43 protein-coding genes and 1 pseudogene (1 of these 44 only partly in view) are annotated in these 57,671 nt (G+C 69.5%); 20 read left to right on the top strand and 24 right to left on the bottom strand.

Annotation, left to right across the window (positions count from 1 at the left end; translation table 11 throughout):
* Positions 1-11: 11 nt before the first annotated feature.
* On the top strand, positions 12-566 hold the full coding sequence (locus ACIA3K_RS27215; protein ID WP_396804500.1) for a winged helix-turn-helix domain-containing protein: 555 nt from the start codon (positions 12-14) through the stop codon (positions 564-566).
* A gap of 177 nt (positions 567-743) precedes the next feature.
* Entirely contained in the window at positions 744-2,300 is a 1,557-nt protein-coding gene (locus ACIA3K_RS27210) for an OFA family MFS transporter (RefSeq protein WP_396804499.1), read from the top strand.
* 21 nt (positions 2,301-2,321) lie between these two features.
* On the opposite strand, the gene nrfD is transcribed toward ACIA3K_RS27210, so the two are convergent.
* The 4 genes from nrfD to ACIA3K_RS27190 form a co-directional block, all read right to left on the bottom strand.
* Positions 2,322-3,299: an NrfD/PsrC family molybdoenzyme membrane anchor subunit gene (gene nrfD / locus ACIA3K_RS27205; protein ID WP_396804498.1), complete on the bottom strand. Its 978-nt coding sequence runs from the start codon at positions 3,297-3,299 to the stop codon at positions 2,322-2,324.
* Complete coding sequence (locus tag ACIA3K_RS27200) at positions 3,296-4,339, bottom strand: 4Fe-4S dicluster domain-containing protein (RefSeq protein ID WP_396804497.1); 1,044 nt, start codon at positions 4,337-4,339, stop codon at positions 3,296-3,298. The genes nrfD and ACIA3K_RS27200 overlap by 4 nt, the downstream gene beginning before the upstream one ends.
* Before the next feature lie 3 nt (positions 4,340-4,342).
* Complete coding sequence (fdh, locus tag ACIA3K_RS27195) at positions 4,343-7,618, bottom strand: formate dehydrogenase (RefSeq protein WP_396804496.1); 3,276 nt, start codon at positions 7,616-7,618, stop codon at positions 4,343-4,345.
* Positions 7,619-7,764: 146 nt separating this feature from the next.
* A complete protein-coding gene (locus ACIA3K_RS27190; protein WP_396804495.1) occupies positions 7,765-8,556 on the bottom strand; it encodes a PrsW family intramembrane metalloprotease in 792 nt (263 codons plus the stop codon).
* A 59-nt stretch (positions 8,557-8,615) separates the two neighbouring features.
* On the opposite strand from ACIA3K_RS27190, the gene ACIA3K_RS27185 reads away from it, so the two are divergent.
* The 3 genes from ACIA3K_RS27185 to ACIA3K_RS27175 all read left to right on the top strand — a co-directional run bounded on the left by ACIA3K_RS27185 (position 8,616) and on the right by ACIA3K_RS27175 (position 11,171).
* Positions 8,616-9,812: a low temperature requirement protein A gene (locus tag ACIA3K_RS27185; protein ID WP_396804494.1), complete on the top strand. Its 1,197-nt coding sequence runs from the start codon at positions 8,616-8,618 to the stop codon at positions 9,810-9,812.
* A gap of 127 nt (positions 9,813-9,939) precedes the next feature.
* Positions 9,940-10,614, top strand: coding sequence for a hypothetical protein (locus tag ACIA3K_RS27180; protein ID WP_396804493.1), 675 nt, complete (start codon positions 9,940-9,942; stop codon positions 10,612-10,614).
* Between the two features lie 146 nt (positions 10,615-10,760).
* Positions 10,761-11,171, top strand: coding sequence for an NUDIX hydrolase (locus tag ACIA3K_RS27175; protein ID WP_396804492.1), 411 nt, complete (start codon positions 10,761-10,763; stop codon positions 11,169-11,171).
* Between the two features lie 42 nt (positions 11,172-11,213).
* On the opposite strand, the gene ACIA3K_RS27170 is transcribed toward ACIA3K_RS27175, so the two are convergent.
* Positions 11,214-11,774 carry a dihydrofolate reductase family protein gene (locus tag ACIA3K_RS27170; protein WP_396804491.1) on the bottom strand — a complete coding sequence of 187 codons (561 nt, stop codon included), beginning with the start codon at positions 11,772-11,774 and terminating at the stop codon, positions 11,214-11,216.
* Between the two features lie 126 nt (positions 11,775-11,900).
* On the opposite strand from ACIA3K_RS27170, the gene ACIA3K_RS27165 reads away from it, so the two are divergent.
* The 3 genes from ACIA3K_RS27165 (at position 11,901) to ACIA3K_RS27155 (ending at position 15,703) form a co-directional block, all read left to right on the top strand.
* On the top strand, positions 11,901-12,920 hold the full coding sequence (locus ACIA3K_RS27165; protein ID WP_396804490.1) for an RNA polymerase subunit sigma-70: 1,020 nt from the start codon (positions 11,901-11,903) through the stop codon (positions 12,918-12,920).
* Positions 12,921-12,938: 18 nt separating this feature from the next.
* Entirely contained in the window at positions 12,939-13,652 is a 714-nt protein-coding gene (locus tag ACIA3K_RS27160; RefSeq protein ID WP_396804489.1) for a permease-like cell division protein FtsX, read from the top strand.
* Positions 13,653-14,173: 521 nt separating this feature from the next.
* Entirely contained in the window at positions 14,174-15,703 is a 1,530-nt protein-coding gene (locus ACIA3K_RS27155) for a TROVE domain-containing protein (protein ID WP_396804488.1), read from the top strand.
* A gap of 36 nt (positions 15,704-15,739) precedes the next feature.
* On the opposite strand, the gene ACIA3K_RS27150 is transcribed toward ACIA3K_RS27155, so the two are convergent.
* Positions 15,740-16,624, bottom strand: coding sequence for a LysR family transcriptional regulator (locus tag ACIA3K_RS27150; RefSeq protein ID WP_396804487.1), 885 nt, complete (start codon positions 16,622-16,624; stop codon positions 15,740-15,742).
* 82 nt (positions 16,625-16,706) lie between these two features.
* On the opposite strand from ACIA3K_RS27150, the gene ACIA3K_RS27145 reads away from it, so the two are divergent.
* Positions 16,707-17,954: an MFS transporter gene (locus ACIA3K_RS27145; protein WP_396804486.1), complete on the top strand. Its 1,248-nt coding sequence runs from the start codon at positions 16,707-16,709 to the stop codon at positions 17,952-17,954.
* A 39-nt stretch (positions 17,955-17,993) separates the two neighbouring features.
* Here the strand turns inward: ACIA3K_RS27145 and ACIA3K_RS27140 are convergent, their stop codons facing one another.
* Entirely contained in the window at positions 17,994-18,743 is a 750-nt protein-coding gene (locus ACIA3K_RS27140) for a glyoxalase (RefSeq protein WP_396804485.1), read from the bottom strand.
* Between the two features lie 163 nt (positions 18,744-18,906).
* Here ACIA3K_RS27140 and ACIA3K_RS27135 point away from each other — a divergent pair, with 163 nt between their 5' ends.
* From ACIA3K_RS27135 to ACIA3K_RS27120, 4 genes are read left to right on the top strand one after another with little or no spacing between them, the layout of a single operon-like run.
* Entirely contained in the window at positions 18,907-19,830 is a 924-nt protein-coding gene (locus tag ACIA3K_RS27135) for a hypothetical protein (RefSeq protein ID WP_396804484.1), read from the top strand.
* Positions 19,827-20,279 carry an ABA4-like family protein gene (locus ACIA3K_RS27130; RefSeq protein ID WP_396804483.1) on the top strand — a complete coding sequence of 151 codons (453 nt, stop codon included), beginning with the start codon at positions 19,827-19,829 and terminating at the stop codon, positions 20,277-20,279. Before ACIA3K_RS27135 ends, ACIA3K_RS27130 begins: the two co-directional genes overlap by 4 nt.
* A 5-nt stretch (positions 20,280-20,284) precedes the next feature.
* A complete protein-coding gene (locus ACIA3K_RS27125) occupies positions 20,285-21,523 on the top strand; it encodes a sensor histidine kinase (protein ID WP_396804482.1) in 1,239 nt (412 codons plus the stop codon).
* On the top strand, positions 21,520-22,146 hold the full coding sequence (locus ACIA3K_RS27120; RefSeq protein WP_396804481.1) for a response regulator: 627 nt from the start codon (positions 21,520-21,522) through the stop codon (positions 22,144-22,146). The genes ACIA3K_RS27125 and ACIA3K_RS27120 overlap by 4 nt, the downstream gene beginning before the upstream one ends.
* Here the strand turns inward: ACIA3K_RS27120 and ACIA3K_RS27115 are convergent, their stop codons facing one another.
* From ACIA3K_RS27115 to nhaA, 5 genes are all read right to left on the bottom strand, one after another.
* Complete coding sequence (locus ACIA3K_RS27115) at positions 22,147-23,937, bottom strand: gamma-glutamyltransferase family protein (protein WP_396804480.1); 1,791 nt, start codon at positions 23,935-23,937, stop codon at positions 22,147-22,149.
* Between the two features lie 68 nt (positions 23,938-24,005).
* Positions 24,006-28,043, bottom strand: a complete 4,038-nt coding sequence (locus ACIA3K_RS27110; protein ID WP_396804479.1) for a discoidin domain-containing protein — start codon at positions 28,041-28,043, stop codon at positions 24,006-24,008.
* A 148-nt stretch (positions 28,044-28,191) separates the two neighbouring features.
* Positions 28,192-29,976, bottom strand: a complete 1,785-nt coding sequence (locus ACIA3K_RS27105) for an alpha/beta hydrolase (RefSeq protein WP_396804478.1) — start codon at positions 29,974-29,976, stop codon at positions 28,192-28,194.
* Positions 29,977-30,088: 112 nt separating this feature from the next.
* On the bottom strand, positions 30,089-31,075 hold the full coding sequence (locus tag ACIA3K_RS27100; RefSeq protein ID WP_396804477.1) for a LuxR C-terminal-related transcriptional regulator: 987 nt from the start codon (positions 31,073-31,075) through the stop codon (positions 30,089-30,091).
* A gap of 63 nt (positions 31,076-31,138) precedes the next feature.
* Positions 31,139-33,073, bottom strand: a complete 1,935-nt coding sequence (gene nhaA / locus ACIA3K_RS27095) for a Na+/H+ antiporter NhaA (protein WP_396804476.1) — start codon at positions 33,071-33,073, stop codon at positions 31,139-31,141.
* A gap of 183 nt (positions 33,074-33,256) precedes the next feature.
* Between nhaA and ACIA3K_RS27090 the strand changes: the two genes are divergently transcribed.
* A complete protein-coding gene (locus ACIA3K_RS27090; protein WP_396804475.1) occupies positions 33,257-33,514 on the top strand; it encodes a hypothetical protein in 258 nt (85 codons plus the stop codon).
* A gap of 45 nt (positions 33,515-33,559) precedes the next feature.
* Here ACIA3K_RS27090 and ACIA3K_RS27085 read toward each other — a convergent pair whose 3' ends face one another.
* The gene (locus tag ACIA3K_RS27085) at positions 33,560-33,811 is read right to left on the bottom strand and encodes a hypothetical protein (RefSeq protein ID WP_396804474.1); all 252 of its coding nucleotides are present in this window, start codon (positions 33,809-33,811) and stop codon (positions 33,560-33,562) included.
* Positions 33,808-34,083 carry a DivIVA domain-containing protein gene (locus tag ACIA3K_RS27080; protein WP_396804473.1) on the bottom strand — a complete coding sequence of 92 codons (276 nt, stop codon included), beginning with the start codon at positions 34,081-34,083 and terminating at the stop codon, positions 33,808-33,810. The genes ACIA3K_RS27085 and ACIA3K_RS27080 overlap by 4 nt, the downstream gene beginning before the upstream one ends.
* 236 nt (positions 34,084-34,319) lie before the next feature.
* Here ACIA3K_RS27080 and ACIA3K_RS27075 point away from each other — a divergent pair, with 236 nt between their 5' ends.
* The 4 genes and pseudogenes from ACIA3K_RS27075 (at position 34,320) to ACIA3K_RS27060 (ending at position 36,302) form a co-directional block, all read left to right on the top strand.
* Complete coding sequence (locus ACIA3K_RS27075; RefSeq protein WP_396804472.1) at positions 34,320-34,736, top strand: GntR family transcriptional regulator; 417 nt, start codon at positions 34,320-34,322, stop codon at positions 34,734-34,736.
* A 37-nt stretch (positions 34,737-34,773) separates the two neighbouring features.
* Positions 34,774-34,890 (top strand): annotated as a pseudogene (locus tag ACIA3K_RS27070) (DUF397 domain-containing protein); the annotation flags it as partial.
* Between the two features lie 107 nt (positions 34,891-34,997).
* A complete protein-coding gene (locus ACIA3K_RS27065; RefSeq protein ID WP_396804471.1) occupies positions 34,998-35,429 on the top strand; it encodes a hypothetical protein in 432 nt (143 codons plus the stop codon).
* Positions 35,430-35,798: 369 nt separating this feature from the next.
* Positions 35,799-36,302 carry a hypothetical protein gene (locus tag ACIA3K_RS27060; RefSeq protein WP_396804470.1) on the top strand — a complete coding sequence of 168 codons (504 nt, stop codon included), beginning with the start codon at positions 35,799-35,801 and terminating at the stop codon, positions 36,300-36,302.
* Positions 36,303-36,434: 132 nt separating this feature from the next.
* On the opposite strand, the gene ACIA3K_RS27055 is transcribed toward ACIA3K_RS27060, so the two are convergent.
* The 4 genes from ACIA3K_RS27055 to ACIA3K_RS27040 form a co-directional block, all read right to left on the bottom strand.
* On the bottom strand, positions 36,435-36,689 hold the full coding sequence (locus ACIA3K_RS27055) for a hypothetical protein (protein ID WP_396804469.1): 255 nt from the start codon (positions 36,687-36,689) through the stop codon (positions 36,435-36,437).
* 65 nt (positions 36,690-36,754) lie between these two features.
* A complete protein-coding gene (locus ACIA3K_RS27050) occupies positions 36,755-38,032 on the bottom strand; it encodes a serine/threonine-protein kinase (protein ID WP_396804468.1) in 1,278 nt (425 codons plus the stop codon).
* A 50-nt stretch (positions 38,033-38,082) separates the two neighbouring features.
* Entirely contained in the window at positions 38,083-40,266 is a 2,184-nt protein-coding gene (locus ACIA3K_RS27045; RefSeq protein ID WP_396804467.1) for a UvrD-helicase domain-containing protein, read from the bottom strand.
* Complete coding sequence (locus ACIA3K_RS27040) at positions 40,263-46,691, bottom strand: DEAD/DEAH box helicase (RefSeq protein WP_396804466.1); 6,429 nt, start codon at positions 46,689-46,691, stop codon at positions 40,263-40,265. The genes ACIA3K_RS27045 and ACIA3K_RS27040 overlap by 4 nt, the downstream gene beginning before the upstream one ends.
* Positions 46,692-46,946: 255 nt before the next feature.
* Between ACIA3K_RS27040 and ACIA3K_RS27035 the strand changes: the two genes are divergently transcribed.
* Entirely contained in the window at positions 46,947-49,475 is a 2,529-nt protein-coding gene (locus ACIA3K_RS27035; RefSeq protein ID WP_396804465.1) for a DUF262 domain-containing protein, read from the top strand.
* A 62-nt stretch (positions 49,476-49,537) separates the two neighbouring features.
* Positions 49,538-50,344: a hypothetical protein gene (locus ACIA3K_RS27030; RefSeq protein ID WP_396804464.1), complete on the top strand. Its 807-nt coding sequence runs from the start codon at positions 49,538-49,540 to the stop codon at positions 50,342-50,344.
* 1,204 nt (positions 50,345-51,548) lie between these two features.
* Here the strand turns inward: ACIA3K_RS27030 and ACIA3K_RS27025 are convergent.
* From ACIA3K_RS27025 to ACIA3K_RS27000, 6 genes are all read right to left on the bottom strand, one after another.
* Positions 51,549-51,992 (bottom strand): NUDIX domain-containing protein, encoded by a 444-nt coding sequence (locus tag ACIA3K_RS27025; RefSeq protein WP_396804463.1) that lies wholly within the window; start codon positions 51,990-51,992, stop codon positions 51,549-51,551.
* Positions 51,993-52,018: 26 nt separating this feature from the next.
* Positions 52,019-52,819 carry a protein phosphatase 2C domain-containing protein gene (locus ACIA3K_RS27020; protein WP_396804462.1) on the bottom strand — a complete coding sequence of 267 codons (801 nt, stop codon included), beginning with the start codon at positions 52,817-52,819 and terminating at the stop codon, positions 52,019-52,021.
* A gap of 15 nt (positions 52,820-52,834) precedes the next feature.
* Positions 52,835-53,863: a hypothetical protein gene (locus ACIA3K_RS27015; protein WP_396804461.1), complete on the bottom strand. Its 1,029-nt coding sequence runs from the start codon at positions 53,861-53,863 to the stop codon at positions 52,835-52,837.
* Positions 53,850-54,587 (bottom strand): TauD/TfdA family dioxygenase, encoded by a 738-nt coding sequence (locus ACIA3K_RS27010; RefSeq protein ID WP_396804460.1) that lies wholly within the window; start codon positions 54,585-54,587, stop codon positions 53,850-53,852. The genes ACIA3K_RS27015 and ACIA3K_RS27010 overlap by 14 nt, the downstream gene beginning before the upstream one ends.
* A 19-nt stretch (positions 54,588-54,606) precedes the next feature.
* Entirely contained in the window at positions 54,607-54,939 is a 333-nt protein-coding gene (locus ACIA3K_RS27005) for a hypothetical protein (protein ID WP_145780643.1), read from the bottom strand.
* A 239-nt stretch (positions 54,940-55,178) separates the two neighbouring features.
* Positions 55,179-57,671 carry the 3' portion of a type ISP restriction/modification enzyme gene (locus ACIA3K_RS27000; protein ID WP_396804459.1) on the bottom strand. Its footprint extends 654 nt past the window's final position, so the window shows 2,493 of its 3,147 coding nt (coding positions 655-3,147); its start codon lies beyond the right edge, outside the window; the stop codon is at positions 55,179-55,181.

The following is a 57,671-nucleotide window of genomic DNA, read 5'->3' as shown; positions in this document are numbered from 1 at the left end:
CAGGCGGTGCGGTGGCGGAGACCGACGACGCGGCGTTGGACGGGGGCGACCCGGCCGACGAGGAGTTTCCGCTGCTGATCGCGGTGACGCCGTCACCGCGCGAGCGCATCCGACTCGCGGAGCGGCTCGACGGCGTCGCGCCGCTGCTGCTGGTGGCCGACCTCGACGAGCTGCGCCGGCTGATCGGAGCGCCGCAGCAGCGGCCCGGGCCGCCGGGCGAGCCGTCGCCGGGTCGTACGCCCGTAGCCGAGCCTCACCCCGCCCTGGTCGTCGACTCGGCCCGCTCCACCGCCCGGTACGGAGCGCGCGAGGTCGGCCTGACCCGGTTGGAACACGACCTGCTGATCTGCCTCACCACCGAGCCGGTCCGGGTGTGGAGCTACGCCGAGCTGCACCGCTCGGTGTGGCACGACGAGGCGCGCGCGCACCGGGCGGACGTCCAGTCCCTGGTGAAGCGGCTGCGGCGCAAGCTGGTGGTCCTCGGCACCGGCGCCACGATCGAAGTGGTCCGTGGCGTCGGGCTACGGCTCACGGACCGGCAGGACCCGCGGATCGGGCGTGCCTGACTGCTGCCTGATTCAGGCAGTTCCTCAGCACGGGCCGACCGCCACGGCCCGGGTCAGCGCGTTTTCCCGTATCCGGGAAGAGCGACGTACGGGCACGTAACGTGAACTACAGCCGATCAACGGCGAACGCCGGACGCGCCCGCCGCCTGCCCGCTCAGCCGCAGGAGGTGAGAGCCCATGCTGTCGGTATTCGATCCGCGGCACACCGTCGCTCCCCCGGGATACAGCCGCTGGCTCATCCCGACCGCGGCGCTGGCCGTGCACGTGTGCATCGGTCAGGTCTACGCGACGAGCGTCTACAAGAACTCACTCATCGCGCACTTCGACGCGAGCCAGACAGCGATCGGGGCGATCTTCAGCATCGCCATCGTCATGCTGGGATCGTCGGCGGCGGTGGGCGGCCGGTGGGTGGAGCGCAACGGCCCGCGTCGGGCGATGTTCGTCTCCGCCTGCTTCTGGGCCACCGGCTTCCTGGTCGGGGCGCTCGGGATCGCGACCCAGCAACTCTGGCTGCTCTACCTCGGCTACGGCGTCATCGGCGGGATCGGACTGGGCATCGGCTACATCTCGCCCGTCTCCACGCTGATCAAGTGGTTCCCGGACCGGCCGGGACTCGCCACCGGCCTGGCGATCATGGGGTTTGGCGGTGGCGCTCTGGTCGCCGGTCCGCTCGCGCGCCAACTGCTGTCGCTCTACGACGCCGACTACAACCCGGCCAACCCGGCGGCGGTGGCGTCCGGCTCCGCCCTCGTGGGACTGTTCGTCACGTTCGGCATCGGCTACTTCGTGATCATGATGTTCGGTCCGTTCAACGTGCGGGTGCCGCCACCCGACTGGCGGCCCGCCGGGTTCGACCCCGATCGGGTCGCGGCCCGGCCGTTGGTGACGAGGGCGAGCGTCTCCGCGTCCAACGCCGTACGCACCCGCTCGTTCTGGCTGCTGTGGATCGTGCTGTTCTGCAACGTCACGGCGGGCATCGGCATCCTGGAGCAGGCCAGCCCCATGATCCAGGACTTCTTCCGGGACAACGGGTCCACCGCCGTGTCGGTGTCGGCGGCGGCCGGCTTCGTGGGTGTGCTGTCGCTGTTCAACATGGCCGGCCGGTTCGTCTGGTCGACGACGTCCGACCTGATCGGCCGCAAGCCGATCTACCTGGTCTACCTCGGTGTCGGCATGGTGCTCTACGCGCTGCTCGCGGTGGCCGGGCACGCGGCGACGGCGCTCTTCGTGCTGATCGCCGCTCTGATCATCTCCTTCTACGGCGGCGGCTTCGCCACCATGCCCGCGTACCTGCGGGATCTGTTCGGCACCTTCCAGGTCGGCGCCATCCACGGGCGGTTGCTGACCGCCTGGTCGGCGGCGGGCATCGCCGGCCCGCTGATCGTCAACCGGATCCTCGACACCCAGGGCAAGCCGGGGACGCTCACCGCTTCGGCGTACCGGCCCGCGCTGTTCACCATGGTCGGCGTGCTCGCCATCGGCTTCGTCGCGAACCTGCTGGTCCGTGCCGTCCCCGACCGGTTCCACGAGCCGGACCGGGGGTCGGCCTCGCCCGTGGCCCGGGCCAGCGTCACCGAGCCGGTCGCCCTCGGCCCACAGAGCAGACCACCGGTGCCCGAACACGTCGGCGATCAGACCGGGCGGCTCTGGCTGTCGTGGCTGCTCGTCGCGGTGCTGCTCGGCTACGGCATCGTCGAGACCGTCAGCACGGCCGCGAAGCTGTTCACGGGCTGAGGCGGCCGGAGCGGCCGGCGCTCACCGCGCGGGGCGGTCAGCGTCGGCCGGCGCCGGGCCGCCGTCGGCGAGGCGGTTCCGCTGGGGTACGACCGTGTACCTCGGATCGCGCGCGGACACCGAGCCGGCCTCGAAGATCCCGAACCGGGTGGCCACCGACGAGGCCACCAGGGCCGCGCCGGAGAGCACCGACAGGAGCCGGCTACGTCGCGAGAGCAGCGCGGCGACCGCGCCGACGCTGATCAACGCGTTGCCCGCCCGGACCAGGCCGCCACTGTGACCGCTGCGGTATGGCTCGCCCGTGACCGGCAGCCGCTCCATCCGGTGACCGCCGACCAGCTTGAGGGCCGCGCCGGCGACGGCGAGCCGTCGCAGCGGGGCGGTCTGGGCGGGGGGCGCCACGATGAGGCCGACCCCGGCGGCCGCGACGAGCGCGCTGCCGCCGAAGACGAACGGCAGATCGGGGTACGCGTCGTGCCAGGCCGGTACGGCGGTGTCGGCGAGCAGGACCCCGGTGTACGTGGCCAGCGCCGGCGCGGTGGCCGCCGCGGCGAGACCGGCGATGTCACCGACGCCGGGCGCCAGCCGACGGGCGAGGCCCAGCACACCGTGCCGCGGCAGCCGTGGCGCGAGTTCGGCGACCGCGGCCACCCCGGCGGCCGGGCCGAACGCGGTGAGGATCCAGGTGCCCATCGACATGGGCGAGGTCGGTTTGGCGACCCTCAGCATGTGGTGGAACCGGTCGGGCCGACCGAGGTCGTGCACCAGCAGGTACGCGCTGGCGAGGATGCCACCGAAGGCCGTCCAGCGGCCCACCTGGCGCAGCTCGGGACGGCCGGTCAGTTGGGCGCCCGCGCCGATCAGGGCGCCGCCGGCGGCGAGACCACCGGTGAACAGGTATCCGGCGATGTCGCGCTTCCACACCGGCGCCTTGAGGATCGGCCGGCCGTAGTAGGAGCTGAAGTCGGCCGGTGGCACGGTCAGCTGCTCGCGGGTCATGGCCGCCTGCCGAGGAACGCGCCCACCGTGACGGCGGCCATCGTCAGGGCGGCGATGCCGGCGTGTTTCCACATGGCCGGTAGGTCCCGGGTGGTCACCACCGGGTCCGGCGGCAACCCGTACACCTCCGGCTCGTCGAGCAGCAGGAAGAACGCCCCGTCACCACCCACACCATCGCCCGGATCATGCCCGTACAAACGGGCCTCCGGCACACCCCGACCGTGCAACGTCGCCACCCGCGCCGCCGCCCGCTCCCGCAACTCCTCAAGCGGCCCGTACTGAATCGACTCCGTCGGACACGCCTGCGCACACGCCGGCGTCATCCCCACACCCAACCGGTCATAACACAACGTGCACTTCCACGCCCGACCATCACCCCGACGCTGATCGATCACCCCATACGGACACGCCGAAATGCAGTACCCACACCCATTACAGATGTCCTCCTGCACCACCACCGACCCGAACTCCGTCCGAAACAACGACCCCGTCGGACAGACGTCCAAACAAGCCGCATGCGTGCAGTGCTTACACACATCCGACATCATCAACCACCGAAAATCACTCCGACCCTCCACACCGCTGTCCCGCCCCGGCGGCCGCGCACCCGGCATACCCAGGAACTCCGGGCCACCCGACATGCCGGTCGCCGCGCCGGGCTCGCCAGGCGGCAGACCCGGGTCCGTGCCGGTGTCGGCGACGGTCCGCGCCCCGACGGCCGCCGTCGCCGGGCTGACCGCCGGCCCGTCCGGGTATCCGGCGAACGCCGCCGTGGCCCCGCCGAGCGGGCGCGGCTGCTCCACGAACGCCACATGCCGCCACGAGTTCGCCGTCAACGCACCCGTGTTGTCGTACGACATCCCCAACAGATCCAGACCACTTCCCGGAACGTCGTTCCACTCCTTGCACGCCACCTCACACGCCTTACACCCGATACACACACTCGTATCGGTGAAGAACCCCATCCGCTGCGGCGCGTCCACATAACCCGCGTCCGGCGCCGGATCGAGCGGTCCGTACAGGGCGTTGGCATGCGGCATCGCTCAGTCCTCCTGGTCGCTGCTGCTGTCGGCGACGTCCGTCGTGACCAGCGGCGGATAGCGGTGGCTCAGGTTGCCCGACCGTCGCCGATAGTCCAGGACGAGATCCAGCAGGTCCTGCCCTCTCGGTCGCCGGCCGGGCCGTACGTCGCAGGTGCCGACCTTGCTCTCCTGGATGAGGACGTTGGGGTCGAGGGTGATGCCGAACAGGTCGTTGGCCGAGTCGCCGGTCACCAGACCCTCGAACCCGAAGTGGTACGGCAGCCACACCTGGTGCAGGATCCGACCGTCCACCCGCAGGGGTGTCACACGGTCGGTCACCAGGACCCGTGCCTCGATGGCCGCGCGGGTGGTGACCAGGTGCGCCCAACCCAGGTGGGTCAGTCCCCGGTGCACGGCCAACTCGGGCGACACCTCGACGAACATCTCCGGTTGCAACTCGGCGAGGTGCGGCACGGTCCGGCTCATGCCGCCGGCCGTATGGTGCTCGGTGAGCCGGCTGACCGTGAAGACGTACGGGAAGACGTCGCTGTGCTGCTCCGGTGGGCTCGGGTTGAGGTTGTTGATCGGATGGATGTAGACCTTGCGGGTCGGGTTGGCCTGCTGGCGGTAGAGCGGGTTGCGCACCGGCGACTCGACCGGCTCGTAGTGGGTGGGCAGCGGACCGTCCAGGACGCCGCTGGGCGCGTACAGCCAGCCCTTGCCGTCGCCCTGGAGGATGAACGGGTCGTCGCCCGCGATGCCCGCGACGCCCGAGGTGTTCGGCGGGGGCCGGTACGAGGGCGCCTTGGTCTTCTCGAAGTCCGGCACGTCGTAGCCGGTCCACTCGGATCTGTCCGCGTCCCACCAGACGTACTTCTTGCGTTCGCTCCACGGACGGCCGTCCGGGTCGGCGGAGGCACGGTTGTAGAGGATGCGTCGGTTGGACGGCCAGGCCCAACCCCACTCGGGCGCCACCAGGGACTGTTCCGCGCCGGGCTTGCGGCGGGCGGCCTGGTTGACGCCGTCGGCGTACACCCCGGTGTAGATCCAGCAGCCACCCGCCGTGGAGCCGTCGTCCTTCATCTCGGTGTAGCTCGCCAACGGTCGGCCGGTCGTCACGTCGTACCCGTTGATCTCGCGCAGCACCGACTCGGCGCTGGGCTCCGCGTGCGGACCGTGCGTGGGGTAGTCCCAGGTGAGGTCGAGCAGCGCCCGGTCGCGGGGTCGGGTCGAGCGCGCGAGGCGTTCCCGGACGATGCGACCGAGGTGGTAGAAGAACCACAGCTCGGAGCGGGCGTCGCCCGGCGGCTCGACGGCCTTCTCCCGCCACTGCAACAGCCGCTGCGTCTGCGTGAAGGTGCCCTCCTTCTCCACATGCGACGCGGCCGGCAGGAAGAACACCTCGGTCCGGCACTCCCGCGGCACGATCTCGCCCGTCTCGATCTCCGGACCGTTCTTCCAGAAGGTCGCGCTCTCGATCATGAACAGGTCCCGCACGACCAGCCAGTCCAAATTCGCCATGCCGAGACGTTGGGCTCGGCCGTGCGCGGACCCGATCGCCGGGTTCTGGCCGAGCAGGAAGTACCCCTTGATCCTCTCGTCGATCATGTTCAACACCTGCTGGTACGTGCCGTGGTCGCCGGTCATCCGGGGCAGGTGGCCGTAGCAGTAGTCGTTGTCGGCGGTGGCCGCGTCACCCCAGTACGCCTTGAGCAGGTTCACCCCGTAGGCGCGCGCGTTGCCCCAGAAGCCCTTCTGCTCGGGATGGGCGATGCTGCCGATCCACTCGTCGAGGGTCGGGTGGTCGGCGTGGTGGGGCATGGGCAGGTAGCCGGGCAGCAGGTTGAACAGGGTCGGGATGTCGGTCGAGCCCTGGATGCTGGCGTGGCCGCGCAACGCCATGACGCCGCCGCCCGGACGGCCCACGTTGCCCAGCAGGAGCTGGATGATCGCCCCGGCGCGGATGTACTGCACACCCACGCTGTGCTGCGTCCACCCCACCGAGTAGACAAGCATCCCGGTACGCTCCCGGCCCGAGTTCTCCGTCCACGTCCGCGCCAGCTCCAGGAACTTCTCCTGCGGGATGCCGCAGACCCGCTCGACCATCTCGGGCGTGTACCGGGCGTAGTGCCGCTTGAGGATCTGATAGACGCAGCGCGGGTGCTGCAACGTCTCGTCCCGCTGGGTCTGCCCACCCACCGGCGCTCCGTGCGACTCGTGCTCCAGCCCCGCCGCCGTCTCCCGCTGCGTCTCGGTGTCCCGGGTGGAGATGTTCTCCGGGGCGCCCTCGTACTGCCAACTGCTCTGGTCGTAGCTGGCGTTGGCCTCCACGAAGCCGGAGAAGAGCCCGTGCAGATCCTCGGTGTCCTGGAAGTCGTCGGTCACGATCGTGGCGGCGTTGGTGTAGGCGAGGACGTACTCACGGAAGTCCAGCTCGTTGTCGAGGATGTAACGGATCACCCCACCCAGCAGCGCGATGTCGGTCCCGGCCCGGATCGGCAGGTACGCGTCCGCCAGCGCGCTGGTCCGGGTGAACCGCGGGTCGACGTGGAACACCTTCGCGCCCCGGCGCTTGGCCTCCATCACCCACTGGAACCCGACCGGATGCGCCTCGGCCATGTTCGAACCCTGGATGACGATCACGTCGGAGTTCGACAGGTCCTGCTGGTACTGGGTGGCGCCGCCGCGACCGAAGCTGGTCCCCAGACCGGGGACGGTGGCGGAGTGTCAAATACGCGCCTGATTCTCGATTTGCAACGCCCCCAGCGCGGTGAACAACTTCTTGATGAGGTAGTTCTCCTCGTTGTCCAGCGTCGCCCCACCCAGACTGGAAATCCCCAGCGTCCGGTGCAACGGCCGACCCTGCTCGTCCACGTCCTCCCAGGTCTCGTCCCGGGCGGCCAGGACCCGGTCCGCGATCATGTTCATCGCCGTGTCGAGGTCCAGGTCCTCCCACTCGGTGCCGTACGGCCGGCGGTAGCGGACCGTCGTCTGCCGCAGCGGACTCGTCACCAGGCTCTTGCTCGCCGCGCCCTTGGGACACAGGCGGCCCCGCGAGATCGGACTGTCCGGGTCACCCTCGATCTGCGTGACCTGGCCGTCGGCGACGAAGACCCGCTGACCGCACCCCACCGCGCAGTACGGACACACCGACCGCGCCACACTCTCGGCGGTCTCGGTGCGGGCGGTCAACGACAGGGATCGGGCCGACTTCGCGGCGGCGCCGCGACCGAGCGGGTCGGTGCCGCTGAGCTGGCGATAGAGCGGCCAGCTCTCAATCCAGCGGCGCACCCCCATCGCTGCACCTTCCCGACCAAAGACCCAAAATATGAATACTCCGACAGTAGATGAGCGGACGGGCCCGCCGCAGCGGGATCAGCAGAGCGATGCCTCCCCCGGCCGGTCGCGGCGGCCGAGGGAGGCATGGTGAACGGGGGCGTCGGCTACGGATGCCCGACGGCCAGATGGTCGCCGAAGGTCCGGTAGCGGCGCAGCTCCCAGAGCAGCCAGCCGATGCTGACGATCGCCACGGCGACGAAGACGAACGAACCGGTGAAGGTGTCCCAGAGCGTGTGCAGAACGACGACGCCCACGAAGGTGCCCAGGAAGCCGAACAGGCGGCGGACGCTCGGGGTGGCCAGCAGCGCCCACAGCGCGCCGGCGGTCAACCCGGTCCAGGCCGTGTGCCCGGCCGGCGCGGTCAGCCCCCGGATGAACAGGGTCTGCTCCACCGCGCCGATGTTGCCCTTCGAGCTGAGCAGGGCGGTGAAGGCGTACCCCATCGTCTCCAGCGCGGCGAAGCCCATGCCGGCCGCCACGCCGATGACCAGGCCGTCGGACGGCACCCGGCGGCGGTGCTGGGCCAGGGCCGTGAACAACAGCACCACGGGGACGATCAGCTTGGCCGACTCCTCGATCAACGCCACGAACAGCATGGGCAGGGTGCCGAGGCCGCGCAGGGTGTCGTACTCCACGGTGCCGGCCACCACCGTGCCGATCACCCCACCGAAGAACGCCGACGTCACCAGCACCGACGCCGGCACCTGCCACCGCCCGGTACGGGCCTGGGCGAACGTCAGGAACGTCAGGGGCGCCAGGGTCGCGCCGAGCAGGATCAGCGCCGGCACGAAATTCGGATTCTGGGTGCTGACCAGGGTCCGCAGCACCGCGATGTAGAGGATCAGCCCGACAAGGAGCACACCGACCCACGCCCACCGGCGAGAACGATCACGCATACCGGGGAGTCTGGCGGATCCAGGTTACGAAGACCAGCGCGGGTGCTGAGATGACTGCGATGACTCGCCACGCACCGCTGCGGCCACTGCTGCGCGACCGGACGGCTCCGAAGCAGCCGGCGTTCATCGAGCTCTTCTTCGACCTGGTGTACGTCTTCGCCCTGACCCAGCTCACTCACCTGCTGGTCAACGACCTCACCCTCAGGGGTGGGTTCGAGGCGCTCGTGCTGCTGCTGGCGCTGTGGTGGGTCTGGATCCTGACGGCGTGGATGACCGACCAGTTCGATCCGCAGCACGCCTCGGTCCAGTGGTACGTCGTGCTGGTCATGTTCGGCGTGTTCCTGATGGCCATCCAGGTGCCCGAGGGATTCCACGGCAACGGCCCGTTCTTCGCCGCCACCTTCGCCCTGATCAATTTCGGGCGCTTCCTGTTCGTCGTACAGGCGGCCCGCAAGACGCCCGTGCTGAATCACGTGCTGCGGGCCCGGTTCTGGTCCCTGATCTCGACGCTGCTGTGGATCCCCGGAGCATTCGTCGACGGTTGGGCCCGCGGGCTCCTGTGGCTGGGAGCGCTGACCGTGGACTACGTCGCGGCGGCACTGCGCTGGCCCACCCCGCGCCGGCTCGGTCACGAGCGGGGAGCGGCCCTGGAGATCGCCGCCACCCACATCGCCGAGCGTTACCGGCAGGTCTTCATCATCGCGCTCGGCGAGGTCGTCCTGGCCATGGGCATGACCTTCACCGACACCAGTTCGTACGGTTTCACGCCCCGTCGTACCGTGGCGCTCGTCCTCGCCTTCACCAGCGCCGCGCTCATGTGGCGGCTCTACATCTACCAGGCGGGGAGCCAGCTCGGGCCGGCCATCAACGCCGCCCGCGACCCCCACCGGCTCAGTCAGTGGTCGGCGTACGCCCACATGACCATGGTCGCCGGGACCCTTCTCGCGGCGGTCGGCTTCACGCTGGCGATGGACCGTCCCGCCGCGCACACGCCAGCGCCCTGGATCGCCGGCATCATCGGCGGTCCCGCTCTGTTCCTGCTGGGCCGCGTCGGCTTCGAATACGTGATCTTCGGCCGGGTGACCGCACCCCGGTTGATCGCCATCGTCGTCCTGGCCGCCCTGTCCCCCGTGGCGGTCCACCTGCCGCCGGAGGTCCCCTTGGCCTTCATGACGCTCGTCCTCGCGGCGCTCGCCGCCGAGGACACGACGCGCAGCCGCCGCAGCCCACCGAAACGGGCGACACCACCGGCCTGACGGCCGCCCAGCACCTCGTCTAGGGTCACTCTCTTCGGCGGCGTACCGCGCGGAGTCCTCGAAGGCGTCCCCCGTGACCCCTCATCTCACCGACGTGCACGACAGGCTGGCAGCCACACTGGCAGGTGTGGCCGCCACGTTCCGCGGCATGACCGCCCACCCGTTGGAGTCCAACTGCGAGTGCCACTGGGGCAGCGCGCAGGAGTTGGCCCTGCTCAAGACGCCCGACGTTCCCCTCGACGACGACCTGCTCCGGCGCACCTACTGGTTGGCTGACTGGACCTATCCGGGGCCGCTGTTGCGCCGGATCCTGCCGCAGGTGGCCCAGGGGCTGGTGAGCGGCGAGACGGTGCTGATCGGCGGATTGAAGAATTTGTTCATCCGTAGCCGCTGGTGGGATTGGCCCAACGCGCAGCGGGACGCCGTGCAGGCGTTCCTGGATGCGTGGTGGCGGCACATCCTGGTCGATCCCGACGCCACCGTGCCCGCCCACGAGGCGCTGGAATTCCTCGCCGAGATCTCCGTACGGCTCACGCCGTGGCTGACCACCTGGGCCAGCCTGCTGGGTGACCAGGCCGCGGCGACGCGGTTCGTGGCCGCCGTCGGGAACTGGAACCACGACCTGCCGGGCGACATGCTCCCCTGGCAGAGCTGGCACGACTCGGCCGACTGGTGCGCCACCCTGTCGTTGTGGGTGCTGCGGACCGCGCCGCCCGTACTGCGTGAGCACGGCGCATCCGCCGAGCTACAGGACTACGTACGACGGCTCGCCCTGCCGTTCGACGACCGGTGGGACGGCTGATTCCCACCTTCGGGGCCATGCTCAATGGGGGCGGATGCGGTGGTGAGCGATATTTCTCAGAGTCATATTGATACCTCTGAGGCATACCGTTCAACAGCACCGCGACCTGGCGTGACAGGAGCCGGGCAGGGTGGGATGGTCTCGTGGTGGGAACCTACGACGTCGCCCTCGTGCTGCTCGTCGATCCGTCTGGGGCCGTGCTCATGCAGCACCGCGACGAGCGCGCGCCCGTCTCACCGAACCAGTGGAGCCTTCCCGGCGGCCACGTTGAGCCCGGCGAGTCGCCCGAGCAGGCGGCCCGCCGCGAGCTGCTGGAGGAGACGGGCCTGACAGCCGGCGAGCTACACCTGCTGTGGAGCGGTCCGCGTCCGTACGAGGCCGGATTTCCGCACACCGTGACGGTGCACATCTTCCGTGGTGCCACCACCGCGCGGCAGGAGGACGTGGTGCTCGGCGAGGGGCAGGCCATGGTCTTCGTGCCGCGCGAGGAGATGTTCGATCGTGAGCTGGCGGTCTCGACCGTGGCGGTGCTGTCGACGCACCTCGGGGACGCCTGATCCAGGGTTCGGCCAGGCATCCCCGAGGCACTGGAACGGTGCTCAGCGGTCGCGGCGCAGCACGGTGAACGCGCCCGCCTCGACGGGTTCCACCACGCTGAAGCGGAAGTCGGCCCGTGCCCCGGGCGCGAACAGTCGCTCGCCCGCCCCGGCGATCGTTGGGAACGTGATCAGTCGGTACTCGTCCACCACGTCCGCGGCCGCCAGCGTCCGGACCAGACTCAGGCTGCCGATCACCACGACGTCGCGCCGCGTCCGCTCGTCCGCCGCCCAGGCCACCGGGTCGCCGTCGATCGACGCCGAGTTCGACCAGGCCGCCGCGTCGATACCGGTGGTGGTGGCGACCCGCTTTGGTACGGCGTTCATCTGCGCCGCGAAGCTCCCCTCGCGTTCCGGCCACAGTTGCGCGAAGTGCTCCCAGGTGCGCCGGCCGTAGAGCTGGACACCCTGCTCCATCCGGGCGCCGAGGCGGAACTTGTCGCCGCTGACCGGCCCTGGCCCGTGCCGGAACGCCCACCCGCCGTGGCCGGTGCCCCAGCGACCGTCGGGGTCTGATACCACGCCGTCCAGCGTGGCGAACTGGATGACGATGATGTCGCCCATGCGGATTCCTCCCGCCGTGGCGGTCCACCGCGGACCGCTCCTACCGCACACCTACTGACGCCGCGCCTCGAACTCATCGGTCTCGGCTGGGAAATCTCGACGGTGGTGCGGCGTACGCTCTGCGGCGTGGTCGAGGCGGCGGCGCAGGACCGGGACGAACGGTACGAGGCGTACCGCGCCGACCTGCTGGCGCACTGCTACCGGATGCTCGGCTCGGTCGACGAGGCCGAGGACCTGGTGCAGGAGACGCTGCTGCGCGCCTGGCAGGCGACCGACCGGTACGACCCGCAGCTGTCGTCGCCGCGTACCTGGCTGCACCGGATCGCGACGAACGCCTGCCTCACGGCGCTGGCAGGACGCGCGCGCCGGCCGCTGCCGAGCGGGTTGGACCCGGCCGGCGACCCGGAAGCCCCGCTTCTCCCGCGCCTCGACATCCCCTGGTTGCAGCCGTTTCCGGATGCGCGGCTCGGCGATCCCGCCGACGCCGTTGAACAGCGGGCGGGTCTGCGGCTCGCCCTGGTCGCGGCGCTGCAACTACTGCCCGCCCGGCAGCGTGCGGTGCTGGTGCTGCGGGAGGTGCTGCAACTGTCGGCCGTGGAGGTGACGCAGATCCTCGGCGGCAGTGTCGCTTCGGTGAACAGCGGTCTGCAGCGGGCCCGGGCGACGCTGCGGGCCGCCGGTCCGACGTTGGAGGAGTTACGCGAGCCGGCCGACCCCGACGAACGTGCTGTGGTCGAGCGTTATCTGGCGGCGTTCGAGGCCGCTGATGTGCCCGGTCTGGCCCGCCTGCTCGCCGACGACGTCGTGTTGGAAATGCCTCCGGTGGCGCTCTGGCTGGCCGGCAGATCGCACTACCAGCGCTTCCTGGAGCGCGTCTTCGGTATGCGAGGTGCGGGGTGGCATCTCGTGCCAGTGGCGGCGAACGGCTCCACGGCCCTGGCGGCCTACGCGCCCGACCCGGCCACCGGTCGCGTCCGCGCGCACTCGCTCCAGCTCTTCAGCGTGACGGACGGCCTGATCCGGCGGTGCGTGACGTTCGTCGACCCGGCGCTCTTCGGCCTCTTCGGACTCCGCCCGACCCTGCCCTGCCGTGCACCGGTGCGGCAGGGGCTTCGGCCGACAACGGACAGCGGCGCCCGCGAATGATCGTTACGATCTCCGCCCATGCGTCGCCTCGCCCCACCCCTGGCACTGGTCCTCCTGCTCGGCGTGTCCGCCTGCACCTCGAAGCCCCCGAAGCCCGCGGAGTTCACGAAGGTCGCCCTGACCGTCTTCCTGGAACACGACATCACGGCGGATCGGAAGACGGCCGTGGAGAGTCGGCTCGGGTCGATGCCCAGCGTCGAACAGGTGACGTTCGAGAATCGCGAGCAGGCGTACGCGCGCGAGAAGGAGGCGCTGAAGGACAGTCCCGACCTGTTGGCGGAGATCAAGCCGGAGTACGTGCCGGAACTGTTCCACGCCACGGTCACCGACGCGCCGATCGCCGAGGCGGTGGAGCTGGTGATGGCCGGCGTCGCGGGTGTCACGGATGTCGTCCTCAAGGTCGCGGACGTCGATCCCCTGCCCTCGCGGATCGGGATCGTCGTCCGGCTGAAGCCGTCCGCGACCGACGGGCAGCGGACCGCAGTGGAGCAGGCGGTACGGGCGCTGCCGACCGCGCGGTCGGTCGCCTTCGAGGACCGGGCCGCCGCGTACGAGCGTCTGCGTGAGCGCTGCCAGGGCAAGGGCGACCTGACCACGCGGCTCGATCCGCAGATGGGATACGAGTCCTGGCGGTTCGAGATGCCCTTGGACGAGAAGGGGCCGGGAGTGTCCGAGCTGAGGAAACTCGAGGGCGTCGACACCGTGCAGCTCGTTCCGCTGGCGATGCTGTAGCCACGTGCGTCCCCCGGCGTGGCTGCGAAATGGGGTTGTCGGCATGTCGATGCGGGCCTACCGTCGTGGGGCACCTCCCGGTGCGCAGGCAACGGCTACTTCCGCTTCAATCGGGGAGACGTAGGTTCAAATCCTACCGCCACTTCGGGTGGCGTCGACCAGCGGCCGAGGTCACCTTGGCCCGCAAGGGCCGGTCGCCGTCGCCGCTTCGATCTCGGGAGGTGCGCTCGCCGTACGCCCGGTGCGACGGATACGGCTACTTCTGGTAAAGGCCCTGCAAGGGCCTGCGGTTCGAGCCCGCTAACGCCGTGTCCACTTCTGATCTCGGGCGTGCGGCGCGTACGCAGGGCGCTCGTGACGTGATCACAAACTCCGTTGCCCGCCCGGCGCCACCGCCGCTACGGTCGTGACCGCACTTCCCGGTGCGCAGGCGACGGTTACATCTGGAGGGGTTCCGGCCCCGGTGAAGGACCTCCGTCGCCGACCTCGATCTCGGGAAGCGCGACCACATGGGGGACGTCATGGCCAAGTTCAACCTCAAGCCACGTACGAGCAAGCAGCGGCCGGTGACCGCCGAGGGCGCGCCCGGTTTCGTCCGTGAGCCGCGCCTCGAACTGTTCCTTCTCGGTGTCTCGAACATGGTTGGGGAGGCCACCTTCTACGAGGGCTCCACCGATCGGGACGCCCGTTTCCGGGACCTGGTCGCCGCCGTCGCCGTCGCGGACCCCGACTGGTTCGGCCGGTTCGTGTCGTGGCTCCGGACCGGCGCGATGATGCGCTCGGCGTCCGTGGTGGCGGCCCTTGAGGGTGCCCGCGCCCAGGTGGCGGCCGGCATACCGGGTTCGCGCGCGGTCGTCGACGCGGCGTTGCAGCGTGCCGACGAGCCGGGCGAGGCGCTCGCGTACTGGCTGGCTCGTCACGGCCGGGCACTGCCCAAGCCGGTGAAGCGGGGCATCGCGGACGCGGCGGTCCGGCTCTACACCGAGCGGAGCCTGCTCAAGTACGACTCGGTCGGCCGTCAGGTGCGTTTCGGTGACGTCATCGACCTGACCCACCCCGCCGCGAGGGACGAGCGACAGGGTGACCTGTTCCGGCACGCGCTGGATCGGCGGCACCACCGGGACAACCCGGTCCCGGAGTCCCTGCGGATGCTGAGGGCGCGGGACGCGCTCATGGCGATGCCGGTCGAGCAGCGCGGGGAGGTCTTTGACCGGGCCGTGCTGGACGAGGCGGGTATGACGTGGGAGGCCCTGGCCGGCTGGCGGCAGAGGGCGATGGACGCGGCCGCGTGGGAGTCCGTCATCCCGACCATGGGCTACCTGGCGCTGCTGCGTAACCTGCGCAACTTCGACCAGGCCGGGGTCGGCGACGCCGTCGCGGAGACGGTGGCGGTCACGCTCTCCGACCCGGCGCAGGTGGCGACTTCGCGGGTACTGCCGATGCGCTTCCTGTCGGCGTACAACGCGGCGCCGAACCTGCGCTGGGCGTACCCGCTGGAGAAGGCCTTGCAGCACGCCCTCGCGAACGTTTCCGCGTTGGACGGACGGACGCTGATCCTCATCGACACGTCCGGCTCGATGCAGAGTGCCTTCAGCAAGGACGGCACGCTGCGCTGCTGGGACGCCGCCACGGTGTTCGGCCTCGCGCTGGCCGCCCGCGCGCAGGCGGCCACCGTGGTGTCGTTCTCCGATCACAGCCGGGTGTTCCCCTCGGTGGCGGGCGAGTCGGTCCTCGCGGCGGTGCGGCGGTTCAAGGACGGCGGCTACTTCATCGGCCGGGGAACCGACACCGAGAAGGCGGTCCGGGCGCACTTCGGCGCACACGACCGGCTGATCATCCTCACCGACGAGCAGGCGCACTGGCACGGGTCGGCGGATGTGGCCGCGTCGGTGCCGGCGGAGGTGCCCGTGTACACCTGGAACCTGGCCGGATACCGGGTCGGGCACACGTCGACGGCGACCAGGCGACACACCTTCGGCGGACTGTCCGACGCGGCGTTCGCGATGATCCCGCTGATCGAGGCCGGCTCCGCCGAGCGGTGGCCCTTCTGATTCGCGCCGCGGGGCCCGCCTGCCCCGCGGCGCGAGTCAGGGCAGGAACTCGCCGGTCAGGGCGATGAGGGCGCGGGCGGCGGCGCCGACCGGGCGATCCACGGGCGTGGCCAGCGACGCGGTCCAGTCCAGGTCGGCGTCGGTGACGGTCAGGGTGCGGACTCCGGGAGCGTCGGCGACGACGAAGCGGGGCAGCAGGGCGATACCGAGACCGTGCCGGACGTGGTCGGCGCCGGTGGCGATGTCGGGGATCTCGATGGTGACGCGCCGGGACAGGCCGGCGGTGGCGAACGCCCGGTCGGTGACGGCACGGTTGCCGTAGCCGATCGGGGAGTCGATGAAGTCGAGACCGGCGAGGTCGCGCAGCGACACCGCCCCGTTCGCGGCGAGCGGGTGACCGTCCGGCACGACGAGGTCGATCACCGACCGGGCCAGCTCGGTGAGGTGGATCTCCGCCGGTGGCGTGCCGGGCAGCGAGACGAACGCGAGGTCGAGTCGGCGCTCGGTGAGCGCGTCGATGAGCCCCTGGGAGCCGGACGGCGCGACGCTGGTGTGCAGCAGCACCCCGGGGTGCCGGCGGTGGAACTCGCCGAGCAGGGCCGGCAGGTGCAGGAGCCTGATCGAGGTCATCGTGCCGATGCGCAGGGTGCCCCGAAGGCCGCCGTGCACCTCGGCGACCGCGTCGCGGGCGTCGCGGGCCGCGTCGAGGGCGATGCGGGCGCGGGGTAGCAGCGCGACGCCGGCGTCGGTCAGGAGTACGCGTCTGGAGTTGCGGTCCAGCAACGGTGCGCCCAGTTCGCGTTCGAGCGTCTTAACGGCTGCCGAGACGGCGGACTGGACGACGTGCAGGCGGGCGGCGGCGCGGGTGAAGTTCTGCTCCTCGGCCACCGCGACGAAGTACTCGAGTTGACGCAGTTCCACGCCCCCAAGTATCACTCGCAGCGATGGTGACGAGCGTCAACTTTCGTTGGACGTGATGATCGGGTCGGGTGACAGTGGGCTCATGTCGTCAACGACCCTGCCCTCCCGCCAGCCCGTCGCCCCGGCTGGCCCTGACGAAGGATCGTCCCGCCACGGCCGTGGCTTCTGGGCGATCGCCCTGGCATTCCTCACCGCGATGGCGTTCTGCACCGTTCCGTCCCCGCTGTACCCGCTCTACATGGCGCGGGACGGCTTCTCCACGTTCACGGTCACGATCGTGTTCGCGGCGTACGCGGTGGGTGTGGTGATCAGCCTGCTGCTCGCCGGGCACGTGTCGGACTGGGTCGGCCGCAAGAAGATCCTCATCCCGGCGCTGGCCCTGGAACTGGTCGCCGCCGCGCTGTTCCTGGGCGACACGTCCCTGCCGGTGCTGCTGGTCGCCCGCCTGGTGAGTGGGCTGGGCATCGGCATGATCACCGCGACCGCGACCGCGTACCTCCAGGAGTTGCACGCGGCGCACCGCCCCGGCGCGTCCCGGCAGCGGTTCGAGGTGGTCTCCACCGCCGCGAACATCGGCGGCCTCGGCGTCGGCGCGCTGGTCGCGGGCGTCCTCGCCCAGTACGTCGACGCGCCGCTGCGCACCCCGTACCTGGTGTTCGCCGTGCTGCTGGCCGTCAGCCTCGTGGCGGTCGCGGCGACACCGGAGACCGTGTTGGAGCCGCCGGTCCGGCCCACCTACCGGCCGCAGCGAATCAGCACCGACCACGGCGACCCCGCCGGGTACGTGGCGGCGACCGCCGCCGGCTTCGCGTCGTTCGCCGTGTTCGGCCTGTTCACCTCCGTGGCGCCGGGCTTCGTCGCCGGCGCCCTGCACCTGCCGTCGCGGGCGCTGGCCGGCGCGGTCGTGTTCGCCGTGTTCGGCGGCGCGGCCGTGGCGCAGAGCCTCACCACCCGGCTGCCCGCCCCGGCGAAGGTACGGCTCGGGTTGCTGGCGCAGGCCGTCGGCGTGCCCGTCGTGCTGGTGGGGATGCACACCGCGAGCCTGACCGCGTTCCTGCTCGGTGGCGTGCTCGCCGGCGTCGGCGCGGGTGTGCTGTTCAAGGCCTCCGTCGGCACGGTCGCGGCGATGGCCGCGCCGGCCCGGCGCGGTGCGGCCCTGGCCGGGCTGTTCCTCATCGCCTACCTCGGGATGAGCCTGCCGGCCCTCGGCATCGGGATCGCCACCCGCACGGTCAGCACGATCACGGCCATGAACTGGTTCACCGGCCTGCTCCTCGTCCTGCTGGCCGGCGTGACGGCGCTGTTCCGCCGCAGCTCCGCGAACCGCTGACCGGACCGGGGCCGGGCCGTGCCGGCCCCGGCCGCCGCGTCACTGTGGAGCGGACCAGAACGGTTCCAGCAGGGCCGGGTCCGCGACATAGGCCGCCACCTGGGTACGCTCCGACTCCGTCAGCGTGAGCGCGCGCAGCCGGGCACCCCACTCGGGCACCCGGTCGGTCTTGCCCAGCGCCACCGACAACTCCACGAGCGCGGCCAGCGCCATCGCCTGCTCGACCACCGGGGCGTCCTCGGCCCGGCGGCGCATCCCCGAGTCGAGCGCCCGGTAGGCGGCCCGGTCGTCGGTCTTGAACTCGCGCAGGATCCGCGCGTTGTCCAGCACCCGGGCCAGCCCCTGCAGCTCGGACGACCCGCCGTACTCCAGGTCCTTCGGCTCGTCGCGGCGGATGAAGATGATGGTGTTGCCCGACGGGTCGACGACGCTGAACCGCGACGCGCCCGCCCGGAAGCGGGTCATCCGGGGCAGGCCCTTGACGAGCGCCTTGCCGTACGCGCCGCGCATCGCCTCGGCGAACGCCGCGTGGTACGGCGCGACCGCGTCGACCATGACCAGGGCGCCGCCGGACTGCTCCCGGGCCGGGTCGAGGTCCTTCGGCGCGGGGCCGTAGTGCAGCTCGAACCCGCTGAACCGGAACGCCAGATAGACGTACGGTCGCAGTTGCTCGTAGGTCACCTCGAAGCCGAGGGCCCGCCAGAACGCCAGGGTCTCCTCGGGCGCCGGGCAGGGCAGCAGCGGCACGGTGGTCTCGTTCGGCTGGACGCGGTCCTCGCTGGTCGTCACGGTCACTCCCCCGGTCGGCAGGCCGGCCATTGTGCCAGCATCGGCGGCGGATCGCGCCCGATCTCACCTCCTACCCAGGGAGGAGGCGGGCTCCGACCAGGGGCCGCGACCGGGGCCCGAGGTCGGACGCGTACCGCATGGGCGGCCACGAGCATCTACAGGCATGACTACCGTTCTGCGCCGGGCGGCGCGCTGGAACCGCCCGCTGACCCTTTTCGCGGCCGCGTCGGCGGTGCTCGCCGTCGTCACCGCCGTCGGCATCCTCGTCGACCCCCGCGTCCTCACCGGGGCGCCGATCTGGCTCAAGCCGTTCAAGTTCGCGGTCTCCTTCGTCGTCTACGGCGCGACGCTCGCGTGGATGCTGTCGCTGCTGCCGCGTCGCAGCCGGGCCGCTGAGTGGGCGGCGGCGAGCATCGTCGTGCTGGCGCTGGTGGAGATGGTGGTGATCGTCGCTCAGGTGATCCGGGGCACGACGAGCCACTTCAACGCCACCACCCCGCTGAACGCGATCCTCTTCGCGGTGATGGGCGCCTCGATCATGGTGCTGTTCGTCGCGCACCTCGTCCTCGCCGTCGTCCTGCTGATCCGGCGGATTCCCGACCGGGTCGCCGCGACCGCCGTCGGGTGGGGGCTCGGCCTGTCGCTGCTCGGTATGCTCGCGGCCATGCCGATGGTGCTTCCCATGCAGGACCCGGGCATCGAGGGCGTCTCGGGGGCGCACAGCGTGGGCGTGGCCGACGGTGGGCCGGGGCTGCCCGTGGTCGGTTGGAGCACCACGGGCGGTGACCTGCGGATCGGGCACTTCGTGGGGCTGCACGCCCTGCAGGCCCTGCCGCTCCTGGCGATCCTGCTGACCCGGTACGCGTCCCGGCTGGACGCGCCTACCCGCATCCGGCTGCTGGTCGTCGCGGGCACGGCGTACGGCGTACTCACTCTGGTGTTGACCTGGCAGGCCCTGCGCGGGCAGCCGCTGCTGCGCCCGGACGCCCTCACCCTGGCCGTCGTCGCGGCCCTGGCGGTCGCGACGGCGACCGCCACCGCCCTGGTGCTCGCGCGCCGCCGCCCGGAGCTGGCGCTCGCGGCATGACCGGGGCGCTGTTCTCGCTGACGTTCGCGCTGGCCGCGCCGTTCTGGGCGCTGATGATCCTGCTGCCGCGCTGGTCGTGGACGGCCCGGATCGTCGGGTCGCCGCTGATCGTGCTGCCGGTAGTGGTGATCTACGCGCTGCTGGTGGTGCCGGCGTTCGGCACGGTGCTGCCCGCCGTCGCGTCGCCGACCCTCGACGGGGTGCGCGCGCTGCTCGGCACACCGGACGGCGCGGCGGCCGGCTGGGCGCACATGATCGCGTTCGACCTGTTCGTGGGCCGCTGGGCGTGGTTGGACAGCCGGGAACGGGGGATACCGGCGCTGGTCATGGCGCCGGTGCTGCTGCTGACCATCCTGCTCGGACCGCTCGGCCTGGCCGCCTACCTGGGCGTACGGGCCAGGTGGCCGCGACCGGCGGTCGCAGCCGTCGACACCGGGCACCTAGGCTGACGATCGTGGGGTGGTGGGGGCGGCTGTTCGACGCGCGGGACACGCGCGTGCGGATGGTGCTGCTCGACCTCAGCGGGTTGGGCTACCTGCTCTTCGTGCCCCACGCCGCCTCCGTTCCCACGCCGACACAGTGGACCCTCGCGCTGGCCGCGTTCGCCGTGGCGGTCGTGGCGTACCGCCGGCCGGTGGTCAACCTGGTGGCGCAGACGGCGTTGCTGGCGGTCGCGATCGGCCTCGTCGATGACATCACCATCAACCAGGTGGGCGCGAGCTGGGCCCTGCTCGAGGTCACCATGCTCGCGGGCCGCGCCCGCACGATCTGGCTGGCCGCCGGGCTGCTGACCGTGGTCGACCTGACCAACAGCATCGGTGACCCGCTGCGCCAGGTCGGCTCCGGCGTCGTCGGTCTGGGCCTGGAGGTCGGCGTCCCGGTGCTGCTCGGCCTGGTCATCCGGAGCAACCGGGAGCTGGGCCGGCAGGCGTTGGAGCGGGCGCTGGCCGAGCAGCGACGCCGCGAGTCGGAGGGCCGCGCGGCGCGCGCCGACGAGCGCGCGGCCATCGCCCGTGAGCTGCACGACGTCGTCGCCCACCACGTGGCGTCGATGGTGCTGCGGGTCGGTGTGGCCCGGCACGTCCTGACCGACCTCGATCCCCGGGTGGGCGAGGTGTTCGACGACGTGCACGGCACGGGCACCGCGGCCCTGTCGGAGCTGCGCGGGCTGGTCGCGGTGCTGCGCGACCCCGACGGGGTACGCGGCGACGCCGCGCTGACCGCGATCGAGCCCGCGGCGCTCCCCTCGGCCCTCGGCGCCGCCGTCGACCGGGCCCGCCAGGCCGGCATCACCGTGGAGGCCGACGTCGACGCGGCGATCGGCTCGCTCGACGCGGTACGGGGTCTGGCGGTGCTGCGGCTGACCCAGGAGGCGTTGACAAACGTGGCACGTCACGCGGGGACGTCCGCGCGGGCCCGCCTGGTGGTGGCGGTCCGGGACGGGGCCGTGCACTGGGAGGTCACCGACGACGGGGGTGTCGACGGTGACCTTACGTCGACGGCGGTGCCGGCCGGCGGTGGTCACGGCGTCACCGGGATGACCGAACGCGTCGAGGTCCTCGGCGGCCGGCTGGAGGCGGGTCCGACCGGTACGGGCTGGCGGGTGCGTACCGTCCTGCCGAACACCCTGCCCACGCCGGCTCCCCGGGCCCCCACGGCCCCGCCCGGAACACCCACCCGGAGGCCGGCGTGATCCGTGTCCTGCTCGTCGACGACCAGCACCTCATCCGGGCGGGCCTGCGCATGCTGTGCGACGCGCAGACCGACATCGAGGTCGTCGGCGAGGCCGACAACGGCCGCGAGGCGGTCACCCTCGCGGCGCGGCTCGTCCCCGACGTCGTCGTCATGGACCTGCGCATGCCCGGCGTCGACGGGATCACCGCGACCGGCCGCATCCTCGCCGAACGTCCCGCCACCCGGGTGCTGGTGCTCACGACGTTCGGCGACGACGACCACCTCTACCCCGCCCTGAGCGCCGGCGCGTGCGGTTTCCTGCTCAAGGACGCGCCGCCGGCCGAGCTGCTGGACGGCATCCGGCGGGCCGCCACGGGCGACAGCCCGTTCAGCCCGGAGGTCCTGCACCGGCTCGTCGAGCGGGCGGTGCGGGCCCGCGTCACGCCGCCCCGGCAGTTCGACGGGCTGACCGCCCGCGAGCAGGACGTGCTGACCCTGGTCGCCGAGGGCCTGTCCAACACCGAGATCGCCGAGCGGCTCCACATCGGCGTGACCACCGTCAAGACCCACATCACGAGCCTCATGACCAAGACCGACAGCCCCAACCGGGTACGCCTCGCGCTGTTCGCGCGCGGCGCCTGACTACCGCCCACACGCGTAGCCCTGCATGCCTCTCGGGTTCGCGCCCGCGGCGAGCACTCCGGTGGACGGGTCGCGGGTCACGGCGCAGAGCCGACCCAGGCTCCACGCGTCGGCGAGCCGCACCTCGTGCCCGTACGCCCGCAGGGCCGTCACCACGGCGGCGTCGAGCCGGTCCTCCACCAGCAGCACGCCGGGCTCGCGGTCGCGCGGGTAGAACGACGACGGGACGCCGAGGCTGTGCCAGGCGGGCGCGTCGATGGCCTGCTGAAGGTGCTGGCCGCCGACGAGGTGGCGCAGCAGGAAGGGCACCTGCCACTGGTCCTGCTGGTCGCCGCCGGGCGTGCCGCACGCCAGGACGGGCTGCCCGTCGCGCAGCACCAGGGTCGGGCTGAGCGTGGTCCGTGGCCGGCGGCCCGGAACGAGCGACGCGGGCAGTCCCTCCTGGAGCCAGCACATCTGCAACCGGCTGCCCAGCGGGAACCCGAGCTCGGGGATCGTGGGTGAACTCTGCAACCAGCCACCGCTCGGCGTCGCGGAGATCATGTTGCCCCACCTGTCGACGACGTCGACGTGGCAGGTGTCGCCCCGGGTGACCCCGTCGGACCGTACGGTCGGCTCGCCCGTGGTGGGGTCCGGCACGTCGGCCCGGTGGATGACGCCCGACCGGAGGTGGTCCGGCAGGCGCGGCTGCGCACCGCCGGGACGTCCGGGTCGCAGCTCGCCCGACGCCCGGTCACCGATCAGAGCCGCCCGGTCCCGCGCGTACGCCGGGTCCAGCAGTGCCGGGGCGGGCACGTCGGCGCTGTCGCCGTACCACGCCTCGCGGTCGGCGAACGCGAGCGTCAACGCCTCGGCCTGGGCGTGGATGCCGGCGGCGCTCGCCGTGTCGTACGCGCCCTCGTCGTCGAGCGCGTCCAGCACGGAGAGCGTCTGGAGCAGCACCGGACCCTGGCCCCAGAAGCCGGTCTTGGCCACCGTCCAGCCCTGCCAGTCGAGGGTGGTCGGCGTTTCCCAGGTCGCCGAGAACGCGGCCAGATCGTCGCCGGTGACCAGCCCGGCGTGTGCGCGTCCGCTGGAGTCGCGGAACGGCCGCCGGCCGAACGCGTCGATCGCCTCGGCCACGAAGCCCGTACCCCAGGCTCGGCGGGCCGCCTCGATCTGCGCCTCCCGGTCCCCGCCGGCCGCCTCCCCCGCCTCGACGAGTCGGCGCAGCGTGCGCGCGTACGCCGGATTGGCGAACCGCTCCCCCGCGACCGGCGGCCGGCCACCGCGCAGCCACAGCTGGGCGGACGTGGGCCAGTGCTCCTCGAACAGCGACCGCACGGCCGCCACCGTCGCACCGACCGCGCCCACCAGGGGGTGGCCGGCGGCGGCGTAGCCGATCGCCGGTCCCAGAACCTCGGCGAGGGAGAGCGTGCCGTGGTCGCGCAGCAGCAGGAGCCACGCGTCCACCGCGCCGGGCACGGCCGCCGCGAGCGGGCCGGCGCCCGGGACGAGGTCCAGGCCGAGCGACCGGAAGTGGGCGATCGTCGCCCCGGCGGGTACGGGCCCCTGCCCGCACAGCACCCTCGGACGCGGATCCCGGGCGGTGGCGACGATCGCCGGCACCTCACCGCCCGGGCCGTTGAGGTGGGGTTCGACGACGTGCAGGACGAACCCGGCGCTCACCGCGGCGTCGAAGGCGTTGCCGCCGCGTTCGAGGATCCCCATCGCCGACTGGCTGGCGAGCCAGTGCGTCGACGACACCATGCCGAAGGTGCCCTGCAGGGTCGGTCGGGTGGTGAACGACATGACAACACCTCACTGGTGGCCCGGGTGGCGCTGGGAGACCGCCGTCGGCGGCCTCCCAGCGCGCAATGCTAGGCCGCGTTGTTGTACGCCTGCGCGGTCACCGTGGCCCTGCGGGGCAGGCCCGGCCGCGCCGGCCAGGAGATCCGGACCTGACGCGTCTCCCCCGGCAGCAGCCAGAGATAGTTGTCCTCGTAGCGGGCCGGAAGGATCCGCTTCCCGTGCTCGTCGCGCACGGCGAGCCGGACCATGGCGGCGACCGTACGGCCCTGGTTGCGGACCGTCGTGGTGACGGTGTTCCGGCCGTCCACGACGCGTACGCCGCTCGTCGACGTCGACAGTCGGGCGCCCGCCAGGGTGTTGAGCGCCCGCATCTGCTCGGCTTTGTCGTAGCGCCAGTAGGTGTTCTCCGCGAGCAGCCGGTCCCGGCCGTCGCGCAGCTCCAACCGGACCAGGTGCAGCCCACCGCCGTCCGCCGCGGCCACGGCGAAAGCGGGCGTCGTCGACGAGCGCGCCACGTCCACCCGCTGACGCTGCGCGGCGCCCAACGACCGGCCGTTGAGGTCGTACCGGCGGGCGGTGACCGTCACACCGGTGAGCGCGGCCGTGGTGTGGTTGACCACCCGCGTCTGCCAGGTGCCCGGGTCGGCCTGGACGTGCACCGGCTCGCACCCCTTGCGGGCGCCGAAGTAGGCGCCGTTGACGTCCAGGTCGTAGTCGTACGTCTGCCAGACCGTGCTGTGCCACGCCGGGTGCGACATCCACAGCAGCAGGCCGGTGGCGTCCTGCCACAGGTTGGCGTTCCACGCCTCGAACATGGCCCGGTGGCTCTCGTAGTTGACGAACTGCGCCCGTGCGGCGAACTCGTCGAGCGAGCCGGACGCGCCGAGCCGCGTGTCGATCGCGTCCTGGTACGTGCCGACGCGCTGGTTACCGATGGTCGACCAGTCGTGGTAGTTCCACACCTCGCCGATCGGCCATTCGGGAGCGTCGCCGACCAGGTTGCGCATGCTCTCGGCCACCGACACGACGGGCATGCCGATCTCGGTGTGGAAGCCGAACGAGTCGGCTTCGTAGATCGTCTTGTCGGTGTAGGTGGTCGGGTCGACCCAGCCGTACGGTCCGCGTCCGCTCACGATGCCGCTGGCGGAGTTGGGGATGTACAGGATCTCCGGGTGCTCGGTGGCGACGGCCTGCTTGAGGCCGGCGTCGACGATCGGCGGTGGGTCGCCCTCGTTCGCGCCGCACCAGACGACGATGCTCGGGTGGTGCCGGAACCGCCGGATCGTGTCGGCGGCGATGTCGACGTAGCCGGGCGGGTTGGGCAGGAAGCCGCCGGCCTGCCAGAAGTCGTTCCAGACGAGGATGCCCTGCTCGTCGCAGGCCCGGTACAGCTCCTCCCGGTTGCTGCTACCCAGCCAGTTGCGGATCATGGTGAAGTTCATGTCGCGGTGCATCTCGACCGTGTCGGCCAGCCGGTCGGGCAGCACCCGGCGCAGCAGCTCGTCCCAGCCCCAGTTGCCGCCCCGGGCGAACACCGGCACGCCGTTGACGCTGATCTTCAGCTCGGTGATCTTGTTGCTGACCGCCTTGACGTCGCTCCACGACTGCCCGTCGTCGGACACCTGGATGACGAAGTCGCGGGCGTACGCCTGCTCCCAGACGATCGTCACCTGGTCGAAGGCGACCGGAGCACCGAGGTCGACGGCGATCCACTGGTTGTCCTCGAACGCCGACGACCACCGGGTCCGTGGGTTGCCGTCGACGGCCCGGTCCGGCCCGTTGGAGTCGCCGTCGGACGACGACGCGGTCGCCGTCCGGTGCAGCGCCAGGTCGACGTCCGGCTCGGCCTGCCGTTGCACCGACAACCCCCACATCGAGACACCCCACGAGGTCACCCGTGCGCCGGTCCGGATGCGCAGGTGCCGAGCGGTCCGGCTGGCGAACGTCTCGACCTGGGTGGCGCGGCTGCCCAGCGGGGTGTCGTTGCTGACCGACTTGACGTCCGTCCACTCCTGCCCGTCGGCGGAGACCTGGACGCGGTAGTCCAAGGCGTACGCCTGCTCCCAGACGATGGTGACCCGGTCGAAGTCGACGGCGGCGCCGAGGTCGACCTGGAGCCACTGGTCGTCCTCGGCCTGCGAGGCCCAGCGGGTCGACATGTCACCGTCGACCGCCTTGGCGGGCACGTTGGTGTCGTTCTCCGCCGACGAGGCGGTCGCGTCGCGGCGCAGCGCGAGGTCCGGGCCCGAGCCGTCGGCCACCGACAGCGCGTACATCGAGATGCCCCAACCGGTGGCGCGCTGGCCCGCCTGGATACGCACGTGCCGGGCGTGCTGCCGGTCGAACGTGACGGTCTGCGTGGCGGCCCCGTCGACGAAGTCCAGCGGCGGCTGGCCGGGTGGGGAGATCACGACCGGCTGGTGCCAGTCGTAGCCGAACTGGCGGACACCGAAGCGCACCTCACGCCGGTCGCTGACCGCGCGCCCGACGGTGGCGGTGAGCGTCAGGTCGTACAGGTGCGGCTCGCCGTAGCCGTTCGGCCACCAGAGGCGGGGCTTGGCGAGGCGCAGGGCCCGGAAGCGCTCGGGCGCGAAGGTGACAGTCACGGATTCGTGGGCGGGGACGGTCACCGTCGACTCGACGCGTACCTTGTCGAACTCCGCGCGCACGGTGACGGTGGTCGCGGTGGCCGTGGCGTTGCGCACCGGCACCCGGATGGTCACCTCGGCCGTGCCGGTGTCGGGCAGTTTCGGCAACGTGGTCTCGACGTGCGGATCGCCGACGACCACGGCGCCGGTGCTGCGCAGCCGTACGTGGTCCCACAGCCCGGTGACGCGGTCGCGGACGGCGGGCATCCAGTCCCAGCCGGACACCGCCAGGTAGGTCGGCGCGTCGAGGTAGTGGTGGGCCGACTGCAGGAAGGTGCGCCCGTCGGGGCCCTTGTCTCCGGGGGTGCCGACGTGCGGCATCGGGGTCACCCGGACGGCCAGGACGTGGTCGCGGTGGCCCGCGAGGGCGTCGGTGATGTCGAAGGCGGCCCGCGCGAACGGGTGCTTCACGCCGCCGACCTGCACGCCGTTGACCCAGACGGTGGCCTCGTGGTTGATGCCGTCGAACTCCAGCCAGATCCGGCGGCCGGCGGAGGTGTCCAGGCCGCGCGGCAACCGCAGCGCCCGCCGGTACCACCAGGTGTGCCGCGACAGCGCCTCCGGGATGCGCAGGTTGTTGAAGCCGGCGACCGGGTCGGGCAGGTGCCCCTGCTCGACGAGGGTGCCCAGCACGGTGCCGGGCACGGTGGCCGGCAGCCACGAGCCGACGTCGACACCGGCCCGGGACAGTTCGGCCCCGTCGGTGGTGCCCGCGAAGTCGTCCATCGTCAACGACCAGCCGGATTCCAGCGCGACCGTGTCGTCCGGGGCCACCGTCAGCTCGGGCGCCCGACCGGTGTTGCCGCCCTCCCAGCTCGTCCAGCCCTCCGCCTTCGGGCGAGGTGCCAGGGCGACGCCGTAGACCTGGAAGCCGTTCAGGCCGACCGGATTGGTGTTCGACCGCCTGGTGACCGTCATCCGGACCCAGCGCGCGGTGACCGGCTCCGGGAGCTTGATGGCCTGCACACCGCCCTGGCCGTCGGTGGTCTCGTACACCGACCGCCAGTCGCGGCCGTCGGTGGAGACCTCGATGCGGTACGCCGTCGCGGCGCTGGAGAGGATCTCGTCGCCGTCGGTGTCGGTGTAGTTGCCGTCGAACGGCCCGTCGGCGAGGGTCGCCTCGAAGACCAGGGTGATGGCCTCGACGCGGCACGGCGCCTGGAGGTCCACCGAAATCCACTGCGGATCGCCGTTCGCGGCCCGCCATCCGCTGCCCCGGACGCCCACCTGGGGCAGGCCGTCCACGGCGAACGCGGCTGGCGTCGGCGCGTAGTCGGTCGAGGAGACCGCCACCGGGCGGTATCTGGCCAGGTCGGTGGTGGTCGACGGGCCGCCGGCCGACGGCGCGGCGGCGGCAGCGACCGCGTCCGGCAGGACGGCGGTCACCCCGACCGACGCCAGCAGCGTCGCTCCGGCGGAGAGGAAGGTACGCCGCGAAACGGGCGATGGCTCGGACATTGCGCCTCCAGGGTGGCAACGTTGTCAGGTGATCGGGGGTGGTTGACAACGTTGTCAGATGGTGGCCCGATGTTGCCCGGGAGTCAAGAGGCGGTGTCCTATGCACTGAGGAGCGGGCGGCAGCTCGCCGCCCGCTCCCCGATCGGCGTCACTCCGGGTACGACGGTCCCGGCTCGGTGCGCAGCATCCGCTTGAGCATGCGGTTCGCCGCCCGCATGTCGTCGGTGATCAGACGGGTCCGCACCGTCCCCTTGCCGGTCAGCTTGCCGCCCACCTCAAACACCGCGCTCTCGCCCGGCAGCGGCACCGCCTGGCAGCCCGCGTACGTCTCGGCGGGCAGACGACCGTCCAGCAGGTAGGCGTAGACCGGGTCGTCCACGCACGGGGTGTAGTACGGGAAGACACCGTGGCTGCCCTCGTTGTCGACGCTGATCATCGACGCGCCGGGCAGCCTCTTCGACGCCGCCAGCGCGCCCTCGTACGCGGTCGCCACGTCGAGTTCGTCCTGGAGCATCAGGACCTTCGGGAAGGTCTTACGGTCGAACTTCGGCATCCGGTTGCTGGTCGGCCAGTACGCGCACGCCGGCGGGTTCTGCAGGTACGGGGCGACCAGCGGCGCGTCCCGGGTGAGGCGTCGACTGAACGCGTTCCAGTGCGCGATGCTGTCGTTCCACTGCCCGTCCTGACAGCGGATCACCTCGAAGACGTAGTCGATGTCGTACGTGTACTCGTCCGTGCCCTGGGCCAGCAGGGACCGGTCACGCTGGGTCTTCAGCGTCGCCTGGGCGGCGACGCGGGACTGCTCGATGTACCCCCGGTCGTCGGCCGTGATGCCCGGCGCGGCGAGCAGCTTCGCGGTCGCGGCGCTGAGGATCTGCTCAGGCGTCCAGCCGTTCCACTCCTCGTAGTACTGGATGACGGTGTTCACCGCCGCCGCGGCCGTCGGATAGTTCTGGGTGTCGTAGAGCGCGCCGAGGATGAACCAGCCGAACATGAACGGTCCCATGCCGACGCGGGTGCCGCCGGCCCGCTCGAACATCTCCCGGATCTTCATCGGGTCGCTGCCCCGGCCGTACAGGTCGTCGTGGCGGGCCATGTACGGCAGCAACTGCTCCTGGAACGCCCGGTCCCGGGTGAACGGTTGCAGGTCCCAGGTCTCCTGGAGCGTCGGCGAGCCGACCGCCGCCACCGAGTCGAGCACCATCCGGCCCGTCCGGCTGCCGAACGTCGCCGCGTACCAGGTGCCCAGCCACGTGCCGTACGAGTAGCCGAGGTAGTTGAGCTTGCGCTCGCCCAGCAGCACCCGGATGAAGTCCATGTCGTACGTGGTCTGCTCGGTGGTGATGTACTTCGTCAGCTCGGTGCTGCGGCACCCGCGCACGTTGGCCTGGGTGATCAGGTCGTTGGTGTTGTCGGTGTCGCGGTAGGTAACCGTGCAGAGCAGCGGGGTGCTCTGCCCCACCCCGCGCGGGTCGAAGCCGATCACGTCGTACCGCTCGGCGAGGGCGGGCGCGGACCGCGCCACGTACGGCGCCAGCGACAGGCCGCTGCCGCCCGGGCCACCCGGGTTGACCAGCAGGATGCCCGCACGGTCGCTACCGGACGCGGCGGTGCGACTGATCCGGACCTGGATCGTCCTGCCGTCGCGGGGGTTGTGCCAGTCGCGCGGCACGGTGACCGTCGCGCAGGACAGGCGCAGCTGCGCCTCGTCCTCGGGGCTGACCTCGGCCAGCCCGCACGGCTCCCAGGTGAGCCGCTGGCTGGCCAGCGACGCGGCCAGGGCGGCGGTGTCCGGCTCGGTGGCCGTGGCCGCGCTGGCTGGGGTGCCGGTCGCGCCGCTGGTCAGGGCCGCCGCGACCAGGGTCACGGCGAGCAGGGCGGCCGGCCGGCGCACGCGGCGTGGGTGGCGCGACCCGGTCGTGGGATGGGGCATCGTCCCGTCCTCTCAGACAGCGATTGATCGAACGGCCTTCACCCTGGCCCAGGAGTGTTTCGCCGCCGCCGTCCCGCCGTGACGAAGACCGGTCATGGCAGGATCCGGCCAGTTACAACCAGCCGCGGCGGGTGGCCTGCACGCCGAGTTGGAACCGGCTGCGCGCGCCCAGCAACTCCTGGAGGCGGCTGACCCGACGGTGCACCGTGCGGTTGCTGACGCCCAGGTCACGGGCGATCGCCTCGTCGGTCAGGCCGGCGGTGAGCAGCGCGAGCAGCCGCTGGGTGGCCACCGTCGGCTCGGCGTCCGGTTCGGCGGTGTCGGCGGTGGCGTGGATCGGCGCTCCGAGTCGCCAGAACACCTCGAACAGCTCGGACAGCCCCTCCAACAACCGGGAGCGGTGCACGAGCACCGCGTCGGCCTCGTCACCGCTGGCCCGGGGCAGGACGACCAGAGCGCGGTCGGCGTCGACGAGCATCATCTTCAGGGGCAGCTCGGGAAAGACGCGCGCCTGCTCACCGGCGGCGACCGTGGCGCGCACAGCCGCCAGCATCGCCTCGTCGTGCAGCAGCTCGCCCTCGTACACGCAGCGGTACCGCCGCCCGCGGCGCAGCGCGTCGTACTGCACCTCCTCCGGCACGCGGGTGGTGTCGCGCAGGTACGGCCCGCGCTCCAGACCGCGTACCTCGGCGCGAGCGCCGGCCTGCAACTGGCGGAACAGCTCGCGGACGGCGTCCTTGCCCTCGATCACCTCGACGAACGCGGCGCCCGCGCCGTGCACGGCGGTGTAGAGCCCGGACAGCGTCTCGGCGGCGGCGCGCGCCCGGACGGCCTCCATCTCCCGCAGCGCGGCCCAGTTCTCCAGAGCGGTACGCGGTGGCCGGACGTGCAGCACGCCGGCGTCGTCGCGGTGCACGGCGCCGCTGCTCAGCAGGCCGGCGAGTGCGCGCGTGGCCCGTGGTGACGCGGTGGACAGAAACTCCCGCTGCGCCACCGGCGCCACCCGCAGGAGAGTTTGATAGACGTCCACGGCGTCCGCCGTGAGCGGGAGCGATTCCACGTCCAGGGCGGGCGTCACGGCGGGGGGACCGATCCGCATGCCGGCGATCGTAGAGCGCGTCGATATCGGCGGTTCACCCAGGTCGGAGCGCATTTATTGCGATCATTCCGGGGCCGCGTCCCCACCCTGGCCGGGCTCGCGACGGTGGTACTCGGGTTGCAGCCGCGCGCTCGTGAACGCCGACTTCACCGCCGCCTTGAGCGCGGCGATGTCGTACGCCCCGTGGTGGCGCTGGCCGTTGACGAAGAAGGTCGGCGTGCCGGTGACGCCGCTGAGGTCGGCCGACTCGACGTCCTCGGCGATCCGGTCGACGCCCATCCGCTTGACCATGTGCTCCCGAAACTCATCGAGCTCCAGGCCGAGCTGCTCGGCGTAGCGCATCACGTCGGCGGGGTCGAGCGCGTCCTGGTGGGCGAGCAGCAGGTCGTGCATCTCCCAGAACGCGCCCTGTTCGCCCGCCGCCTCGGCGGCCTCGGCGGCGAGCTGCGCGTGCGGGTGGACGTCGGTGAGCGGCAGGTGCCGCCAGACGTACCGGACGTTGGCGAAGTCGGCCAGCAGCTCCCGGACCGCCGGTTCGGCCTGACCGCAGTAGGGGCACTCGAAGTCGCCGTACTCCACCACGGTCACCGGCGCGTCGAGCGACCCGCGCAGGTGGTCGCGCTCCGGATCCACCGGAAGTTTCAGGTCGACGATGCCCATGACCATGCCGAGCAGCGCACGCGCGCGGCGGGTCGGCGAGAGCCGGGCGACGATGCGGAACAGCAGCCAGGTGAGGACGGACGCGCCCACCGTCGCGACGAGGATGCCGAGCTTCGCCTCGTCCAGTGCCGGGCCGTGCAGGGCGTGGTTGGCGATCAGCAGCGCCACGGTGAACCCGATACCGGAGACCGTGCCGACCCCCACGACGGCGACCCAGCCGACCGGCGGCCGGAACCGCTCGCCGCTGAGCCGGGTCACCAACCACGAGGTGATCAGGATGCCGACCGGCTTGCCGACGACGTACGCCGCCACCACGCCGAGCGCGACCGGAGACGTCACGGCCCGGCCCAGCAGCTCGCCGTCGATGACGATCCCGGCGTTCGCCAGCGCGAACAGCGGCACGATCACGTAGCTCGCCCACGGGTGGTAGAGGCTCTGTAGTCGTTCGTTCGGTGACAGCGCGGCGGTCAGCCCGGCCTGGGCCATCCGGGCGAGCTTGGGGGTGGGTTGCTCCCGGAAGAGGCGGAACTGGTCGCTCGCCCACTGCAGGTCCTTGCGACCCGGGTCGTACGCGTAGGTCAGCAGCCCCATCAGCAGGCCCACCACGACCGGGTCGACGCCGGACTCCGACACCGCGAGCCAGGCCGCCACCCCGAGCAGCGTGTAGAACCAGCCGTGCCGAACCTTCCAGACCCGCAGGAGGAGTACGACGGCGAAGATCAGTGCCGCGACGAGCAGGGCCCTCGGCGAGGAGTGCGACGGGTAGGCGACCGCCAGCACCGCGATCGCCACCAGGTCGTCGACGACCGCGACCGTCAGCAGGAAGGCCCGCAGCCGGTCCGAGAAGCGCGGCCCGAAGACGGCCAGCGCACCGAGCGCGAGGGCCGTGTCCGTGGCCATCACCGCACCCCAGCCCACGGCGGTGGACCGCCCGGCGTTGATCGCCAGGTAGATCCCGACCGGCAGCAGCATGCCGCCGAACCCGGCCAGCATCGGCAACCACAGCCGACGCCGCTCGCGCAGCTCGCCGATGTCGAACTCGCGGCGCAACTCCAACCCGGCGACCAGGAAGAAGAACGTCATGAGGCCGCTGTTGACCCAGGTACGCAGGTCGTGCGATACGGGCCAGTCGCCGAGCCGGACCGACAGCGTGGTGCGCCACACCGACTCGTACGACGACGGGTGCAGGTTGGCCCAGAGCAGGGCCACCACGGCGGCGACCAGCACCACCCGCGCGCCGCCGGTCTCGGTGCGCAGGAACGCGCGCAGCGGAGCGTTGATCCGCCCCTGCCAGGCTGTCCGGGCGGACCACCCCCGGTGCGCGTCGTTGCTCGTCACGGAGGCAATCTTCCTCGGCCTGATCGCCGGCCGGCCCGGATTCGGCCACACTCCTGCGCCACCCGTTCGGCCCGTTCTATACCGGCCGCGCCAGCGGATAGCCTAACTTTCACCAACTTCGATGTCCCGGTCTCGACTCGGCGCGGAGCACGTGCACTGTGGACGGTGACGGAAGGAGACTCCATGCGCGGACGCAGATGGGCGACGCTGGCGGTGGCGGCGACGCTCGCAATCGGCGGGCTGGTCGGGACCGGCGCCGCCCCGGCGGCAGCCGACCCGCAGGGCGGCACGCTCCGCGGCGTCTACTACGACGGCCAGTTCTGCAACAGCTACGGCAGCGAGGGTGTCCAGACCGGCCAGTGGAGCTGGTACTACTGCGAGTACCGCCAGTACGGTCCCAACGCACCCGGGTTCTACTTCCTCTGGAGCTTCACGTACTGAAGCGTCGGTTCGGCCGCCGGCCCCGCTCGGCCGGCGGCGGTTCCCTCATCGGCGCAAGCGGCGGGAGCATTCGCCGTCGTGGCCGTCGCGCAGCAGGCAGCGCCGGCCGCCGGGCAGCCGCAGGTCGCAGAAGACCCGGTGGCGCAGGTACTGCTGGTCCTCCTCCGAGACGGTGGTCTCCCCCGGGTCCACCATTGGCAGCACCAGCATCCAGCGGCCGATGACCCGGGCCAAGCGTTGTGCGGCGGGCAGGTCGGTGGCGACGACGGGCAGGTGGATGACGTACCGCTGGCTCATCGGGGCTGCTCCTGCGCCGCGTTGCGGCGGTTCAGCTCACCCTTGATCCGGGTGACCTCGCGGCGGCTCTGGGCGAGGGCCGCGTAGACGGTGGCCATGTCCACGGCGACCCGGTCGAGGAAGGCGTACACGTCGTCGGGGTTGAGACCGCGACGTCCGAGCCCGGCCGCCGCGAAGCGCCGCTCACGCACCTGCCACGGCAACAAACTGGTGTACGCGCCGGAGCGGCTCACTCCGACATCCCGCGCCGGTCGTTGGTTGCGGACGCTCATCTCGCCAACCTGCTTTCCGATGATTGAGGGGCGGGACGGCGTGCATGTCGCTTACGCGAACACACGCGGCCTGCCGCCGCATTGGACAGCCCACGGCAGCAGGCTGCGGCAAGGTCTCACTCGACCGAGCTACAGATCCGCATCCCGGCTACAACTGCCGCCGCCTTGATGAATATACGGAGAGGGGCACAGGGGCACAACCAGTGCGGCACACGGGGGGACAAGGCTCAGCAGGCATGACCATCGATCCGCGCTCCCACACGCCCGTCTACGTGCAGGTCGCCGACCTGCTGCGGAGGCAGATTGAGTCCGGTGAACTGGCACCCGGGGTGTCGCTGCCGAGCGAAGCCCGGCTGACACAGGAGTACGGCATTGGCCGCGAGGCGGTCCGGATGGCGATTTCGATCCTGCGGTCCGAAGGGTTGGTCAGCACCGTCCGCGGGCACGGGACGCGGGTGCGACGCGCGCCCGATCGCCAGCGGGTCGAGTTGCCTGCCGGCGCGTCGGTCATCGCCCGGATGCCGACCGGCCAGGAACGGAACGAGCTGCAACTGGACGAAGGCGTTCCAGTGCTGGAGATCCGCCACGGCAAGGGCAGGGTTGAAGTCGAGCCCGGCGACCAGGTCGAGCTGATCCGCCCGACCGAGCGTTAGCCGCAGCAGCCGGGACGAGACGGCGGCCAGCAACGTCCCCGGCATCGTCGCCGTCCGGGATTCCAAGGATCAGGCCGCACCGACACTCACCTTCCGCCCAACCATGTGGTCCGCCTTGGTCAGCAGCGTCCGCGACAACGCGCTGATCCGCTGAAGTCGCACACCCGGTGGCCACACGGACGCGGGAACGGCCCTTGCAGTCCGATGCACGGGACCAAACGGCGGGTGACTCACAGACTATCCGAACGCGAGACTCGTGCAGTGACTCATCCCGATCCCTATCAGCAGTGGCAGCCCGCACCGACCGAGCAGCTACCGGTACCTGTTACTCAGCAATATCACGTTCCGGTCCCCACACAGTCGGTCTACGTCGGACCCCAAGCGGTGCTCATTCCACAGAAATCTGCCGGTGCTGCCGTCGCCCTCGAGCTGATCCTGGGCCTCTTCGGCATCTTCGGCGTGGGCAACCTGTATGCCGGTCGCACGTCAACCGGAGTGCTCCTGATGCTGTCCTTCTGGGGGCTCTTCTGGATCAACTTCCTCCTCATATTCGCTGTCGTCGGTCTCGTGACGATGCCCCTGACGTGGATCGCATACCTGGTCTTCGGCCCTCTACTCGCATCCCGTGGCGTCGAGCGACACAACGCGGGTGTTGTCGCTGCTACCCACACCGCGATCACCCGCTCGTACTGAGCCCGCGCCGAACCAGTCTGTGCGTCCACTGACCGACAGTCCGTCGCCGTCCCGCCGCCGATGCGCGGCCCCACGCGGAGGCAGCAGCGGTATGCCGCCGCTTCGCCATGCTCGCGGAAGCGCGGGTCGCGGCCGAGGAGGGCGGAACCCCATACCATCTTCGAGCTCGGCCGCGCGCAAATTGTTTGTCCAGAAATTGCGAGTCGAGCGACTGGGATTGGTCAACCCCGTCCACAGATATCCGGCGGACAGTTGTCCGACATGCGACCACGGTAATTCGGGCCGGATAGCCGACAGCGTGGTTCTTCGCCCATCGGGCTAACGTCCTCTCGTCCGCCCAATAAGGCAGCGAGCCCGGAGGTGCATGTCATGTTCATCGTGGCGACCCAGGATCCGAATACCCGCCGTCAATCTGAGGGAGCCGAATCGGGCGCGGCGGCGTGGGGCTCCCTCCTGCCCATCGACGCCGGGCTCACGCAGGCGGAGGCGGATCGGCAGTTGGCGACCTACCTGGCCGGGGTGCAGGCAGGCGAGCCACTGTGCATCCGCGCACACGGCAACGACGAGGAGATCGGCGACGCCGAGGCCGGCGCCAAGGACTGGGGTTGGACCTACAAGAAGCTGGCCCGGATGCTGGCCACCCACCTGACCGCCACACCGAGCATGGTCCTGATCCGGTCGTGCGCCGAGAAGGTGACCAACTTTCCTACTCGGATGGCGGTCCGCCTGGAGTCGGACTGGCCGGGCGCGAACCACCTCGACGGAGTGGCAATCTACGGCTACAACCTGTCCGTCAACATCAGCACGCCCGTTCCCTCACCGGAGCAACTGACCAAGAACGTCCAGATCCAACCGGTCGTCGTCTCGTTGTAACCGGCAATCACACCGCGAAATTCATCTCGAAGGTCGCTAGGGGGACGACGGCAACCTGCCATGACGCCGGTTCATCTGGCTGCCGCGCTGACGGCTTGGTCCGCCTTCGTCGGCAGCCCCGAGACCACACGCTCACCCGCTGAAATCGACCAGGCGGTAGCGTCCACCGTCGCGAGTGAGGTCCGGATAGCGGACGGCATGGTGAGCTGGAGCATCCACGCACATACGCGAGACGACGTGAGTGCGAATCGTGCTCGCTGCGAAGACGCTTCCCCTGCTGATCAGCAGGCGTACGACGTCCTCGGCGGTGAAGCTGCCATCGACGCTTTGAGCAGCCAATTCATGAGCTGCTTCAAGCACCTCATCACGACAGGTCCGTGCGAGCATGGCGTCGACCGTATCTTCCGGTGCGCCAACCGTCCACATGCCAGCTACAGGAACTTGGATGAGGGCTACAGACGAAGCTTGGGCGGGACGAGACTGTTGCTGGTGACTTGGCCCATCTCGGTCTCGCAAACCAACACCTGATGCCAGCACTCCTCGGCAAGATCCTGCTGGCCGCCTGACTGGTCTAGATCATGGGCCAACGCCGCGAAGGCGCCTCGGGCCCGTTGGAAATCACCTGCCAACATTAGGAGATTCGCGATGTCCGCGCGGACCGATATTGCCTCAACAGCTAGCAACTCACCCTCGTCTTCCGGCAGCGAGTGAAGGGCTCGCTCCAACACTTCGGCAGCCTGCACGAAGAGCTCATCCTCGGCGAGTTCCCGTGCCCGCGCCCGTGATTCCGTAAGCCCTTCCTGAAAGCTCATCGGGGGTGCCGAGGCTGTGCGCGCTGTGGCATTGAAGTTCCTCTTGCCGACCCGCTCGGCCACAGAGCCTGGCTTGTCGTCGCCATGAGCGAACGGAGTGAGGAGCCGGTGAACCTCGCCCGACGACGCCGGCCTCTCCGCCGGATCCTTGGCCAGCAGGCAGTATAAGAGATGCGCCAGGTCGTCGGGCACATCCGAGCGATATTCGCCGATGATGGGAATCGGCGAATACAGGTGACGACGCATCATGTCTGGCGCGTTCGTCGCCTCGTACGGAGGGTGCCCACCGAGCATCTCGAACAGGATGCAGCCCAAGGCGTACAGATCGGCGGCGGGCCCAACCGGTCCGGCCTGCGCTTGCTCGGGTGCGATGTAGGCAGGGGTTCCGAGCGTACGGCCAGTCGCGGTGAGGCGGGATGCCTCGGTCGGGCTCAGCAACGCGGCCACACCGAAATCGAGCACCTTGACCACTCCCGCCGGTGTGATCATGAGGTTTTGCGGCTTCAGGTCACGGTGTACGAGAGAAGCGGCGTGTGCGGCCTCGAGCACCGAACAGACCTGCGCCGCAATGACAACCGCCTCACCAACAGACAGACGCTCCTGCTCGGCGATGTGGTCGGCGAGGACGATCCCCGGCACGAGCTGCATGACGAGGAAGAGGTCTTCACCGTGCACACCCAGGTCGTGCACCGCCGGAACGCCGGGGTGGTCGAGCCTCGCGGTCGCTCTGGCCTCCCGCCGGAAGCGCTTGCCTGCCGTCTCGCGCTCGTCCTCCGGCACCTCGGTCTGCCGAAGAAACTTGATCGCCACCGGCCGGTCGAGTCGCTGATCAAAGCCGGCCCAGACCTGACCCATTCCCCCGCGACCGACGGGATACGTCAACTCGTACCGGTCACCAATGCGATCCCCCGCCTGCACCTACGGCCTCCCCTGCATCGCATACCGACCCGCCTGAGCAGGACCGGCGTTCAGGCTAGCTGCCGCTGCACGAGCCGCGCGGTCAAGAACGGGCTGGGCGTGCCGTGCCAGAACACCGCGAGCTCGTCCCGCGCACGGGTGGCGGCGACGAAGAGCAGCGACCGGTCGCGTTGGCGCTCGCGCTGGTAGCGCTTCGCGTCAGTGTCCCGGTACCTGCTGATCATCTGCCGAGGCACCAGGCCGTCACTGACCCCGGCGATGATCATGCGTTGGTACTCGAGGCCTTTGAACCGGTGCATCGTGCCGATGTGCACGCCGTCGGGGCGCTTCGGGCCGTCCGGGCCGATCTCCACCACCGCCAAGCCGTCCGCCTCCAGCCGACTGATGACGTCCGCCGCGAGGTCCTTGGTCGGTACGCAGATGGCGATCGAGCCATTCGTCGCGTTGCCCCAGTCGCGCAGCTGCTCGACGATCAGGTCCCGCTCCTGCGCCCATGTCGCTGCCCCTCGGAAAACCGGTCGGCCGCCGCGCAGCAACGACCGGTAGCCGGCCAGGTTCTCCTCACCGCCGTCGAGGTCGTCGTAGACCTCCCCCGTCATGATCTGCAGGGCGTCGGCGAGGATCTGCCGGGTGGTGCGGTAGCTCAGCGTGAGGCGGGACGACCGCCCGCGGATGTTGACGCCGAGGCTGCCCAACGTGACGTGGTTGTCGTAGATGCGCTGGTGGGTGTCGCCGGTGAGGAACATGTCGTCCGGCCCGGGCGCGACCATGGCGCGCAACATCTTCCAGTGCGCGGCGCTGAGGTCCTGCGCCTCGTCGACCACCACGTGGCGGTAGCGCGGCCGGTAGAACCCACCGGACGATTCACCGGCCACGCCACCGGTGTGGGCTGTGCGGTCCATCTCGAGGCGGGCGGCCCGTTGCGCCACCTGTCGCCAGGTCCAGACGCCGCGGTTCTCCAGCCAGGTGGCGAAGCGCTCGGTCAGCTGCCAGATCTGGTCCCGCTCGGCCCGACTGAGACTACGACCCCGGTTGGGACGGCGGGCCTTGAAGTAGTCGGTCCGCGAGTTGAGCACCTGGCCGAGGATCACCTGATTCCACTCGGCGGCGAGGAACTCCGCCTCCCAGCCGGTCTCTCCGGTTTCCAGGAGAAACTCGTCCCACAGTTCGAGGACGCGATTGTCGTCCACCACGCGGCGGCTGCCACCCGCCTTGGCTTCGGCCACGACCCGGCTGGCCAACCGGTCGATGTTGACGATGTCGACGCGCGACACCAACTCCTGCCCGCCGAGAGCCATCAGGCGGGTGCGGAGGTCGGCGGCCAGGTTCCGATTGAAGGTCGTCAGCAGGATCGGCTTGTCCATGCCGGGCGGCAGCTGCCGTGCGAGGTGAGCTACCCGGTGCAGAGCGACGATGGTCTTGCCAGTGCCTGGACCGCCACCAACTCGGGCCGGGCCGCTGTAGGGGCGCTCGACCAGCTTCCGCTGGGTGGGGTGCAGGAAGATCTGCCACCGCTCGAAGGCCTCGCCCAGCATCGCCTGCAACGCCTCGTCGTCGGAGGTCACCTGGGTAGCGGGACGTTCGACGGCGGCTTCGAAATCCTCGGGGTCGACCGGTTCGTCGGCCCGGACCGGGTCGGTGACCTGCTGAAGCACCTCGTCGTAGGGGGTGCCGTCGAAGAGCGCGAACAGCACGTCGGTGGTGAGCTGCGGCGCCCGATCGAGCAGTTCCAGAAGTTGCGCCTCGGTGGTCAGCTCGCGGATCTGCGGCAGCAACGGCTCGGAGACGCCGAGATTCAGCAGTTGTGCGTCGCTGTAGGTGTCGAAGAGCGGCTTCTGCGCGGGCTCGGGCTCAATCTCGGGCGGCACGACCCGGCCGATGATGCTGTCACCGACGGGCGCCAGGTCGACGACCTCGATGCCGCCGGTGATCCGGTTGATGCGGTACGCGTAGCGGCTGAGGTCGTCGTACACCTCACCGCGGTGCTTGACCGCGACGAGCAGGTAGTCGCGCGCGGCGATGTGCAGCAGCAGCGCCCGGTAGTCCTTGTTGACGCGGGCGGACATCAGCCGGGATTCGCTGTTGAGCGCCTTGAGGTTGAGGCCGGGGTTTTCCGGGTTGTGCCGGAACTTGTGCATGAACTCGTAGACCGCTCCGATGTCGGCGCGGGTGAGCTTCATGACCTCCTTGTCGGCGCGGTCCAGCATCCGCAGAGTCGTTGCTCCGGTGCTCATCGGCGTTCTCCCCCGCTCGTCGCCTTGATCTCTGCCGCCAACTCGTCAACCGACCATTCCCGCGCGGTACGGGCGTGCCAGCCCGCGTTTGCGTACGCCCGATCGCGGTCTCCCGTCTCCGGGTCGTCGGACGGGCCGGTCAGCACGATGGCGATCCGCCGGTCGGGCCAGGCCAGCTCCGCCTGCCAGCCCTGGTCACCCAGCTCGTAGCCCACGACCGGGGCCGGCAAGTCCTGTCTGGCGAGCTGCTGGACGAGCTGGTCGAGAGTCTTCTCGTCTGGGTCGAGGTAGCGTAGGACGTCCCGCCACGGCGACCTCGTGTCCAGGGTCTCGGGCTCGGTGATCGCCGGCTGCGTTACGACGCCCAGCCACGTCGCCGTCTCCTCGTCGAGCGGCAGCGCGCGTTGAGCCAGCACCAGCCCGGTGCCCTCGGTGACGGCCAGCGAGGCCGGCTCGAAGGTGTCAAGCGTCGATACGGCGAGCTGACCCGCGTCGCCGCCACCGTTACCGAGGAACTGGATGACGTTGCCCCAGGCGAGCCACGCAGCCCACCTGTCCTTATGGCCCGCACTCGCGACGGCGGCCGGTAGGTCGTCGAGGACGGTCAACGCCGACCACGTCGGCAACGGTTTGCTGCGCCCGTCTACCACGAGGGTCACCGGGCAGTCGGCGCTGTCGCGGCCGCGCGCGATCATGATGTGGCGGGCATTCGGCCCGGGCAGCGGTTCGCCGCGCAACGCGGCCAACAGGCGCTCCGCCACACCGCTGGAGTCAGTGGCGGTGTTGTCCCGGGCCTGCTTCAGAAGGCCGGCGAGGGTGGCTTCCGCCCGACGCTGCCACCGGGTGAGATCGGGGTCGGCGAGGAAGCGCATCAGTTGCTCGATCGGGTTGACCCAGATGGTTTCCTCAAGCTCATCGGGGTCGGCGCCGGGGAGGAACTGTCGGTATCGCTCCCGGGCCGTCTGCTTGCTGACCCCGCCGTACGGGGCCCACCGCCCCTGCCCGTCGGTGCTGCCCCAGGTCTTGACGTCGTCCCAGGTGGCGGCGAAGACCAGGTAGCCGTGCGCGCGCAGCCGGGCACGTTTCTCCGCGTCGTCCGCGAGCCGGTTGTACTGGGATGAAGCGTGGTATTTGAAACCGTCCAGGTAAACGGCCACCTCGGGCGACGGCGCGTCGAGGCGTTTGAAGTGGACGTCGGGGCGGGTGCCGCGAACGGTGTTCTGCAGCTTCATCTGCCAGTGGGTGACGCTCTGACCGTTGTCGCGGACGAACCGCAGGTCGGCGATGCGGGCACCATCGTGGTCGGTCCGTCGATCGATCCGCAGGCCCGAGTTGGGCGTCTCGCCAAGCGCCAGCAGCTTGGTGAGGAACCGCATCTCCAACTCGCTCTCCACCTGGTGGATCAGCGAGATCTCGTCCGTCCGGGTGCCCTCCTCGACGTCCCAGTTGTCGAGGAGCTTGTCCAGCATCCCCAACGCCTCGTCGCGGCTCATCAGGGCGAAGTGCTCGTTGCGCGCGTGGCGCAGGAGGCAGCGATGACAGACCGGCCTGCCTTCGTGTCGACAGGCGCAGTCGGCGATCCGCTGCCGCGCGAGTTCCAGGACCGCGCGAAACTCCTCAGGTTTGGCAAGGCGGTGCAGGTAGCCGGTGCCTTGTGGCTGAGTGTCGTAGACGACCACGAAGTTGCGCGTTCCGTCGCTCTGCCCGTCCGGCATGGTGGCCGACACCGCCTGAAGGTGCGCCGGGTCCCCGCCGTACTGCGCGGCGATGCCGAGGCGGATCGCGGCAGCGAACGACGCGATGCGTTCCTGGACCACGGCGGTGGCGGCCGGGATCAGGATGCGCAGCGCCTCGGTCTCCAACTCGTGGGCGAGGATCAGGTCGACGTGGGCGTCCGGGGCGGCGGGCGAGCGCCGGTAGGGGCACCAGGGCCGGTGATGCTCAGCGCCCTTCACAACGGTCGCCCCGGACGCCTCCGCGGCGAGTTGTTGGCTCACCGCGGGGGCACCATCAACCGTGGTTCCGCCGCAGGAGGTGCAGGTGTGGAAGCGGTTGATCCGCACCTCCTCGCCCGCGAACAGTTCGGCCGCCCGGTCGTAGCGCTGCGCGCCCAGGTTGAAGTGCCGGATCATCGCGTGCCGGCTGTAGTCGACGCCGAACGTGTCACGGGCGTGCCGCCAGGACGAATCGACCTTGGCCGGGTCCACGTCGACGGCGACGGTGGTGGCGTAGAAACGCCGGTCCCGGTCGTCGCTGTCGTCGCGGATGCGGGCGTCGTCGCGCTTGTCGCGGCTGAGCACCCGGGTCGGTTGGAGGACCTGGAACAGTCGCCCGTGGTCGGCGATGCCCGGGTCCGCGCAGCGCGGGCAGGCGCTGGTGTCCTCCTTGGCAAGGTGGGTGCGGACGTAGCCGCACTGGGCGCAGATCCGCCACTGCTCGTACGCCGGACGGTCCGCCGGACCGACGTCGAGCCCCGAGATCTCGTGCTTGTAGCCCCGCACGTAGTAACTGTTGCCGGGAGCGATCTCGACCAGTGCCTGCCGGGCGGGGCGGGCGTACTCACGCAGTTCGCTGTGGAACCGGCGGTCGCCGTCGGCCTTGTCTTCCCAGGTCAGGGTGGCTTCGAGGTCAGTTCGACTGTCGATGAGCGCGTAGTTCGGCAGCAGCCCGAACTCGACCATCGTGCCGTGGGCGGCAGCCGAGCTGACCTCGCGCAACCGGCGACGGACCGCCCCCTCCTCCGCCTTCAACATTTTGATTTCGCGCGCGTGGTCCGGGTCGCTGGGCACGAGCGCGCCTCGGGCGGTGGCGAGTTCCTGCATCCGGCGACGCAGGTCGGCCAATCGGGAATCCCAGATCTCGTCGGCTTCCTTGACCCGGTGGACGATGCCATCGGCGGCGAACTCACGCAGTTGGTCGGCGGCAATTCGCAGAACCGTGTCGCCGAAGAGGGTGAGGAACTCCTCCACCAGCCGACCGCCGTCGCGACGTGCGGCCTCGGCGAGGCCGGTCAGCCAGCCGGTCGGGCCGAACAGCACGTGCGCCCGCCGTGGCATCGGCAGTACCCCGGCGAGACGGCCACGGGCGGCCAGGTCGATCAGGTGGGCGAGGTACTGGCGGCGCAGGATCTCCACGGCGGAGAGGAAACAGCCGGGTGGCACGATCTGGCCGGCGATCATGTCGCGCGGATCAGCCAGGTAGTAACGGTCCCGTTCGGTCCTCCCGACCAGGGTCAGCACCAGGGCGTTACCGCTCTTGCGGCCGGCGCGGCCCGCCCGCTGGACGTAGTTGGCCGGGCCGTGCGGGAGTGACGCGAGCACCACCGCCGAGAGAGCGCCGATGTCGATACCCATCTCCAGGGTGGGCGTGCAGGAGAGCACGTTCGGGTCGGTGTAGCGCTCGCCGTCGCGGAACTCCTTCTCCACCGTCTCCCGCTGGGCGCGGGTCAGCATGCCGGTGTGTTCGCCGGTGACGACCCGGAATACCTGGCTGTCCAGGTAGAGCCGGCGGTAGTAGTCGTCGGCGGCGGTGTCGTCGCGGGCGGCCTGGAGTTGACCCCGGCAGCGGTACTGCCGGCACGGCTGACCGATCCAGTCGGCCACCCGATCAGGGTGCTCGGTCTGCTGCCAGTGGCAGGTGTCGCAGCCGACCCCGGCCATCGCGGCGGACGCGTCGTCGAGTCGGGTCACCCGCAGATGGCCGGGCATCAGCCCGTACACCGTGTTGCCGTCCTCGGTGTCGCCGGCGGCGACCACGTCGGCGGCGGCGAGGGCCGGCAACAGCCGGCTGAGGAAGCCGGCGCCGTCACCGGAATCGAGACCGAGGCAGCGCGAGGTCCAGTCCTGGTACCAGTTGCCCCGTGCGGTGATCACGTCGAACTCCGAGCGGGACTTCGGCGTCGCGAGCAGGAACGCGGGCGCGGACAGCCCCCTCGGGAACGCGGGCATCCCGGCCGGCCGGCCACCCCAGATCTGCCACCGGGTGCCACCACGCTTCAGGTACGGCACCAGCCACTCGTGGAACACCGCGCCGCGGACACGCAGCCGCTCCAACAGGCCGCGGACGAAGGCGAGGTAGCGGGCGTCGTCCGGCGGCGCCACGGCGAGGTGGCCGGGACCGGTGAGGTGGATGTCCCGGCAGATCGCAGCGGCTCGCGTCGGATCGTCGAGGGCCACCTCGACGGCGACGCTGCGGGTCAACTCCAGGGTGCGGCCCTGACGGGAACGCAGGCCGGTCTCCATCACGGTGGCGAAGACGAGTCGCTCGCTGATCAGCTCCCAGGTCTCCCGGCTGCCGCTGTGCTCGCCGGCGACCAGGCTGTCGACACCGGGCTGGTCGTACAGGTCGGGCGGCACGACGGTGGAGAGGATCTCCGGCTTGGCCGCCTCTTCGATCATCCTGACGAAGAGGTCGTCGAGCCCGATCGACTCCCCAGCCTTCAACCGACCGGCGAGCAGGGAGCGCAGGGAGAACGAGTAGGACCTGTTGGCGACGAAACCGGCGCGGTGCGCGGCGTCCTGGACCGAGTCGTTGAAGAGCAGCGTCTTCTTCTCGGCCTCGTCGAGCTCCCCACCGGTGAAGAGCTGCGTGATCGCCACCGAGGCGAGGGTGGCAAGGCCGGCGCCGAGGAAGCGGATGCCATGGTCCAATTCACAGGACGGGCAGCGGTCCTTCTCCGCACCGTCGATGTCGAGGACGTCACCGAGCACGACGATCGCGTCGTCGGTGGGCTCGCGGTCGCGGTGCTCGTCGAAGGGGCGCACCCGACGGCCGTACTCCAGGACCAGCAGACCGCGGGAGCGCTGGCGTACCTCGTCGTCGGTCGCGGCGATCAGCGCGCGGACCCGGCGCTTGTCCCGGCCGACGCTGGCCCGGTAGATCTTGTCCGGGTCGGTCTCCAGCTCCTGCGGATCCTTCTCCGGCGACAACGCCATCCAGCCCGAACGACCGCAGTGCCGGCAGTAGATGGCCGGTAACCGTGGGTAGCGGTTGTCGGCCACGACCACGTCGGCGTCGGTGGCGTACGGGTCCAGCTCGCGCGGCGCTTCGCCGTACCAGCCGAAGGCGGCCTGGTGGGAGGTGCCGCGCAGCAGGCGGGAGACGGCGCGTACCCACAGGTGGGTTTCGATGTTCAGTAGCGGACGGCCTGGAACGTCCGGGTTCTGCGCGACGGAGAGCAGCCCGACGAACCGGGCAAGTGCCTTCGCCGTGATCTCAGCCGGAGTCTTCATCACGCTGCCCCAGCCGGTCGCGTTCTTGCGAGGCAACACGTCGATGATCTCGTCAAGGGTGCACGGCCGCGTCTGGAGCGAGTCGAGCACCGCCTTCGTCAACGGATGCTGGCGCAGCAGCTCACCGAGGCGCGTCGGGGCGTCGAGACAGCGCTCGCCGACCACCAGTTCGGCGACCTCGGCCATCATCGCCTCGGGGTCGCGGTCGTCGACGGCCGCGAGCTGCTCCGGGCTGGGTAGCGGCAGGCTGAAGTCCTGGCGGGCGACGAACTCGCCGGCCTCGTACCGGTCCTCCCCCACCAGCGAGCCGGCATCGAAGGCGACGCCGAAGACCTGCTCGGCGACCTCACGGATCGCGGTACGACCGTCCCGGCCGCCGCCCTCGCCGAGCGTCGCGGAGGTCGCCACCGGGCAGATCGGCCCCAACGGCCGCTCCGGCTCGTCGAGATTGAGCGCCGCGGCGAGCCGGCGCAGCAGCATCGCCACGTCGGTGCCCTGCGCGCCGTCGTAGGTGTGGAATTCGTCCAGCACCACGTACGCCGGTTCGGCGCCCTCCCACAGCGGCAGGTCGTCGGCCCGCTGGAGCAGCAGGTCCAGCATCTTGTAGTTGGTGATCAGGATGTCCGGCGGCGTGCGCCGCATCTCCGACCGCTTGGTGAAGACGTGCGCGTACTCGATGGCCGCCACGTCGCCGATGTAGAGACCGGCGGTGACCTGGCTGAGCGCCGGGTCGGAGAGCAACTCGTTGATGCGAGACGTCTGGTCCGTCGCGAGGGCGTTCATCGGGTAGAGCAGGATCGCCTTGACGCCTGCCCGGCCCTGCTGCTTCTGCCGACGGCAGTGGTCGAGCACCGGGATCAGGAACGACTCCGTCTTACCCGAGCCGGTGCCGGTGGTGATCAGCGTCGGCTCGGCCGGCCTGCCCTTCGTCGACAACCGGGCGAACGCGTTCGCCTGATGCAGGTAAGGGGTGAAATCGGCCGGCGCCCAGTCGAGGTGCGCCCGCCAGTCACCCTCCGCCGGGCGGAAGGGGGTGCGGATCCGCAGGTACGGGCCGCGGAAGATGCCCTGCTCCTGGTGAGAGAGAAAACCTTCCAGACCCTGGCGTACGCCGTCCTCGGTCAGGCCGAAGGTGGTGGTCAGGTACTGGGTGAGGGTCCGACGCAGGGTGTCGGCGGCGATCGTCGGTCTCATGAGCGGATCACCGCCGCATGCTACTTCACCCCTTACCGGGGATGACCTGCGCGACAACCCGCAAGCGGGGTGAGTCGGATTCGCGACAAATACATTCCAGAGAGAGCGCCGAGCCCGACTCTCACCACGGCTTACATCCAACAAGGCGGCAGTACCACCTCATCGGAAGCGATGTAAGGCTGTACGGCTCTTTGTGATCCGCCTTATGATCGCGTGCCGGAACGGCTCCGGAACGGATGAGGTGACGGCTACCCAATGGTCGCAGCGGCAGAGACGACCCTGCAAGGACTGCTCGAAGGCACGAAGCAGTATCAGGTGCCTCTCTACCAGCGCACCTACTCGTGGCAGGGCCACCAACTGGAGCGGTTGTGGGACGACATCGTCCGACTCGCCGAGGACAGGGTCGAGAACCCGAAAACGACTCACTTCATTGGGTCGCTGGTGCTGGCACCCAGCCCCAACAACGGCCCGGCCGGCGTCGGGGTGTTCTTGGTGGTCGATGGCCAACAGCGATTGACAACCCTGTCCATTCTGCTCTGCGCCATCCGGGACCATCGGGTAGCCACCGAAGATGACAGCCACCGTGACCGACTCACTGGCCAGTATCTGATCAACCAGTGGGTGCCCGAGCGCCGTCTGAAGCTCGTCCCCACCCAGGCCGACCTCGATGCCTATCTCGCCTGCGTGGACTCCTCGGCGCAGGCCGGTGGGGGTGATGTCGGCGCAGCGTACAAGTTCTTCCGTGACAGGCTGGCGGCTTCCGCCGACGCGACACAGGTCAAGAACCTGGAAGATGCAGTGCTCTTCGGATTAGCGCTAGTCTCGGTGATCGCTCACCCCGACGACAACGTCTATCGAATCTTTGAGTCGTTGAACAACACCGGCCTCAAACTGACCCAAGCCGACTTGCTGCGCAACTACCTGTTCATGCGTCTGCCCGACCGCAGCAAAACCGTGTACGACGCGCACTGGCTGCCGTTGCAGCAACGGTTCAACTCAACCGAGTTGGAGACCCTGTTCTGGCTGGACCTGGTGCAGCGCGACCCGCGAATCACACAAGGCGACACGTACGCGCGGCAGCAAGCGCGGCTCGACCGGCTCGGCACAGAAGATGACATCGAGGCCGAGGTGCGTCGATTCGGTCGTCTCGGCCGGCTACTGGAAATCATCCTGCATCCCGACAAGGAGCAGGACTCAGACGTACGTTTCCGGCTGGAGCGATTGCACGCCTGGGGCACGACTACCGTCTACCCGCTCCTGCTGCACTTGCTGGATCGTCGCAGCCTGGGCACTGCAACCAGCGCGCAAGTGGCGTCCGCAATGCGGTACGTGGAGAGCTTCCTCGTCCGGCGGCTGCTGATAGGCCGGGCCACCGCGAACATCAACCGCAATCTGCTGTCCATCGTCACCGAGATGAACAAGGACCTACCGGTCGACCAGGCGGTACACGCCTACCTGTCGGCCGGCCGCAAGTACTACGCGACGGACGCCGACGTACGCCACGCAGTACGCTCGCTGCCGTTCTACACCAACGGACGAGCATCGCAGCGTTCGCTGGTGCTGCGCTGGTTGGAGGAATCATACGACAGCAAGGAGCCAGTCTCTCCAGCAAAGCTGACCATCGAGCACGTCCTGCCGCAAAGCATGGGTCCAGAGTGGCAGCGCATGCTCGCTGCCGACCTCGAACCGCACGAGAACGTCGTCGAGGTGCACGACGCTCTGAAGCACACGTTGGGCAATCTCACGCTGACCGGCTACAACGCCGAGCTGGGTAACAGCCCTTTCGCCGTCAAGCGGGTCGACCTCGCAAGGAGCGGCGTACGCCTCACTCGGGACATCGTCGCCTGTGAGCGCTGGGGGCGACCGCAGATTCATGCCCGGGCCGACGCACTTGCCGAGCGAATCATCAATCTGTGGCCGGGGCCGACCGGGCCTACGGTCGATCAGTCCGAGGTGCGCTGGGACCTCATGGAGGCGGCGCTCTCCGCAATGCCGGCCGGCTCCTGGACAACCTATGGAGACCTCGCTGCGTTGATCGGCACGGCGCCCCAGCCGGTCGGCAACCGGCTACGCGCCGTCCCGGTACCCAACGCCCATCGGGTGTTGCAGGCTGAAGGAACGAAAGCTGGGGGTTTCCGGTGGCCCGACGGACGCACGGACGACCCGGTCGCGGTGCTGAAAGCCGAAGGGGTCGAGTTCGACCAGCACGGCCGGGCCGATCAGACCCAGCGCATCGACCTCGACGAGTTGGCACAACTGACCGGTCTGGCCCCCGACGAGTTGCCACGGCGGCTGCCCCAGCCTCGACCCGGTGACGGGCAGTCCCTCGCCGAACGCTTCACCGAACAGCTCGGGGTACTGCAAGGCCCGGTCGTTGCCGGAGCCACGCTGACACTGCTCGATCGATGGACCGAGATGGGCGGCACGCTCCTCTATGGCGGTGGAGCAGAGACATCCTGCTTCCTGATGGCCCGCGAACGTGGTCACCGTGACGGCGACATTTGGCCGGTGACCCTTTATCCAAGCGGGAAAGTTGAGGTGGTCTTCCAACACATGGCAAGTCGTCCGCCGTTTGACGCCCCGGCGCTGCGTGAACAGTTCCGGCAACGACTTAATCAGCTGCCCGGCGTGAACATCGCCGCCGCGAAACTCTCACTGCGACCCGGCATCCCACTGGCCGTCCTCGCGGATCACGCAGCCGCATCGGCGCTTGTGGAGCACCTTCAGTGGTTCTACGACCAGGCCCACCTATCCGAGGAAGCGGACGAGACGCTCACGGTCTAGCAGGATGGCAGACGCCTTATCCGATATGTCGACCTGCCTTCGCAGCAATCAAGGTGGTAGTCGTGTCTGCGTTGACCAATGAGGTAAAAACCGCCAAGAGCCCGGTGGCCCGTTGGCTCCGCGCGACGTTTCCGCACCACCACGGCGTGCAGGCCGATTATCGAGAGGCCATCGGCCCGGCCCGGGTACTGCCACCCCCGAGCGTTGCGCTCTCGACGCAGGGTGCTGCTATCGATTGGTGGTTGCGGTTCCTGATCGACCCGGCCCCATCAATCGGGCTCGCAGTGACCGGGCTGAGCACGCGGCGAGCGCCGTGCGAACGAGCTGGCCTGGAACTGCTGCACGACCTGGGTGCGGTCGATAGCGACGGCAATCACGTGGGGCCACTCCACCCGGCCCGGTTCAGAGAGCGGTCTGATGAGTGGTGGGCACGGATGTCCTACGCGCTCGCACTCTTGGTCGAGCTGTACCGGGCGGCTCGGGTAGACGGGTCTCGCCTGATGCAACTTGGTCCGGACAGTCGGGCACCCGACCTGCTGGCACTGGCGAACGCCGACGAGGTCGCCGACCTGATTGCGATGCGCGACCTGGCAGTGGGGCAACTGCTACCAGTGCTGCCGGTCGGGCCCGTGGTCACAGGCGCGACCTTCGAGGGCAGTGCCGGTCTCAACGCTGACTCCGATCTCATCGTCGGCGGCGTGCTCGTCGACTTCAAGGCCACCCAGGGGAGGGCCCGGCCGGACGGCAGCCGTGCGGTCGGACTGACCAGGGCCGAAGTCGATCAGTTGCTGGGGTACGTGCTGCTCGACTACTCCAATGCGTTCGCGCTGCACTCGATAGCTATCTACACCGTCCGCTACGGACACTAGGTCGCGTGGCCGCTGGAGGACTTGTGCGCAGAGCTCGCCGGGCGGCCAGTTGACCTCCCCGCCATGCGGCAGGAGTTCAAGCATCTGGTACGGGTCGAGCTGCCAGATCATCGCAGGGCGTCGATCGTCGACAGGATCCGGCGGCGGGTCTCTGCCAGTTAGCCGGTCAGCAGTCGAGGACTCATTCATTGGCGGTATGACGTCGGTGGGTCCAGCGGATTTGAGAGCGCAACACCTAACTCCGATCTCCGTCGAACTCCCGCAGCAGTCAATTATTAGTCACCCCGGCAGGACGAACGGCTGCTTCCGGGGCAACGTCACCGCCAATAGCATCGAGTTCCTCGGATGGAAGAACGAGCTTGCGCTCGGCTTTTCTCTGCCAGATCCCGGTCCGACGGCATCGGAGGCGGCGTGGTAATCAGGCGAACTATCAGCGACTGGTACACCAATGCGGAGGGCCGAGATTCAACTGATTCCCGACATGACTGGGAGAATGACGACCAGCCCGACCGTACGCCTGATGTCTGGCTCGACCGCCTCCAACCTGTAAGTCGCGCAGGCTACACCCGCCCCTCAGGCGGATCTGCCTTCAAGGCCGCTCCGGCCAACGCTGGTCGCCTGACCGAACGCAAGAGGCGAGACCTGGCAGACGCCGCCCGCGATCTCCGGCACCGAATGCCGAACATCAAGGATTCAACGATTGCTCGGCGCCTTCGTCAGGACGGGTGGCCCCAGGTCTCTGTTGAACAGATTCGCGCAGCTCTGCGTGCCTATCCTTCTCCGCGTCACAGGCAGCAGTCCCCTGCTCGTCCTCCGGAGGTCCGGAAAACTGCGACGAAGAAGCCTGGCATCGCTACCGTCACTAGTTCACCCAGCGCGATCAAGCCAACGACGGGAAGCCCGGCGGCCGCACGAGGCCAACAGAGCCTCGCCGAGGTGGCGCATGCCATGCGTGCGAAGTTTCCGCACCTCGACATGAAGAAGCTGACCAAACACGTACGCGGGCGCGGCTGGCCGATGGCGACCGTCAAGCAGGTGGAGGCCGCTCTCCAGCGACCGCGCCCCAAACAGCCGGTCAGCAGCCGGCCGATTGCATCTCGGGCCGTCCGCTCTCCTCACCCAGACACCTGTTTCGCCTGCGGAGTGGTGCCGTCGCTGCTGGGAACCTGCCGCTGCTCCTGACATCAAACGAAGCCCGAACTCGTTACGTCGGCAGCTGGCGGGCGTGCCAGCGCTGGATGGTCCGTTTGTAGGGCTCGGGCATGTGCAATCGCGGCACCTCGTCGTACGTGAAAACGCCGAGCTCTTTGTGTTCGGCCGAGTAGATGAGCTCCTCATCCCCGACGTACGTCGCGCCGAAGCTCACGATGAACACGTGCCGGACCGGCGTGATCTCGTAGACCCAGGAGTCGATTATGTCGACGTCGGTGATGGTCAACCCGAGCTCTTCGGCAACCTCCCGGCAAACACCATCCTCCGGTGTCTCACCTACTTCGAGCTTGCCGCCCGGCAACTCCCACTCGTCGCGCTCGTTCCGCAACAGCGGCACGCGGCCGTGGTGGTCGACGACCAGCTTGACCGAGATCGGTAGCTGGTACTCGAAATACCCCGGGTTCCGCTCGACCAGGTAAGGCGGTCGCTCCGTCACGCGAGAAGTCCTTCCGTGGTGCGGCATCAATTAGCGGTCAGCAGCAGAGCAGCGATGTCGTCGGCCCGCTTGAACCGACCACCGCTGCTGCCGGGTTCGCTTTCCGCGTCCCGGATCAACTTTTCTAGGTAGTGCAGCCCTCGATCACGCGCATCGGGAATCACCTGAGCCCACGAGCGGTAGATCTCGTAGTCGGTGACCAGCCGGGCGAAGCCGTCAGTGCACAGCAGTATGCAGTCGGCGTGCGTCCACTCGCCGGCGGCGCTGTGTGGTCGAAGTTGGCGATTCGGGTGCCCGGAGAAGATCGATTCGACATCACCGGCGGTCATCGTGTGCAGCCGGCGCTGGTGCATGGCCGCGATGACCCGGTCCGCCTCGCCCTCATCTGTCGCGACCGCTGCGGCCTCGCGTCGGTCAAAATAGCCGGTCGACAGCACCACAGGTTGAACGCCCTGGACCACGGCGGTGGCGTCGCCGATTCGAGCGAGGTCGTAGCCGATGCCCTGGTCGACGCAGACCGCGATTGAGCAGGCCGGCGGCACCCGGCTCACGGGGAACGACAGTGCTGTCTGCTCGCGGGCCACATCGTCGGCGATCGACGTCAGGAGCGCGGCGGCGGAGCCCTGATAGTTGTCCGCGCCAGCCTGAGTCAACCGCTCACCGATGCGGTCGACAAGCCACTGCACATCGCTGTCGGCGGGCAGCGCGGCATCGTCGTACAGATCGGTGGCGCCATCGATGACCCAGGCGAGGGTGCCGCGGTGGCCGACGCGGTCTTCATTCGCCCGCGTTCCACCGGCCGAGGTGATCGCTTCTCCTACTTTCATGGGCTGTCCAAACTCTCATGACACCCACGAGGCTGGCACGAACATTCCGGCCCCGATCATGGCGCATCCGATGACGACCGCTGCGATCACCCGGCGAACGCGGCTGTTGTTGACGAGAGAGAACGTACCGAAAACGACAGCTATCGCGCCGGACGCCACGAGCATGAGACGGAGGCCCTCGACGCCGGTGCTCTGGCTGGCGATGTTACTGGCCGTGGCGATGAAGGCCACCACGGCCGCCAGGAGGCCCAGGAGTTGCAGTTGCTGGCCCTTGAACTCGGTCAACTCGGCGCGGAAGCGGGCGTGGGCCTGGGCCCACCGGGCGCGCTCCTGCATCAGATCGATCCGGATCCGGCTCGACTGGTACTGGGTGAGCCGACGCAGGTGGTCCCGCGAGTCGCGCGGCTCAAGTTCGATTGCCTGCGCGACGGCGGCCCTGGCCGCCTCGAACTCGCCGCGCAGCGCCAGCACCCGGCCTTTCGTCTCGTAGTAGTGGGCCGCACGCCCCTGGGTGAGAGTTATCGCCCGGTCGATGTGCCGCTCCACCTGTTCGAGGTCGCGTGCCGGGCTCGGATCCTCCAGGCGTTCGAGGTACTCGACCCAGAACGCCGCCAGCTGATGGATCACCGCCGCGACGTCAGGCATGGAGGCGACGGCCTGGCGGGAGTATTCGACTGAGCTGCGAAGTGAGGCGAGGTCGCCCTTGGCGCGGGCGACGATCGCGCGGAAGGTGTGGAAGTAGGGCTCTGCCCCGAACTCGTCCTCATGGTCTCGGACGACCGAGGCGTACTCCGCGTGGCGTTCCTCGCGCCGTAGCCGCAGCAGGAGAGCGTAGAGCGCCGCGAACCGGGACCGACGGCGAATGGCGTGATCGTCGAGAACGGCGCGCAGCAGCGGCTCGGGGTTGGGGTACGCCTCGACCACCGCCCGGATTGCCTGCGGGAAGGCCGCGTCGGACGGTTGCGGCACCTTCGACAGCGCGGCGACGAGGTGGCTGCGGTCGGGCGCGGAGGACGCCGGCTGGCGCGATCTAGGAACTCGCAATCGAAAACCCCCGGTTCAACCAGGTGTACGGATGGTCGCTGTTGACTCTCGCCAGGAAACGCGCCAAGCTCCGGTCCCCGGTGAAGGCCGTGCGCCCGTGCAGGAACCGGTGATTGTGTACGAGGTAACCGTCGCCCGCACCCAGGTGCAGAGTTTGGGCCGTCTCAGCGATCAGGCGGCGGATCGCGACCACGAGGTCCATACGCCCATCGGTGCTGTACGGCACGGCGATCCGGTCGTCGCGATAGCGGATGCGGGCGTGGCCGACACTGATCTCGACAACCGCCGGGCCTGGCCGACCGGTTGCCGTCCTCAACCGCAGATCGGCGATCTCGCTATCCCCGGCGTGTTGGCGAACGACAGCCAGCACCCGCGCGCCGTCGACCAGTGTGGCGTTTCCCCCGGCCATCGCCGGAGTCAGCATGAGGGTGGCGAGCACGCTGGGGGGCTGCGCGTGCAGACTGCGATCGGTGTGCGGCGACAGGGCCAGATCGGTGAAGCCGGCCTCGTTATCGTCCTCTCTCCTATGTAACCGAGGCTCGATGACGGTCAGCCCGCCGGTAACCTGATGCGGATGGTCGACGGGGGCGGTCCAGCGGTCGAGCAGAGCCCGGACCTCGGCGATCGACCCCTGCCGGATCAGGACGACACCGTCACGGGCGAGTACGCCGGGCACCAGCTCCGGGCTCACCTCAGTCTCGCGCCCCACTTCCACCAGCCGCACACGCCCTGCCTAAGCGCCGTCAATCCTCAGGGTCATCGAGGTCGACGGCCGCCGGAAGCTCCGACCGTGCGGGGGGCTTCACCGGGGCCGGCGTGGGCAACGCACCCAGACCTGCTCGGTCCAGCGCCGTGTGCAGATTGCCGACCAGTTCCTTGAGCACATCTTCCCGGGCCTGGTTGTAGGCGAGTTGTGCGGCAGCGCCGGCGGCGGCTCCGGCACGCTCATAACCGCCCCAGGTGTCCAACCACTCGTAGGAGCCGTTGACACGGCGCATGCGGGCGACCCAGTAGACGGAGCCCTGCTTCCGAACCGTCCAGTAGCTGCCATCGGCCGTGTAGTTCCGGTATGCCATGCCGACCAAGGTATCGATGGAACCCAGCAGGTTGCTACAGCCGTACGTCCACTTCAGACAGCGGCCGAACGCCCGGGACGAGGCCCTTGCGGCGCATCTGCCGGCACCGGTCCAGGCCCGCCAGGCCGAATCCGCCACGGGTGCCCGGGCGACAGCGGCGACCGGACAGAGTGCGCCGCCGGCCTACGTGGCCATCCTGAATTCCGGACCGAGCGCGAGACATGGTCCAACCTAGCCGATCATCGGAAGAGGGGCGGCTGGACATCGATGATCGGCCGTTTCGCTTCATCTGCCGGTGGCAGCATGCCTAAATCCTCAAGCTCTGTCGCCTTCAGAAGAGGTCCATCGAGGATGGCTTTCAGCACGTCGTCCTGCTGCGGCTCGAGGAGCACGCATCCATGGAGCACGGCTAGCAGGTTTCGCAAATCGTCGGTGAAGTCCCACTTGCTGGCAACAATTTCGTTCAGTGGGGACGATTTGCGCACGCGGGGCCGCTTGGAGCGGTAGTCGAACCACTTCTTGACAACTTGCGTGCCACAAACGTCATAATCCCAGACTGCTGAGGGGACGGGACCGAGGGCTCCCTCGCCCACATACAGGGTCAAACTGTCCCGGTCGTACGTGATGCTTTCGGGCATGCGGTCCGCCACCCCTGGTACGGGCACGAGGACATCAGGGCGCAGTTCCCTCGGTGGTCCTAGTGGACGGCCAGCCGACGAGCAGACATAACGCTCACCGTGGGTCTGAAGCCAGATCACTCGTTCACCAAGGCCGACTGCCGCACGCCAAAGGTTGGGGTTCAATGTCAACGGGATCCGCACTCCCGGGGTGCGAAGCTCCGATCGAAATCGCGTCGAGAAGCCGGGGTGCGACGCCACGGCGGCAACATAGGCGAAAACGTCTCCGCAGGTAACGTCGCTACCGAGCTGGCGAGAAAGGTGCTCCATAAGACCAGGGGCGATGTTGGGATGATGACCGCTGACGTCACGGTACCGCGGTAGTACCTTGCCTCCATGATGACCCATGTAGTGGTCGTTATCCGGCACCTCCGCCGCGAACACGACGGCCGGTCCGGAGGTCACCGATTCCGCGAACAGTGTCGTCAGATACGTCTGATGTTTCCCGTGTGTAGACCACAGATCGGGACGGGCTCGATCGACAACCCTCCGGTCGGCAATAACATACTGCCGATCGAAACTCCGGAAAGATACGCGCATGATAGAAACCTGAGGGTCAATATCGCCAGTCAGTGACGCAGGCTGACCGGTGCCGTCGAAGTGCGGCGAGAGTGCGACGGCGATTGCCCTATCCTTAGTTTCCTTCATCAGATCTGGCCGTTCCACCACGGCAGCCAGGCTTAGACGGCGCCACCGCTGGGCCAACGTTTCTTCGTCCGGAGCGTAAACCCATGTTCGGTTGGCTTTGATACCTGGCGATTGCCACGGCATCAGGTCGGCGAGCGCAACGCAGTCGTTCCATATGGCCTGCGAAGCGGGACGGAAGGGAGCCGACCACTTCGCTGGGCAGTCCAACCAGCGACCGCTTGCGGCAGTCAGAGCCTGCAGGGCATCGAATTTTTCTTGCCTGTTGCCGGAGAGGGCAACGTAACGGATCCTGGCGGGTGTTTCCGTATCGGCCGTCTTGGCACGTCCGAATACGCCGATACACAATGGCTGCTGCACGTCTGGGAAAATGCGTGTCGGCACCTCGGGCTGATGCCCTTCAGGAGATAGATCGATGATCCAACCCCAGTCGGCCTGCCGTCGCAGGTACTCACGCATGCCGGCGAAGCCTGGCCCGGTCGTGTAGGCCGACGTGCAGACGAAGGCCACGACTCCCTCCGGGTGCTCAGGATGCGCTTCGAATACCTTCCAGGTGGCCCAGCGCCAAAAGTAGATGTTCAAGTTGTGCAGTTTGAACTCGAGTCTGCCGGTACCGGTGCCTCGAAAAGCGTCGAGCATGCTCGACTTTCCCTTGTTGCTGGCAAGTACGAGCCCTCCCTGATTCTTGGCACGCTCAAGGTAGGGCGGGTTACCGAGAACGACCATGACCCGTTCCTCGGTCTTGACCTTGATTGCTTGCGCCCGGGAGTCAGCAATTGGCCGGTACACGTACGGGCTAACAAGCGTCTCTACGTCAGGATCCTCCAGGGTATCGGTGACGTAGAACCTGACCTTCTCGTCGGCAACCTCCAGTCCCCGCGCTGCGAGATCCTGGTGCAGCCGTAGTTCCGCTACGGCGAAGGGCGCGATCTGGCGTTCAAATCCAACTAAACGACCGAGGAGAGCACGAAGTTCAGCTGGCTCGTCCCCGTGGTCGGCCGCAATCGTCTTCGCTACACGTGCAATGACGCTCAACAGGAAGGTGCCTGTACCCATTGCCGGGTCGACGACCACTACGTCGCGGTCGGCCAGACCTAGCCGTCGGTTCAGCTTGTCGTGCAAGATGCTGTCGACAAACTGGACCATGAAGTCCGCAACGGGCTGCGGCGTGAAGTAGGAACCACTTCCCCGTCGAACCGCTGGGTCGTACAACTCCAAAAAGCGCTCATACAGCTGGTCCGATGTGTCTGTCCGCCAATCTGTCCAGTCACTGGCCTCGATAGCGCGCCGCAGCGTTTGCAGAGCCACGCTGCGCTGCTCAATGCTAGGACCACCGTGGTCCTCGGTGAGGATGGCCAGCGCTCGCCCGACGAGCAGGTGGTTCTTGGCCAGCTCTCGGCCGAGCGTTGG

Source organism: Micromonospora sp. NPDC051543 (assembly GCF_044454415.1).
Lineage (GTDB): Bacteria > Actinomycetota > Actinomycetes > Mycobacteriales > Micromonosporaceae > Micromonospora.
The sequence above is the reverse complement of the archived record's forward strand: the minus strand, read 5'-3'. Positions and strand labels throughout refer to the sequence as shown.

Coding starts and splice junctions, on each gene's coding strand:
- ACIA3K_RS27210 (WP_396804499.1), top strand. CDS start 744: ATGCTGTCGGTATTCGATCCGCGGCACACCGTCGCTCCCCCGGGATAC.
- nrfD (WP_396804498.1), bottom strand. CDS start 3,299: ATGACCCGCGAGCAGCTGACCGTGCCACCGGCCGACTTCAGCTCCTAC.
- ACIA3K_RS27200 (WP_396804497.1), bottom strand. CDS start 4,339: ATGCCGCATGCCAACGCCCTGTACGGACCGCTCGATCCGGCGCCGGAC.
- ACIA3K_RS27190 (WP_396804495.1), bottom strand. CDS start 8,556: ATGCGTGATCGTTCTCGCCGGTGGGCGTGGGTCGGTGTGCTCCTTGTC.
- ACIA3K_RS27185 (WP_396804494.1), top strand. CDS start 8,616: ATGACTCGCCACGCACCGCTGCGGCCACTGCTGCGCGACCGGACGGCT.
- ACIA3K_RS27170 (WP_396804491.1), bottom strand. CDS start 11,774: ATGGGCGACATCATCGTCATCCAGTTCGCCACGCTGGACGGCGTGGTA.
- ACIA3K_RS27160 (WP_396804489.1), top strand. CDS start 12,939: ATGCGTCGCCTCGCCCCACCCCTGGCACTGGTCCTCCTGCTCGGCGTG.
- ACIA3K_RS27155 (WP_396804488.1), top strand. CDS start 14,174: ATGGCCAAGTTCAACCTCAAGCCACGTACGAGCAAGCAGCGGCCGGTG.
- ACIA3K_RS27145 (WP_396804486.1), top strand. CDS start 16,707: ATGTCGTCAACGACCCTGCCCTCCCGCCAGCCCGTCGCCCCGGCTGGC.
- ACIA3K_RS27135 (WP_396804484.1), top strand. CDS start 18,907: ATGACTACCGTTCTGCGCCGGGCGGCGCGCTGGAACCGCCCGCTGACC.
- ACIA3K_RS27130 (WP_396804483.1), top strand. CDS start 19,827: ATGACCGGGGCGCTGTTCTCGCTGACGTTCGCGCTGGCCGCGCCGTTC.
- ACIA3K_RS27115 (WP_396804480.1), bottom strand. CDS start 23,937: ATGTCGTTCACCACCCGACCGACCCTGCAGGGCACCTTCGGCATGGTG.
- ACIA3K_RS27110 (WP_396804479.1), bottom strand. CDS start 28,043: ATGTCCGAGCCATCGCCCGTTTCGCGGCGTACCTTCCTCTCCGCCGGA.
- ACIA3K_RS27105 (WP_396804478.1), bottom strand. CDS start 29,976: ATGCCCCATCCCACGACCGGGTCGCGCCACCCACGCCGCGTGCGCCGG.
- ACIA3K_RS27100 (WP_396804477.1), bottom strand. CDS start 31,075: ATGCGGATCGGTCCCCCCGCCGTGACGCCCGCCCTGGACGTGGAATCG.
- ACIA3K_RS27090 (WP_396804475.1), top strand. CDS start 33,257: ATGCGCGGACGCAGATGGGCGACGCTGGCGGTGGCGGCGACGCTCGCA.
- ACIA3K_RS27085 (WP_396804474.1), bottom strand. CDS start 33,811: ATGAGCCAGCGGTACGTCATCCACCTGCCCGTCGTCGCCACCGACCTG.
- ACIA3K_RS27080 (WP_396804473.1), bottom strand. CDS start 34,083: ATGAGCGTCCGCAACCAACGACCGGCGCGGGATGTCGGAGTGAGCCGC.
- ACIA3K_RS27075 (WP_396804472.1), top strand. CDS start 34,320: ATGACCATCGATCCGCGCTCCCACACGCCCGTCTACGTGCAGGTCGCC.
- ACIA3K_RS27060 (WP_396804470.1), top strand. CDS start 35,799: ATGTTCATCGTGGCGACCCAGGATCCGAATACCCGCCGTCAATCTGAG.
- ACIA3K_RS27055 (WP_396804469.1), bottom strand. CDS start 36,689: ATGCTCGCACGGACCTGTCGTGATGAGGTGCTTGAAGCAGCTCATGAA.
- ACIA3K_RS27045 (WP_396804467.1), bottom strand. CDS start 40,266: ATGAGCACCGGAGCAACGACTCTGCGGATGCTGGACCGCGCCGACAAG.
- ACIA3K_RS27040 (WP_396804466.1), bottom strand. CDS start 46,691: ATGAGACCGACGATCGCCGCCGACACCCTGCGTCGGACCCTCACCCAG.
- ACIA3K_RS27035 (WP_396804465.1), top strand. CDS start 46,947: ATGGTCGCAGCGGCAGAGACGACCCTGCAAGGACTGCTCGAAGGCACG.
- ACIA3K_RS27020 (WP_396804462.1), bottom strand. CDS start 52,819: ATGAAAGTAGGAGAAGCGATCACCTCGGCCGGTGGAACGCGGGCGAAT.
- ACIA3K_RS27005 (WP_145780643.1), bottom strand. CDS start 54,939: ATGGCATACCGGAACTACACGGCCGATGGCAGCTACTGGACGGTTCGG.